This window comes from Rhizobium sp. 862_C5_N1_2 (assembly GCF_051811205.1).
Taxonomy (GTDB): Bacteria; Pseudomonadota; Alphaproteobacteria; order Rhizobiales; family Rhizobiaceae; genus Rhizobium; species Rhizobium leguminosarum.
Genome location: NZ_JBPWPT010000001.1, coordinates 3642672 through 3697837, shown reverse-complemented (window position 1 = coordinate 3697837; position 55166 = coordinate 3642672). Strand labels below are relative to the sequence as shown.

Genomic DNA, 55166 nt, shown 5'->3' with positions numbered 1-55166 from the left:
CCGGCCTTCGCTGTCTCGATCGCGCTCGAACGCAACGGCGAGATCGTTGCCGCCGTCGTCTTCAATCCGGCGACCGACGAGCTCTATACCGCCGAGCGCGGTGGCGGCGCCTTCCTGAACGACCGACGCCTGCGCGTCGCCGCGCGTCGCGCGCTGTCGGATTGCGTCATCGGCTGCGGTGTGCCGGCGCTCGGCAAGCGCAATCACGGCAAGTTCCTGGTCGAACTTCGCCACGTGATGGGCGAAGTGGCGGGCATCCGCCGTCTGGGTTCGCCGACGCTCGATCTTGCCTATGTCGCTGCCGGGCGGTTCGACGGTTTCTGGGAAGCGGAGCTTGCGCCGTGGGACATGGCTGCCGGCATCCTGCTCATCCGCGAAGCCGGCGGTTACGCCACCGACTGGGACGGTGGCGTAACGATGCTGGAGAGCGGCGCGATCGTCGCCGGCAACGAGATCATCCACAAGGCGCTGATCGAAGTCGTCAAGCGGCCGGTTCCGGCCAAGTGACCGAACGAAAATCTGGCTGTTGTAAAGTCACGGTTTTCGCCCCGGCATACTTCAATTCGGCACAATGTTGCTCTAGTCTCCGCCAGCAATGACTCCGGAGGCAGCGACCCTATGGAAAATGTGAATGTGGCGGAGATCGGCTCCACCGAAAAGACGGCTGGCATTTATGCCAACAGGCTTTCGAGTCCCATGCCCTTCCTCTGGACGATGCTGCTTTTCCTCGTCATCGTCGGCTTTATCGCCGCCATCCTCTTCCGGCAGACGCAGACCGCCTTCATGCACAATCCGGGCCTCAACGGCCTGATCGTCGGCGTTCTCGCGGTCGGAATCATCCTTGTTTTCAACCATGTACTGGCGCTTCGCCCTGAGGTGCGCTGGTTTAATTCGTTCCGCGCCGCCGGCAGCGCCGACAAGGTGAACCGCAATCCGCGGCTGCTTGCGCCAATGCGGGCGCTGCTCGGCAGCCGCAAGTCCTCAGTGGCGCTGTCGACGACGGCGCTGCGCTCGATCCTCGATTCGATCGCTACCCGCCTCGACGAATCGCGCGATGTTTCACGCTACCTGATCGGCCTCTTGGTCTTCCTCGGCCTGCTCGGCACCTTCTGGGGCCTCATCGGCACGATCAGTTCGATCAGCATTGTCATTCAGTCCCTCGATGCCGGCTCGAACGGCACCGGAGACGTGCTCTCGGCGCTGAAGGAAGGGCTTTCCACGCCGCTTTCCGGCATGGGCCAGGCCTTCTCCTCCTCGCTGCTCGGCCTTTCCGGTTCGCTCATTCTTGGCTTCCTCGACCTGCAGGCCGGCCGCGCGCAAAACCGCTTCTACATGGAGCTGGAAAACTGGCTTTCCTCGGTCACGGATGTCGGCTCCGATCTTGCCCCGGCTCTCGAGGCCGTATCCGGCGGCTCCTCGGACGACATGCGCGCGCTCTCCGATTATCTGCGCAAGGTCTCCGAAGAGGGCGGCGCCGGCAGCCAGCGCTCCGTCGCCGCCATGGCGAGCCTTGCCGAAGGTATTCAGGGCCTCGTCAAGAACATGCGCAACGAGCAGCAGATGCTGCGCGACTGGATCGAGGCACAGCAGGACGAGGCGAAGGCCATGCGCCGCACGCTCGACCGGCTTGCCGAGCGCATCGGCGTGCAGGAGCGCGCAGGCGAGAGGGGAGAGCGCATGCGCGACCGCGCCAGCCAGACAGAAAAGAGCGAGGGCAAGTAAGCTATGGCTCTTGCCCGCAACCGGCGCCGCGAACGCACGGTGGATTATTGGCCGGGCTTCGTCGATGCGCTGTCGACGCTGCTCATCTCAATCATGTTCCTGCTGACGGTCTTCGTCGTCGGGCAGTTCATCCTCAGCCGCGAGATCACCGGACGCGATGAGGTGCTTAATCGCCTGAACAGCCAGATCAACGAGCTGACGCAGCTTCTCGCGCTCGAAAAGGGTAGCAACCAGGATCTCCAGGATTCTGTCGCCAACCTGCAGGCCTCGCTTGCCAGCGCCGAAGGCGACCGTTCGCGGCTGCAGGCGCTGCTGAATGCCGGCTCGGGCGGTCAGGATGCGGCGCAGAAGCGGATCGGCTCGATGACGCAGGAGCTTGACGAGCAGAAGCAGGTGAGCGAACGGGCGCTCAGCCAGGTCGAACTGCTGAACCAGCAGATATCAGCGCTTCGCAGCCAGATCGCCGCCGTCGAAGCTGCTCTTCAGGCGTCGGAGGAGAAAGACCGGGTCTCGCAGACCAAGATCGCCGACCTCGGCAGCCGCCTCAACGTAGCGCTCGCCGCGCGCGTGCAGGAGCTGAACCGCTACCGTTCCGACTTCTTCGGCCGTCTGCGTGAGATCCTCTCGGACCGAGAGAATATCCGCATCGTCGGCGACCGGTTCGTCTTCCAGTCGGAAGTGCTGTTTCCGTCGGGCGGCGCCGATCTCAACCCGGAGGGGCAGACCGAAATGGCGAAGCTTGCCGCCGCCCTTCTCGATCTCGCCAAGGAAATTCCGCCGGAGATCAATTGGGTGCTGCGCGTCGATGGCCATACCGACAATGTGCCGCTTGCCGGAACGGGCCGCTATCGCGACAATTGGGAGCTCTCCTCGGCGCGCGCGATTTCGGTCGTCAAGTTTCTGATTGCACAGGGCGTGCCGGCCGATCGGCTGGTTGCCGCCGGCTTCGGCGAGTTCCAGCCGATCGCGCCAGGCGATACGCCGGATGCGCACTCTACCAATCGCCGCATCGAGCTGAAGCTGACCGAGAAATGATTACAGCCGCGCGTCTTTTCAGACGCGCAATGGACGCTGTAACACTTTGAATTGCTGCATAATTCCCTAAATCGATTCCGATTTAGGAAATTATGCAGTGGCCCGACATTCCCTGCTGCGCGCCCTTCAGGCGGCCGGCGAGGAAATCGCGCACGGCGGGGCTGTCGCTGAGGCCGATCGCTGTCATATAGGCATCGGCTGCCGCGGTATCATCGCCGGCCTGGGTCAGGAGAAAAGCACGGACAGCCCAGTAGGGCTGGTAGCTTGCGACGTCGCGCGGATCGAGCCGGTCGAGCACTTCCAGCCCGGCAGCGGCGCTCAAGGCCCTGCCGATCACCGCAGCTTGGCTGACGCGTGCACCCAGCGTCGGCTTCATCATCACCAGCGCCGCGTAGAGTGTCGTCAGCGCCTGCCAGTCGGTCGTACCTGACAGCCGGCGCGCCGCATGCACGGACTGGATCGCCGCCTGACACTGGAAGGGGCCGAAACGGTCGAAGCCGCCGGCCTTGCGCAACAGTGCATCCGCCTCGGCAATCATGATCGCGTTCCACGCGGCCATATCCTGCTCGTCCAGCGGCAAATATCGGCCGCTACCGTCGCGCCGGGCGCTGCGGCGAGCTTCGCAATGAAGCATCAAGGAGAGCAGCCCGACCGCTTCCGGTTCGTCCGGCAGCACCGCCAGAAGCGCGCGGCCGAGCCAGATCGCCTCGCCGGCAAGTGAAGGGTGTTCGTCCTCTCCGTCGAGACCGTCCCAGCCGAGACCGTAAGCCGCGTAGATCGCCGAGAGCACCGCCGCAAGCCGCTCCGGCAAGGTGGGGCGAGGCGGGACGGCGAAGGGAATGCCGGCATCGCGGATCTTTACCTTGGCCCGCACCAGCCGCTGGCTCATCGCCTCAGGTGAGACGACGAAGGTCCGCGCGATAGTCTTTGCCTCGATGCCGAGAACGGTCTGCAGCATCAGCGCCGTATGCACGGAGCGGTCGATGGCGGGATGGGTGCAGGCGAAGAGCAGCTTCAGCCGCTCATCGGGAAAGATGGCGTTGCCGGCCTCGTTCATGCGTTCCTCCGCCTCCTCAAAGGCGATCGATATCGTCGTTTGCGCATTGGCCTCGACAGTGCGATGGCGGGCCGCCTGCATGAGATTGCGGCGGGCGGCAACCAGCAGCCAGGCTTCCGGATTGCCGGGAATGCCGCGCTCCGGCCAGACGCGAAGCGCCGAAGCCAGCGCTTCCGACAATGCGTCCTCTGCTGCCGCCACGTCGCGCGAGCGGGCGGTGAGGAAGGCGATCAGCTTGCCGTAGGACTGACGCGCCACCTTTTCGGCAGCGCGTCCGGCATCGGGCGGCATTACCGCCTCACATCTGCAGGCGCGGACGCACTTCGACCGAACCCTTGTCGGAGATCGGGACGCGGGTCGCCCATTCGAGTGCTGTATCGATGTCGGGGACGTCGATCAGATAGAAGCCGCCGAGCTGTTCCTTGCCTTCCGGATAAGGCCCGTCCTGAACATCGTGTTCCTCGCCTTTGCGGCGCACGATCGTGCCGGTTTCCGGGCCTGTCAGCCCGGCGCCGCCGGTCATGATCCCTGCCTGAGCGAGCGCCTTGCTGTAGGCGACCCAGCCGTCGCGATAAGCGGGATCGCCGCGGCGGGCGAAATCCTCGGCGGCCTCGCGAATGATGAGAGCATATTGCATGGAAAACTCCTGATCTCGTTGTTGCGTTGATCCGGGCATGCCGATAGCGGGGATCGAGATCCCGAAAATCGTAAAGCCCGGCGGAGCGGCGCGGCCGTTCCGAAACAATGAGGCGCGACCACCGGTCGTTTCGACATGGCTTTCAAAAAAAATATGCGAAAAAGAAAAAGGGCACCGAAAATCGCAAGCGGGCCGGGCTCAAGGGCGCCGGCGCTGCTCAAGGGTGCGAAAGGGCAGGGCGGCAATCACGCCGCCGCTGCCGGTCTGCTCAGGACTCGGCCTTCGTCTGGTCGACGACCTCGGCGCTTGGCGTGTTCTTCTTGATGGATTCGATGGCACTCATGGCGGACGCCTTCGCCTTGTAACCCTCAGACGAGAACATAGCTTCCCCGTTCGATGCCTTGAAGCGGAAGCGGAACTCGCCGGCCTTATCCTTATAGACTTCGAATTTATACATAGATGTCTCCCGAAATCCCAAAACGCTGAATTGCAACCATCAGCTTAGCGGAGGCTAGATCAAAATGGCGAGCTTTTCCACTGCCTTAATCAGGATTGGGTTGCTTAGCGTCCAATTGTCACCGTTTCCATTGGACGCAAGCGAATGAGGGCGCCAGCGGCTATGCCCCGAGAACAGGATGATTTTAGGCCGGGTCGGCCTAAAATCTGAATCCTGTTCTAAGTTAAATAGTGAGAGCATGATGTCGTCCGAAAACCACTCACACTTTTCGGCATCGTGCTCCGGCATCACTCCATCTGGATGTTGGCGCCCTTGACGACCGGTCCCCATTTGGCGAGTTCGGCCTTCACATGGGTGGCGAGTTCCTCCGGCGTCGAGCCGACGATGGTGGCGCTGAATTCCTTCATGCGTTCAGCGACGGCAGGGTCGGCAAGCGCCTTTTTAGCCGAGGCGTTGAGGCGCATCACCGCTTCGTTCGGCGTCTTGGCAGGGGCGAAAAGCGCGTTCCAGGTATAGGTCTCGTAACCTGGAATGCCTGACTCGGCGATCGTGGGCACATCGGGGAAGGAGGGCGCGCGCTCGGCCGTGGTCACCGCCAGCGCCCGCAGGGTGCCAGCCTTGATGTGGCTCGACGACGAGGGCAGATTGTCGAACATGATTGGCACCTGGTTGCCGATGACGTCGTTCAATGCCGGGCCGGCGCCCTTATAGGGAATGTGCTGCATGCTGACGCCGGCCATGGACTTGAAGAGCTCTCCGGAAAGATGCAGCGGCGTGCCGTTGCCCGATGAGGCGTAGCTGTATTTGTCGGGCTCGGCTTTCAGCAGGGCGATCAGCTCCTGCACGGTCTTCGCCGGCAATTCCGGATTGACGACCAGCACATTCGGCACGACGACGAGCAGCGAGATCGGCGCGAAATCCTTCTCGGGATCGTAGGGGGTCGATTTGAGGATCAGCGGATTGAGGGCGTGGGTCGCCACGGTGCCCATCAGGATGGTGTAACCGTCCGGTTCGGCGCGGGCGACGTTACCGGCGCCGAGATTACCGCCGGCGCCGGCGACGTTCTGGACGATCACCTGCTGGCCGAGATCCTCTGACATCTTCTGCGCGACGATGCGGGCGACGACATCGGTCGAGCCGCCGGCCGCGAAGGGCACGACCATGGTGATCGCGCGATCGGGAAAATCCGCAGCAGTGGCAGACGCACCGACGGCAAGGGCCGCAAGCACACCGAAACCGAGCGCAAGGCCCGTACGTCGCGTCATATCGGAAAGTGCCATTCCTATCTCCTCCCAAGGATTTCAGCAGCCATATCCCCACCCCGGGGAATGAAGAGGTTAGGGCAGAACGCGCGAAAGACAACTGCGGGGAGGCGCAGCGGGTTCAGACTTTAGTCGTTGTTGGTGGGAGAAGTGCGCGCCGGCTATTTCGCCGCAGCGAGCACATCCTCGTTGGCGGCGTCGAATTGCAGTCGCGCCAGCCGGGCATAGATGCCGCCATGGCGGATCAGGCTCTGATGCGTGCCCTCCTCGACGACGCGGCCCTGATCCATGACGAGAATGCGGTCGGCCTTCAGCACGGTTGCCAGGCGATGGGCGATAACGAGCGTCGTGCGGCCGTCCACCAGGCCGTCGAGCGCCTTCTGCACCAGCGTCTCGCTTTCGGCGTCAAGCGCTGAGGTCGCCTCGTCGAGCAGCAGCACGGAGGCGTTCTTCAGGATGGCGCGGGCAATGGCGATGCGCTGGCGCTGGCCGCCAGAGAGCATGATGCCGCGTTCGCCGACCTCGGTCTCGTAACCCTGGTCCAGCCGGGCGATGAATTCGTCGGCCTGCGCGGCAAGGGCTGCGGCGCGGACCTCGTCACGCGAGGCGCCGGGGCGGCCGAAGGCGATGTTGTCATGGATCGAGGCGGCAAAGATGGTGACATCCTGCGGCACGATGGCGATGCGCTGGCGCAGCTCGTCGGGCGTCGTCAGCTGCGCGTCGACGCCATCGATCGTCACGCTGCCCTGCTGCGGATCGTAGAAGCGCAGCAATAGCGAAAAGACGGTGCTCTTGCCGGCACCGGACGGGCCCACGATGGCGACCGTCTCGCCTGGCGTGATGGCGAAGCTTAAGCCATGCAGTGCCGATTTTCCGGGGCGCGAGGGATAGGCGAAATGCACACCGGAAAATTCGACGCGACCACGGCTAGGCGAAGGAAGAGCCTGCGGGCTGGCGGGGGCTGTGATCGGCGAGACTTCGTCGAGAAGTTCGGTCAGCCGGTCGGCAGCACCGGCTGCCTGCGAAAGTTCGCCCCAGACCTCCGACAGCGCGCCTAGCGACCCGGCGGAGATGACGGCATAGAGCAGGAACTGGCCGAGCGTGCCGGCCGAGAGCGTGCCAGCAAGCACGCTATGGGCGCCGACCCAGAGCACGGCGACGACGCTGCCGAAAATCAGCGTGATGGCGATCCCCGTCAGCAGCGCGCGCGAGCGGATCGCGGCGCGGGCAGCCTCGTAGGCGGATTCGACGGCAGTGCCGTAACGCGTCGCTGCGGCATCCTCGCCGTTGAAGGCCTGAACGGTGCGGGTCGCGGCGATCGTCTCGTTGGCGAAGGCGGAGGCATCGGCGAGCGTATCCTGGGCGGCGCGCGAACGTTTGCGCACCGAGCGGCCGAAGGCGACGAGCGGGAAGACAATCAGCGGGATCGCTCCGATGACGAGGCTCGAAAGCTTCGGCGAGGTGACGATCATCATGCCCATGGCGCCAATACAGAGAATGAGGTTCCTGAGCGCCACCGAGGCGGTGGCGCCGACGGCCGACTTGATCTGTGTCGTATCGGCGGTCAGGCGCGAGACGATCTCGCCGGACTGGTTGACGTCGAAGAAGGAGGGCGACAGCCTCGTCACATGGGAAAAGACATCGCGGCGAAGATCGGCGACGATGCGCTCGCCGATGGTGATGACGAAATAATAACGCAGCGCGCTTGCGACCGCGAGCACGACGGCCATGACCATCAGCATGGCGAAGTAGCTGTTGATGAAGCGGCCGTCCGACTGGGTGAAGCCGTGATCGATCATGCGACGCACGGCGAGCGGCAGCGCCAGCGAAGTGATGGCGGCAAGCGCCAGCGACATCAGCGCACCGGCCACCATGCCGCGATAACGCATGACGTAGGGCGTCAGCCTGCCGAGCGGCTGTAGCGACCGCCTTTTGTTTTCCTCAGCCCGTGCCTGCTCTGCCAAATCGTCTCCGATCGCCCGCAGGACCCGCGCAATGCGGCCTGTAGGCTCTTGTTATCTAGGCGTCCTTCATGTATAGGCACCGCATCCTAATGGGAAGCCGTAGCCATCACGACTGCGGCTTCATTTATTCAATCGGTTCGTTGGCCGCAACTGCATGCGGCAAATTGAACTCCGGTATCGCAGGAAGATTGTTATGAAGGCAGGCATCCATCCCGAATATCACATGATCAAGGTAGTCATGACCGATGGCACCGAATACGAAACCCGCTCGACCTGGGGTTCGGAGGGCGCTGTCATGAACCTCGAGATCGATTCCAAGTCGCATCCGGCCTGGACCGGCGGCAACCAGCAGCTCATGGACCGCGGTGGCCGCGTCTCCAAGTTCAACAAGCGTTTCGGCGGCCTCGGCCTCTAATCGCTTTTGCTCGATGGAATTCGAAGAGAGCCCGGTTTCGCCGGGCTTTTTTGCGTTTGCAATGGCTTACAGCGTGTCGCGTCTTTTCAGACGTGCCAAGGACGCTGTCGGAATGGTGGTGTTCAGCGGCAAACAAAAAACCGGCCACGTAAGACGCAGCCGGTTTGTATCGAATTCTTGCGGATCGGTCAGTTGTTGCCGAAGGCGGTCTGCAGCAGGGAAAGCTGGGCCTGGACGCTGTTCTGATTATCATGAATGATCACCGCTTCGGACGGGCGGTAGATCTCGCGGTCGAGCAGGGCGATACGGTTCTGCAGACGCAGCGAGCGTTCGACGAGGTCGCGGAAGGATTCCGGCAGGTCACCCCAGCCGGGTGCGGCGCGGTCGACGTTGAAGCCGTCGAGGCGAACCTTGTTCTTCTCAGCGAGCACCTGGTCACGGGACATTTCGCCATTGTTGACGGCGCGCTGCAACAGCAGCCAGGAGGCCATCTGCATAAGGCGGGTGGTCAGGCGCATCGATTCCGCGGCGTAGAGAACCGAGGCCATCCGCGGCAGAACCTTGGAGGCGGCGCGGCCCTGGCCGTCGAGGTAGGCGGCAGTCTCTTCGACCAGCGACATGCCTTCCGCGTAAAGTGCCTTGAACTGCGAGGATGCAGCGGCGCGGCCTGCAAAACTGATCGTGTTCAACCCAACTTCCGACATCGCAATAGTCCCTGTTTGCACGCAGCTACATATATTCAGGTAACGCCGGCACCGACGGAAAAGTTTCCAGGCCGGGTCTTTATGACTTTAAGATGGTATCATTAGCCCAAATGCGCAAGCCGTTTCTTAAGAAAGGGTTAATCTCCACAGTTTCGTGGAAGTGCGCCGGCCATAGGAAAAAGAAGAGCCGCAAACGCGGCTCTCAAGGTAAAACAGGGAGAAAAATCAGACCAATTCACCGCTTGGAAAACTGTCTGAGATCCAGAGAAAATCCGGATGAATATAGTAATATCTTATAAAGCTTAATATTTTATTAACATTGTGCCGAATTAAGACTTGAGGCGGGTAATTTTATCCGCCTATAGCCTTGTTTTTTGGGGTTTTTAGCGGATTACGAGCGGAAGAAGCTTTCCGCCGCCTGCCGCCCGGAGGCCTTGCGACCGGCCTCGGCCTCGAGACGGGCGATCTCCGTCTTCAGCAATTCCACCCGCGCCTTCAACTCGTCGACCGAAAGCATGGAGAGATCGGCGCCGATCTCGTGGGCGACTTTCTTCTGCGGCCGGTCATCATCGATGAAGCTCATGGTTCGTCCTCCGTTTGCCAATGCTCTATAGTTTTTCCACGCAATTCCGGACGCAAAACCGCCGCGCACTTTTTGCTGGAATGGCTCTAGCCGAACTTTACCGCAGGATCGCCGCTTTCGGGAGACTTTCCGGTTTCAGGAGATTTGCCGGTGCCGCGATCGGCAAGCGACATGCTTTGCGGTGTCAGCATCGGCGAGGTGCCGGTCGGGATCGTCGTGTAGGCGTCGCGGTCGCTGGCCGGGACGGCGGCGCGGATCCGGCTTCTGATGATGGCGTAGACGGTGATCAGCACATGGGCGATGGCGGTGACGAGGAAAAGCGCATGTGGGGTGATCGCCGACATGACCGGGCCGCCGATCGTCGGGCCGATCACCGTGCCGATGCCGTAGAGCAGTAGCAGGCCACCGGAGACCTTGACGAAATCCTCCGACGCCGCGAAGTCGTTGGCGTGGGCAACGGCGATCGGATAGAGCGTATTTGCCACCGCGCCGTAAAGGACAACGAGCCCGATCAGCAAGCCGGCGGACGTCGGGTGGAGCAGAAAGATCAGCAGGCCCGCAACGGCGGCGATGCCGGACATGGCGGCGAGCACATAGCGCCGGTCAATGCGATCGGAAAGCCGGCCGGCCGGCAGTTGCATCACGGCGCCGGCGAAGATGGTGGCGCTCATCATGATGGCGATGCTGGTGTCGGAGAGGCCGGCGCCGGCGCCGAAGACGGCGCCGAGCGTGCCGTAGGCACCATTGGCGATGCCGACGAGCAGGATGCCGAGGCAGGAGACCGGCGAGTTGCGATAGAGCGCAGGCAGGTCGAGGCGCACCGCCTTCAGCGGCTGCGGCGAAGCGGCGGTCGAAAGCGTCGTCGGCAGCATGGCGATGCAATAGAAGATGCCGCAGATCATGAACAGCACCGGCGTGCGCACATCCTCGAGCGGGATCATCATCTGGCCGCCGACAACGCCGAGCAGTGTGATGCCGATATAGAGGGAGAAGATCGCGCCGCGGCTCTCGTTGCTGGCGCGCTCGTTCAGCCAGCTTTCGATGATCATCGACGTGCCGGCGGTGGAGAAGCCTGTGACGGCCCGCAGAACCACCCACCAGACCGGATGGATGATGATGCCGCTGACCAGCGCGATGATGGCGATGATCGAGATGAAGCCGGAGAAGGCGCGCACATGGCCGACACGGCGCACCAATTTCGGTGCCACCAGGCAGCCGATGACAAAGCCTCCAGCCCATGACGTGCCGAGCAGGCCGAGCGTCGTCGTGGCGTAGCCTTCGAGATTGCCGCGCACAGGAAGCAGGATGCCCTGCAGGCCATTGCCCATGAAAAGGAAGAGCGTACCAAAGAGCAGCGCGGCGACGGACAGCAGATTTCTCTTCATTTCCCCAGACTCGGTCTTAGCGATTTGCAATGGACATAAGGCAGGACCTGCGTCAGCCCAGCCTCAAGATGATTGATTGTGCCCCGGAATGTCTTTACGGCGTGTCGAGATCCTCTTGTTCGCGCGGAAAAATGTCCGTCCTGTGACATTCCGAAAAACGGAAAAAATAAAGCATGACAAAGCTGATAGCCTTGCTGCTCATCCTTGCCATGGCGATACAGCTGATCAAGCCGCTCGGGCTTCCCGGCCTCCGACGGCGGATGGATTTCTGGAAGATCGCGCTGATCGCTTTCGGCGTCTGGGCAGTGGCTCTGCTTTCACGCGACTTCATGATGTAGCCCCTGGATTACGCATAACCGGGGGCGACGACCCCACCGGGATCGTCAGTCCTGCAAGCTTATTTCTCCGCACATGACGGAAACGCAGCCTCCGGAGATGACGACATCGCTGACGATGCCGCCGGACTTCGCGACATCAAGGGTGATGACGCTGCGGCGGCCCATTTCGACGCCCTGTTCAATGGTGATGCGGGCGTTCATATCGGCCTCCGGCGCAAGTGAGACGAGATAGGCGCCAAGCGCCGCAGACGCGCTGCCCGTTGCCGGATCTTCGGGCACGTTATCGAGCGGCGCGAACATGCGGGCGCGGATATTCCATGGATTTTCGGCTGTCCTCACATAGAGGAAGAGCGAGAAGTCGTGGCCGCTCGTCGCCTGGCGGCCGGCAGCTGCCTGAAACCCGGCAAGGTTCGGGCGGGCGGCGGCCAGCGCTTCGAGCCCGTTCAGCTCTGCAATGGCGAAGTTCAGGCCGACCGAGGCGAAGACCGGGGCATGGGTGGTGCTGACGATGACGCCAGGGTCGAGCGAGACGCAGCCGGCGACGGTTTCCTCGGCAATGATATCGCCGATCGCCAGCGGCTGCGGTGCGCGGATGGCGGCAGCAGCAACCTTTCCGCCGCTGCGTTTCAGGCTGACTTCGACGACGCCAGCCTTTTCCTCGAAGCGCAGCGTATCGCCGACCGGCTTGCCGAAGATCTCCGCCTGCTGGCCGAGCACATAGGCGGTGCCGACGTTCGGGTGGCCGGCGAAGGGTATTTCCATCGTCGGCGTGAAGATGCGCACGCGGGCGGAATTTTGAGCGTCTTCCGGCGGCAGGACGAATGTGACTTCGGAATAGTTGAACTCGGTGGCGATCTTTTGCATCGCCGCATCGCTCAGACCGCGCGCATCGGAAATGACGGCAAGCGGATTGCCCTCGAAGCGAGTGGAGGTGAAAACATCGACGGTGACGTAGGAGAGGGTGTTCATGGCGGCTCCTGTTGTGACAGGCCGCTATGAGTAATCACGGTTTTCGAGGGAACGAAGCGGTTTCTTGTCGCCGTGACAATGGGAGGAAGGGGAGAGGGACGGGGCAGGGGCGGCTACACTGCTTTTGCCGCCCCTGCCCAGTCCTAAGCGTTAATAATCACGCGGCCTTTTCCAGGTCCTTCTTCCAGTTACCCTTGGCGGCGAGGCTGTTCATCTCGGCGCGGTGGGTGAATTCGCGCTGGCCGGCGGCGACGTTTTCCTGCTTGCCGCTCCAGGCCTTGAGCGCGCTGTCCTGCAGGGCGCGGCCGTAGGAGAAGGTGACGAACCAGGGCAGGCCGCCGGTGGCATTGATCGCCGAAAGGTGGGCTGTTGCTTCTTCGGTCGTCTGGCCACCGGAGAGGAAGGCGATGCCGGGAACGGCTGATGGAACGGTCGCCTTCAACACCTTGACAGTGCGTTCGGCAACTTCCGCGACCGAGGCCTTGCGGGCGTTCTTGCCGTCGATCACCATGTTCGGCTTCAGGATCATGCCTTCGAGGTTGACGCGGGCATCGGCGAGTTCCTCGAAGACGATGCGCAGCGTGAACTCGGTTACTTCGGCGCAGCGGTCGATATTGTGGTCGCCCGGTTTGCCGTCCATCAGGCATTCCGGCTCGACGATCGGAACGATCCCGGCCTCCTGGCAAAGTGCGGCATAACGAGCAAGCGCCTGAGCGTTGGCGCGGACGGAACCGCGGGTCGGCAAGGTCGACGAGATGGCGATGACGCCGCGCCACTTGGCGAAGCGGGCGCCGGCTTCATAATATCTGGCAAGTCGCTCGCCGAGGCCATCAAGGCCTTCGGTGATGGTTTCAGCGGGATATTTGGCCATCGGCTTGGCGCCGGTATCGACCTTGATGCCTGGAATGGCGCCGGCAGCGCGGATGATATCGACGAAAGGCGTGCCGTCCGCGGCCTTCTGGAACAGGGTCTCTTCGAAGAGGATGACGCCGGAGATATATTTCTTCATCGCTTCGTCGGAGCGGAAGAGCATTTCGCGATAGTCGCGCCGGCTGGTTTCGGTCGATTCGAGATTGATCGCGTCGAAACGCTTCTTGATGGTGGAGGTCGATTCATCGGCGGCGAGCAGTCCCCGGCCGCCCGTAACCATCTGCACTGCAATGTCTTCCACTCGTTCGCTCATTTCGTTCTCTCCACAACAATAAACATCGGCACTTCAGGAATATAGAACGCGGATAACAGAAGTTTATAGGGAGGAAAATGGAAGGCTAAGTCATTGAAACGATTGAATTCAATTCAATCGTTTGAAAGTTGGGATTTTTTTCGTCCTCTGAGCAAAAGACCGCGGAAGCTTCTTTTCTTCCGCGGTCTATCCACATGTAAAATCTGCGAAATCAGTCTTGCGGATTATTTGCAGCGTTGAGGACCGCGACGCCGGGAAGCTCTTTGCCTTCCATCCATTCGAGGAAGGCGCCGCCGGCGGTCGAAACATAGGTGAAATCGTCGGCAACGCCGGCATGGTTGAGCGCCGAGACCGTATCGCCGCCGCCGGCAACGGAGGTGAGCTTGCCGGCTACCGTGCGCCCAGCAGCGTATTTCGCGGCAGCGACGGTTGCGGCATCGAAGGGTTCGATCTCGAAGGCGCCGAGCGGGCCGTTCCAGACCAGGGTTGCGGCGCGCTCGATCCAGGCGTTAATGGCCTCGACGGATTTCGGGCCGACATCGAGCACCATGGCGTCGGCGGGAATGGCGTTAATATCGACCGTCTCGTTGGCGGCGCCTGCCTTGAACTCGCGGGCGATCACGCCATCCTCCGGCAGGATGATGGCGCAGCCGGCGGTGGCGGCCTCGATCATGATCTGCTTGGCGGTTTCGGCGAGATCATGTTCGCAGAGCGACTTGCCGACATTGGTGCCGCGAGCGGCGATGAAGGTATTGGCCATGCCGCCGCCGATGACGAGCGCATCGACCTTCTTCACGAGGTTCATCAAGAGGTCGATCTTGGTGGAGACCTTGGCGCCGCCGACGATCGCGACGACAGGGCGAGCCGGATCGCCGAGACCCTTTTCCAGCGCCTCCAGCTCTGCCTGCATGGTGCGGCCGGCATAGGCCGGCAGGTGGTGGGCAAGACCCTCGGTCGAGGCATGGGCGCGGTGGGCGGCCGAGAAGGCGTCGTTGACATAAATATCGCCGTTGGCGGCAAGCGCCTTGGTGAGGTCGGGGTCGTTCTTTTCTTCGCCCTTGTGGAAGCGGGTGTTTTCCAGAAGCAGGATATCGCCGTCATTCATCGCAGCAACGGCGGAGGCGGCGGCCTCGCCAATGCAATCGGAGGCCGTCAGCACGGCATGATCAAGCACTTCCTCGACGGAAGGGGCGATCAGCGACAGCGACAGCTCCGGCGAAGGGCCATCCTTCGGCCGGCCAAAATGAGCCAGCAGGATCACCTTGGCACCCTTTTCGGACAATTCCAGGATCGTTGGCGCCACACGCTCGATGCGCGTCGTATCGGTGACCTTGCCGTCTTTCACCGGGACGTTGAGGTCGACGCGGACGAGAACGCGCTTGCCGCGGATGTCGGAAAGATCGTCGAGGGTCTTGAAAGAAGGCATGGGGAGGATCCTGTCGTGGTTGGCGAAAGTTGCGCCGAACATAGCAAGGATCATTCGAGACGCAAGGCGTTCAACGGCCGTTTTCGCGTGTGCCTTCGTCGCGTCCGGCCGGCGCTTTCGGCGTGCTTTCGGAGGCCTTGGTTTCCCGGTTCCGGCGTCCGTTCAGTCGGTCGCGGATGCGCTGGGTGATGTCCTTGAGATTGATGAAGATCGGCAGCGTAATTGCCGGTTCGACTGCTTCGAGCGACATGCCGACGGAGGTGATGTGGTCGTGCTCGTCGAGATCGCGGACGATGAGGATGATCGAGCCGAGGCGGACGCGGTCGGCATAATCGGCCTTGCCGCCGAGGCGCTGCCGCATCAATTCGGCGATCGTCAGGCCCTTTTCGGATTCGTTGAGCAGGCCGGGGCCATAGGCGGCGTCGAGATCGGCGGCGGGGCGGGCGGGGGAGAGCGCGAAGGCTCCGAAGAATTCGGCATCGTCGTCATCCACCGGCGCCCGGCTGGCGAAGAGACGGTCGAGCAGCCGGGAATAGCTCGGCACGATGAAGAGGTAGACAAGATCGTGCTCGCGCAGCCGCCCGGCATATTGGTAGCGCATCGACTTGCCGTCGCGGATGACCAGCGAGGGTGTCGCCCAGCGCGGAATACGCTCGCCGCGCAGCACCGGGCTATCCTTGATGACGCGGTAGGAGAGCAACTCGTGGTTGGCCGCCCCAGGCAGATCGACCTCGACCTTATCGACGGCGCCGATGCGCGGCGGAATGATCAGCCCGAGCTTCTTGGCGACGGGCTTGATCGTCCAGCCCTGGAGAAGCAGCGAGACCAGCACGATGATGAATGCGGTGTTGAAATAGATCTGGCCGTTCTCAAGCCCGCCGAGGATCGGCATGATGGCAAGCAGGATGGAGACGGCGCCGCGCAGGCCGACCCAAGCGACGAAGCCGATTTCCTGCTGGGTATAATCGAAGGGAAGCAGTGACAGCCAGACTGCCAACGGTCGGGCGACGAAGATCAGGAAGAGAGCGAGCAGGATGGCGGGCACGATGATGACAGGAAATTGCGACGGCGTGGCGAGCAGGCCGAGCACCAGGAACATGATGATCTGCGCCAGCCAGGTCATGCCGTCCTGGAAGCGTTTGATAGTTCCGATCGCCTGCATCTTGCGGTTCCCGGCGTAGATGCCGGCGACATAGACGGCGAGGAAGCCGCTGCCGCCGACCGCGCCGGTGAAGGAGAAGACGAGAAGAGCGAGCGCCAGCACGAAGATCGGCGTCAGGCCGCGATCGGTATCGAGCTTGCTGACGATCAGCACGATCATCATGCCGCCGAGCAGGCCGAGAATGACGCCGAGGCCCATCTGCTGCACGAACATGGCGAGCATGCCGATATTGATGCCGGCGTAACGCTCGCCGCTCGCCAGCACCTCGACAAGGGCGATGGTGAGGAAGATCGCCATCGGATCATTGGTGCCGGATTCCACTTCCAGCGTCGAGCGCACCTTGTCGCGGATGTTGATGCCGCCGATGCGCAACAGGAAGAAAACGGCGGCGGCATCCGTCGATGCGACGATCGAGCCGAGCAGCAGACCTTCCAGCCAGGTGAAATTCAACAGCCACATGGCGGCCAAGGCAAAGAGCGAGGCAGTGATCAGCACACCGACGGAGGCGAGCGCCAGAGAGGGCACGGCCGCCAGCCGAAAGGCCTGCATCGGCGTGCCGAAGCCGGAATCGAAGAGGATCACGGCCAGCGCAATGGAACCGAGAATATAGGCAAGGTAATTGTTGCTGAACTCGATGCCGAGGCCATCGACGCCGGCCGCAAGGCCGATCATCAGGAAGAGCAGCAGCAGGGGGGCGCCGAAACGGAAGGCGAGCAGGCTCGAAAAAGCGGCAAGAAGCACGAGCGCCGTCGAGACCAGCACCACGATATAGAACGCTTCCATGCCCACCCCTTTCCATCGACTGCTTCGCGAACACAGCCGCCCCGGCCGATCCGCCCTATTTCAAACCCTCCCTCACGCGCGATCCATCAGTAAACGGCAAAACGTCAGAGAAGGGTAGGCCTTGCGGCTTAACCTCGTCGCGATGCTGCTTCATGCTGCTGAACGGCTGCCGGACGGCCAACCGACACGGAATGCTACGGGAGAAACTCTCTATAAAGAATGTATAGGAAAATCAGGCGAGAGCAGGGCAAAAGAGACAGGCACGGATTTTTCCTGCCGGTATCTGCGAATGGCAACAGGATAAGACACGCTCCTCCTTTCACGCGGCCCGTTTGCCTTGTCCAATGACGGGACGAATGGATTGCAGGCGCGGATGCGGAGAGTTGGGAAAATGAACGCGGAGATTTTTCGATATCGGGTAGGACATACCGGCGGCCCAGCGAGAGCAGCCGGCTGTCGTTTTGTGCCGGAAGCGACCGGCACTTGCTCTGCTATCCCAACACTGCCTGAAGCATGACGATGGCAAGAAACGAGAGGCCAATGAACGCGGCAACCCAGATGACCAGACGATTAGCCTTTGCCAGCACGGCGGGTCTGACGTCCCGCTTGGGGTGAAATCGCTGCCGCCGTTTGAGGGTGGTGTGGGACAAGCGTTTTTGTGCCTCTACCATTTATCACCTCCACTTGGCTCATTTTAGCCATTGTGCAGCGCTGTGCATTTCCTCAATCTAGCACGCTTGGCCAGCGGATTGCCAACCCGTGATCCATCCTTGCGGCCAGGGAATTCGTCGACGATGGTTTCGCGCAGGGACGCCTATCGAATTCGAACCCGAGGCCGCCTCAACTGCGCCGCCATCCTGTCCTGCGAACGGCGGCGCCATATCGAACCCGTCGCTTCGATATGACGTCGAAACCGGAAAAAGATGCGGATCGGCGGTCAGTCTTCTGTGTCCTCGCCCTCGTCGGTCAGATCCGCGACCGGGACCAGGAACACGACGAACTCGTCCTCGATGGTCCGTTCGGGATCGTCGTCGAATTCATAGGCGTGCTCGACTTCGCTTGCTTCCTCGGTGGTCGCCTTGCGCAAGCTCAGGGCCGCTTTGCGGTCCCACAGGGGCTTGCCTTCGGATTCCAGGATGGTCAGATCGTCGCGAAAGTCTTCCGCCTCGAAGAAATGCGTCGCTTCCTCGTGATTTTCCGAGCGAAAACTGGCAACGGCGCGGCCGGCGATTTCAACGGTAAAGTAATCCATCCAACTCTCATTTTCATGCGGACGACAGTGCTGCCGCACGGTATTGGCGTGGCCGCGCCTGGCCGGTGGCCAATGCGCGAGGAAACTGGGCATTTCGAATGTCCAGGGTGATGTATTCTAGCAGATCTCATCCGGGCGATGGACGAAAAGATGCCGGAGCGGTTCAGCTTCTCATCGAAGCGCAGAACCGCTCCAACTTTTTGTTTTTACGCAACTCCGGACGGAAAACCGCTTCGCACTTTTCCTGGAGTTGCTCTGGTGCGGGGAAGGCCGGTTTTGTTCGGAAGGCATGGCAACAAAAAGCGGCCCGGTTTCCCGGGCCGCTTGCATGTCGATGCCTGAAGAGCGCTCAGATGAGCTTGGCGAAAGCGACTGCCGTGTCGGACATGCGGCTGGAGAAGCCCCACTCGTTGTCGTACCAGGACAGGACGCGCACGAAGCTGCCTTCCATGACCTTGGTCTGATCGGTTGCGAAGATCGAGGAGTGGCTGTCGTGGTTGAAGTCACGGGAGACGAGCGGCTCGTCGGTGTAGCCGAGGATGCCCTTCAGCTTGCCGTTTGCAGCAGCCTGGATGGCTTCGTTGATTTCGCCAACGCTGGTCGCCTTCTTGGCGACGAACTTGAAGTCGACGACGGAAACGTTCGGGGTCGGAACGCGGATCGAGGTGCCGTCGAGCTTGCCCTTCAGATGCGGCAGAACGAGGCCGACTGCCTTGGCAGCACCCGTCGAGGTCGGGATCATGGAAAGGGCGGCCGCGCGGGCGCGATACAGGTCCTTGTGCATCGTGTCGAGCGTCGGCTGGTCACCGGTGTAGGAGTGGATGGTCGTCATGAAGCCGTGGTCGATGCCGACGGCGTCGTCGAGAACCTTCACGACCGGCACCAGGCAGTTGGTGGTGCAGGACGCGTTGGAGATGACCAAGTGCTCCTTGGTGAGCTGGTCATGGTTGACGCCGAAGACAACCGTCAGGTCAGCGCCATCGGCGGGCGCCGAGACGATGACGCGCTTGGCACCAGCCGTCAGGTGGGCGGCAGCCTTGTCGCGGGCGGTGAAGATGCCGGTGCATTCCATCGCGATGTCGACCCCGAGTTCGCGGTGCGGAAGCGTTGCCGGATCCTTGATCGCCGTGACCTTGATCGGCTTGCCGTTGCCGACGATGATCGAGTCGCCCTCGACCTTCACCGTTGCCGGGAAGCGGCCGTGGATCGAGTCGTAGCGCAGCAGGTGGGCGTTGGTTTCAACCGGGCCGAGATCGTTGATGGCGACGACTTCGATGTCGGTGCGGCCGGATTCGACGATGGCGCGAAGGACGTTGCGGCCGATGCGGCCGAAACCGTTGATGGCAACCTTGACTGTCATGTTCATTCACTCCCGATAGAGTAGGGCCCGATAGGTGAGGGCCTGGAATTGAGGAGATGGAGAGCGCCTCAAGGCGCCCTCATTAAAGCTTTGCTTCCGCGGCCGCAACGACGGCGTCGGCGGTGATGCCGAAATGCTTGTAGACTTCCTTGACCGGGCCGGAAGCGCCGAAGCTCTTCATGCCGATGAAAGTGCCTTCCGGTCCGATGAACGCATCCCAGCCTTCGCGAACGGCGGCTTCGACGGCAATCTTGACCGGCGAGTTGCCGAGGATTTGCTTGCGATAGGCTTCCGGCTGCTCGAAGAACAGTTCCGTGCAGGGAACCGATACGACGCGGACGGTGACGCCCTTGGCTTCGAGTGCCGTACGAGCCGCAACGGCGATTTCGACTTCGGAGCCGGAGGCGAAGATCGTCACCTTGGCGTCGGCATTGCCGGCGAGCACATAGGCGCCCTGTTCGCAAAGGTTCTTCTCGCTGTATTCGGTGCGAGCCGCCGTCAGGTTCTGACGCGTCAGAGCAAGGCCTGAAGGACGGTTGTGCGTCTTGATGGCGATCTGCCAGCATTCCGCCGTTTCCGTGGCGTCGGCCGGACGGAAGACCATCAGATTCGGGATGGCGCGCAGACCGGCGAGCTGTTCGACGGGCTGGTGCGTCGGGCCGTCTTCGCCGACGCCGATCGAGTCATGCGTCAGGACGTGAATGACGCGGATGCCCATCAGCGACGCAAGGCGGATCGGCGGGCGGCAATAATCCGAGAAGATCAGGAAGCCGCCGCTGTAGGGGATGAGGCCGCCATGCAGCGCAATGCCGTTCATGGCAGACGCCATGCCATGCTCGCGGATGCCCCAATGCATGTAACGACCGGCGAAATCAGTCGGGGTGATCGAATGCATCTGGCTGGTCTTGGTGTTGTTCGACGGAGTCAGGTCGGCGGAGCCGCCGAGCGTTTCCGGCAGGAAGCCGTTGATGACCTCGAGCGCGTCTTCCGAAGCCTTGCGGGTCGCAACCGTCGGCTTGGTCTCGGCGAGCTTCTTCTTGTATGCGCTGATCGCGGCGTCGAAGCCTTCCGGCAGCTCGCCTGCCATGCGGCGGGTGAACTCGGCCCTGGCCGGAGCTTTGGCGAGGCCGTCTTCCCAGGACTTGACGAGCTTGACGGAGCGGGCGCCGGCTGCACGCCAGCTGTCAAGGACATCAGACGGGATGACGAAGGCTTCGGCTTCCCAGTTCAGCGCCTTGCGGGTGGCAGCGATTTCCTCGGCGCCGAGCGGGTTGCCGTGGACCTTGTGGGTGCCCTGCTTGTTCGGGGCGCCAAAGCCGATGATCGTCTTGCAGGCGATGAAGGTCGGGCGGTCGGACTTGTGGGCAGCTTCGATCGCGTCGGCGATGGCGGCCTGATCGTGACCGTCGATCTCGATCGTGTTCCAGTGAACGGCCTTGAAGCGGGCGATCTGATCGGTGGAATCCGACAGCGACACGGCGCCGTCGATGGTGATCGAGTTGTTGTCCCAGAACAGAACGAGCTTGTTGAGCTTCAGGTGGCCGGCGAGCGCGATGGCTTCATGGCTGATGCCCTCCATCAGGCAGCCGTCGCCGCAGATCGCATAGGTATAGTGATCCTGGAGATCGGAGCCGAATTCCTCGCGCAGCTTGCGTTCGGCAATCGCCATGCCGACGGAATTGGCAATACCCTGGCCGAGCGGACCGGTGGTCGTTTCGATGCCGGTCGCGTGACCATATTCCGGATGGCCGGCGGTCTTCGAGCCGAGCTGACGGAACTGCTTCAGATCTTCGATCGTCATGTCAGGATAGCCGGTCAGATACAGCACCGAGTAGAGCAGCATCGAGCCATGGCCGGCCGACAGCACGAAGCGATCGCGGTTCGGCCAGTGCGGCTTCTTCGGATCGAACTTCAGATATTTGGTGAACAGGACCGTTGCCACGTCAGCCATGCCCATCGGCATGCCCGGGTGGCCGGAGTTCGCCTTTTCAACGGCGTCCATGGCGAGAAAACGGATCGCATTCGCCATCCGGTCGTGTTGTTCGGGAGAGGTCATGGCTTTTCCGCAAGTTCCGGGTGTCGGGGGATGGCCTCGAGCCTCCAAGACCATCGAGTGAAAGCGGCAGAGACATAGCAGTTGGGACGGGCAAGTCAATAAATGGCGGGCCAAATCCGGGCGGGCAGCGGCGATTTTTGACATTTGATCGCGCGATTGTACAAATGACGAATTTGATGCGACGAGCATGTGGAAAACGCTCATCCACAGGATAGGCTGGCGGACAAGTGACAGGATTTATTGACGGGCCGTCGGCGAGCTGCATATCCTTTTGAAATCACAGGATCGGCGCGGCGTGCCGATTCGCGGATCCTGCGCGGGAATCGGAAAGACATGATGCCCACAGGCAAAACCATGGAAGCAGCGCTCAACGAATTGAGACAGGCGATTTCGAGCCTCGAAAACGCCGTCGACATGCGCGTCGAGCGGCAGCGCGAGCAGGGCGAGATCGAGGGCGAGGTGCGGCGCGTGCACGCCGACCGCTCCCGGCTGGCGCAGGAGCTCGATCAGGCCGAATTCCGCGCCAACCGGCTGGAAGAGGTCAATCGCGAAGTATCGCGGCGGCTGGTGACGGCGATGGAAACGATCCGCGCAGTTCTGGATCGCTGATAGAAAGAGTTTGGCATGGCGCAGGTGACGGTAACGATCGACGGCAAGGCCTATCGCATGGCCTGCGAGGAAGGGCAGGAGGATCACCTGACCGATCTCGCCACCCGTTTCGACCGCTATGTCGGCCATCTCAAGGACCAGTTCGGGGAAATCGGTGATCTCAGGATCACCGTCATGGCCGGCATCATGATCGTGGACGAGATTGCCGAGCTGACGCGCCGCGTGGCCGGATTGGAATCCGAGCTCGAGTCGCTACGCGGCAATCGCGATACGGTGCTTGCTGCGACCGCCCGGACCGAAGAAAATCTTGCGGCAGCGCTGAGCGAGGTCTCGAGCCGCATCCGCGGCATCACCGACAAGCTGAATGGCCGGTCCGCCCCGGAACTCAATTGATCTCAATTAAATAGGGGCGGCCTTCCGTCGCCACTGGCGCGTCAGCGCAAACAACCTTATATATCGCCATGCGGTCTGCGCCTCTCGACAGGAACCACAATCCCTGGGGCCATACTCGATCCAAAGGGAGCTGTCCCTGGCCAGGCCCGTGGGCCTGGACACACGGCGCCCACCTACGTTTGTAGGCACCCAGGATCGTAAACATCCATCGGTGGTCGTGGATCGCACCCTTCCCTTTTATCGTCGGCAGGGATTCCGGATATGGCGGGCGAACGCGCGGCTTCCGCGTCCGCCCTTGTCAGTGCGCGACTACTTCTTCAGACCTGGAAGGGTGACCTGAAAGACCTGGAACATGGTGTCGACGTCGGCACCGCCGTCCGCCTTGTAGGCTGCACCCACCTGGAAACCATCCTGCGTCAAGAAGTCGTTGTCATTGGCGACGAACAGGAAGTAGTCGTCCGGCAGGTTCGGGTCGAGAACGCTCGCAAGCCCCATGGCTTCCCATTTTTCCGACAGATTGTTCTTGTCGTTCGGCGTGCCGTTGTGCAGGCCGAAGCGGGCAAGCTCGGCCTTGTCGTTGAGATCGATGAAGGGTGTCAGCGTCGCCGGCGTCAGCGAGGGATCGACGACGCCCTTCGGCGCGATCGGCTTGCCGGCGTCGAAATCGCTGCCGGCGATGTCGGTCGCAGCGGAAACGTCGACAATACCGACCTTGCGGTAGAGCGAGGTGTCACCCTTCAGGCCCTGGCCGTTGCCGCTGTCGCGGGCGAGCATCAGAAAGGTCTTGTCGGAAAGAGCGACGATTTCGCTCTCCGCGGCGATCGTCGTCTTGTCCTTGGCGTCCTTGAAGACCGGCAGCGGTACGACAGATTCGTGCACCAGTTTCAGATGATCGGGATCGGCGGCGTCATAGATCATGGCGCGGGTATTTTGGCGGGTCGAGCCGGAATCGCCGCCGTCCTGGCGGGCAGCCGACTGCAGCACTGATATGATGAACTTACCGTCCGGCGTCATCGCCATGCCTTCGAGACCCTGGTTGTTCTGGCGGCCGGTCTCTGGATCCTTCGGGTCCGGCGCGGATGCGCCGGGGCCGGGATTGTTGGAGGCGAAGCTCAGCGCGCCCTTGCGCATCGGCAAAAGAGCTTTCGGCGGCTGGGTGGCAGACAGCAGGTGGCCGTCGGCCGAGAAGTGATAGATATAAGGGCCATATTCATCGCTGACGAACATGGTACCGTCGGCCATGCGGATGATGGCTTCATTGTCGAGCGCGATCTTGCCGTTCGTCGCCTGCGGCAGCGGCGGAAAATCGCCGGCAGCGGGGCGGACGGCGGATTCCGGGTCGAGACCCGTCATGTCGCCACCCTTGTCGTCGATGAAGAGCGTGGAATCGACGAGCTTTGCGTCGACGCCAGACTGTTCCTTGCCGGCCTCGGGTGCCGCACCCGGAGCGGTCGGTGTCAGGCCGATCGAGATGGTGTTCAGGCGGGGCCGATAGTCGACGGTGCCAACGGCGTTGTAACCGCGGTCGGGCAGCAGGTAGAGCGTGCCCTTATAGCTGGCGCCGTCGCGGCTCCAGGCGGCCTGATCGACCGCCATGCCCGAGCCGGAACCGAAGGTCTCGCCGAATTTGTCGCGCTCGTTGGCCGGGATACGCCCGATGCCGACCAGGCCCTTGTTGACGAAGGTGAGGCCACCGACGGTGGCGGAATTCTCGGCACTTGCGACGGCCGGAATGGCGGCGGATGCGGCGAGAACCGCGGCGAACAGCCGCGATGCGTACGGTCTTATACTCTTCATGGAAATACCCTCTCGGTCAAAAGCGCTCTCGAAACGGTTTCCGCCTGCAGGCTGGACACCGCTTCAAATGACACCCCGGCCTGGATTCGATTTCCCGATGGCACAACAGGCCCTGGATTTCGTCGCCCCATATCCCCGGCAGACGGTCTATGACGGGATCATGATATCTGGATGACACTTACTTCTCAGTGAAAGCGTCGTGCTGAAGACGATCTCAGCTTTCGGCTATCCGCATTCCAGCTCGCTGCTCTATCCGACCGGATAAGGCCCTTCGGCAAAGATTTCGTCGTGGTAGCCTTTGGAGCCGATATCCAGTGCCAAGGGGCTTCGCCATTCCCTGTCGTCGCGCAGGCAATCGAGAACGAAACGGAAATCATATCGCGGCTGCCAGCCGAGGTCCCGTCTTGCGCGTTCGTTGACATAGACACGGTCGAGCGCCGGAAACATCTTCCAGCCGCGTGACGCGTAGAGGGCGCCTGCACCCGGGAATAGCCGTTCGACGACATGAGGCGCGTTATGCCTGATCGCGGCAAGATCGCTCGCCGAAAACGGCGTCGTGGCGGAGACGATGTAGCGGCCAAAGCCGATTGCCGGCGCCTTTTCCTGCGCCAGCAGATGGGCGCCGACCACATCGCTGATGTCGACGCGGCGGTGAAGAAGCTCGTTGGCCTGGGCATTCTCCGCCGAATATCTGTTGCGAATGGCGGGGTCGTCGTCGTTTTCGGGAAAGAAGCGCGACGTCCTGAGAATGACCACCGGCAGGCCGGATTTGCGGGCAAAGAGTTCGCACAGGCCTTCGGCGGCGAGTTTCGTTACGCCGTAGATGTTTTTTGCGACGGAAAGCACGTCCTCGGTCACCCATGCCGCCGGTTCTCCGGCAACCGGCGTCAATGCCGCGCCGAAGGTGCTGGTGGTGCTGGTGAAGACGAAGCTTGCGACGCCTGCGGCGGTCGCCTCTTCGAGCAGGTGCAGAGTGCCGGCGATATTGGTGTCGAGGAAATCGTAATTGCCGTGGGTCGCTACATGCGGCTTGTGCAGCGTCGCGGCATGGATGACGTGGCTGATGCCTGACATCGCCTGCCGGACGAAGGCGCGATCACTGATCGAGCCGACCATGTCGGTGAAAGCCGAGGGCATGATATCGATGCCGCGCACCCAGCGGCTTTCCGCCCTCAGCGTTCGCATCAGCGCCTCGCCGAGATGGCCGGCACTTCCGGTCACCAGTATCGTCATCACATCGTCTCCTAACCGTTCGGCGGCGGACGCTATAAAGACTAAGGTTTCCAGACAACGCATAAATTATGCATGGGAATGCAGGAAAGCTGCAGCCTCAGCCGATGGTCGTGACGAGACGGCCGGCGCTGCCATCGGAAAGCATGATCCTTTCCCAGGTCACGCGGCCGGCGGCGATCGGCAGCAGAGCATTGCCGTTGGCGCCGGTTTCGAGGGTCAGCGACGAGAGCTTACCCGTGTGCCAGCCGCGCTCCTCCAGCGACTGCTCTGCGGCGGCGATCTCGGCGGAGGCGTAGGAGAACAGAGAACGGCCGAGAAAGGCGCCGAGCGGCGCCCGCCACTCCGCCTGCCGCGGGCGGGAGGCGGAGAGCAGCCGGTGGGTGCGGTCGCAGATCAGATGCACCGGCCGGACGGAATCCTCGACCAGCCGCTTCAGCGCCGCATCGACTGCTGCATGTCGCGGCGAGGCGAAAATCCGTTCCAGCTTGCCGGCCGTTTCGGGTGATAGGGCGAGCTGATCGCGCTCCCAGCGTGAGATCGTCGCCTGGTTGACGCCGAGGAGCTCGGCGAGATGTCCTTGCTTCATGCTGCGCAGCAGCCGCATGCGGCGTATGCCGGCTCCCGATATCGTCATCCGTCTGATCCCGTGCCGTTTTTGCCAGCATAAGGCTTCGGCGGACCGGGCGGCAAGGCGGTTTGACGCCGGGTCATTATTCAGGCTGACCTTCCAGGTCGCCTTTCAGCCGGTCGAGGATAGAGAGCGCATGGCCGGCATAGGCGCTGATCCAGCGGTCATAGATATGCTTGATCGGCAGGCTGTTCAGGTGGTTCCAGCGCTCGCGGCCCTCCTTCCTGGCGATGACCAGGTCGGCCTCCTCCAGCACCTTCAGATGCTGCATCACCGTGCAGCGGTCCATCTGCGGAAACATCTCGCAGAGGGTCCCTGTGGTTCGGGGGGCATCCTTGAGCAGATCGAGGATTTCGCGGCGGCGATGATGCGCCAGCGCCTTGAAGATAGGATCGTCGGTTGATTCACTTGACATGTTATGTTTTTATAACATAATGAAGCCAAGTACAACGGAAACAGCCACAATGGAGAAGAGGAGAAGTGTCATGTCTCCCGGAATCCGCGTTTCCGGCCGCATCGGCCGCCCCGTCGCCGAGGTGTTCGATGCCGTCGTCAATCCGAAGAAGCTCAGCAGCTATTTCACCACGATTGGCGGGGCGAGCGCGCCGCTCGTGAAGGGCACGACGGTGACCTGGTGGAAGGATGCGCCGGTCGAGGTGGTCGAACTGGTGCCGGAAAGTCGCATCGTGCTGCGCTGGGATGGCGGCACCGGCGAGGACGAAGCAAGGTACAAGACGCTGGTCGAGATGAACTTCAAGCCGTTGGAAGACGGCGGCACCTTGGTGACCATTGCCGAGACCGGCTGGCGCGAAGACAATGCAGGCCGGCGCGGCACCTATCTCAATTGCGAAGGCTGGACGCAGATGCTTTGCTGCATGAAGGCTTTTGTCGAATATGGCATCAATCTGCGCGAGGGCATGTTCCTCAGCGAAATGAAGGGTGAGCCGGCCAGCGCGCCGGACATTTGACAGGACGTCGGTCTCAAGGAGGTCAGTGGCGCAATCGTCGCATTCGCCAATATCACCGAGACTTCGCTTGCCTGTCACACTGCGGGTGCTAATTTCCGGATTCGATACTTCATTTCGGTTTCCAGGAGATTCATTATGCAGCTTGGCATGGTTGGTTTGGGCCGCATGGGCAATTATATGGTCCAGCGCTTGATGCGAGGCGGTCACGAATGCGTCGTCTACGACGCCAGGCCGGAAAGCGTTGCCGAGCTCGCAGGCCTCGGTGCGATCGGCAGTGCTTCGCTCCAGGAATTCGTCTCGAAGCTCACCCATCCACGCGCCATCTGGCTGATGCTGCCGGCGGCGATCGTCGACAAGGTGCTGGCGAGCCTGGTGCCGCTGCTTGAGAATGGCGATATCGTCATTGACGGCGGAAACTCTTATTACCATGACGACATCCGCCGCGGCGCCGACCTCATCACCAAGGGCATCCACTATGTCGATGTCGGCACAAGCGGCGGCGTCTTCGGCCTCGAGCGCGGTTATTGCCTGATGATCGGCGGCGAGAAGGGTATCGTCGAACACCTTTCCCCGATCTTCGCGACGCTGGCACCCGGCGTCGGCAAGACGGAAGCCTCGCCGAACCGGAGCGTTGAAGCGGCTGCGGCCAGCACCGCGGAGCAGGGCTACCTGCATTGCGGTCCGCATGGCGCCGGTCATTTCGTCAAGATGGTGCATAACGGCATCGAATATGGCCTGATGGCCGCCTATGCCGAAGGCATCAACATCCTGAAACACGCCAATATCGGCGCAGCCTCGCATGAGACCGATGCGGAAACCGCGCCGCTCGCCCATCCGGAACATTTCCAATACGACTTCAACCTTCAGGATGTCGCCGAAGTCTGGCGCCGCGGCAGCGTCATCACCTCCTGGCTGCTCGATCTCACGGCCGATGCGCTGCATGCTGACCCCGCACTATCGAAATATGCCGGCCGCGTTTCGGACAGCGGCGAAGGCCGCTGGACGATCATGGCGGCAATCGACGAAAGCGTGCCGACGCCGGTGCTGAGCGCTGCGCTCTACGGTCGCTTCTCCTCGCGCGACAATGACGAATTCGCCAACAAGGTGCTGTCGGCGATGCGTGCGGGCTTCGGCGGCCACGTGGAAAAACCGGCCGCGAAATCCTGAAGGCAAGCGACTTCACTCACCGTTCCGACAAAGCCGTCATCCTGACGTAGCGAGCGCAGTGCTTCGTTTCGAGGAGGCGGCGACGTTTGCCTTTACTAGCCATCGGTATGGTTTCCCTACTGCTTGCTGGCGGCAACGGTCGCGAGTATCCATTGCAAAGTGTCGGCGCTGCTTTGCACAAGCGACCGACATTTCATTGGAGGCGGTCATGGAGCGTGGCATGGCATGGGGCTTGAAGGCCGTCATATCAGGCATACTGGCATTGCTTGCGCTTTTTTCGGCGGTTTCGCCTGTCTTTTCACAGACGCCGCCGGCGCAAGTGCCGGCCGCGGCCGCCCCGCCGGCCGAAGTGCGTGAGATGATGGAGCTCATGCAGACTCCTCAGGTCAAACAATGGATGTCGACGCAAATGGCGACGGCGCCCGCGAGCGATTCGGCGGCCAGCGACCAGATGTCGGTGCTGTCAGGTCTGCTCCAGCACGCTCGCCGGCACGTCTCGATGGTCTCCGATGCGGCAATGACGCTGCCCTCGCAGGTCGGCCATGCTTCCTCGCTGTTCTTCGGTGAAATCGCCGCCACCGGATGGTCGCGCATGGTGGCGCAGTTTCTGGCGATTTTCCTGCTCGGCACCATCGTCGAGCGCATTGCCCGCTATGCCTTCCGCCGCCGCCGCCAGGCGGCGCAGATGGCGGGCATGCATCTCGCCCCGCGCGTCATACCGGCGCTGATCTTCGCAGTGGCGACGGCGCTTGCTCTTCTCAGCGTCAGCTGGCCGCCGGTCAGCCAGAGCATCGCGATCGTTTGCGTTGTCGCGCTTGTGGTCCAGCGCTTCACGATTTGTCTCGGCGGCGTACTGGTCGATCTCATCGGGCTTGCGCGGGTGGAGGAAGAACGACAGGGTATCACTGATCCGATCATGCCGGCGCGCGCGGTTGCATTCTTCTGGTATCGGCGCTGTGCGACTTTCGTCATCTATTTCATTTTCGGCTGGGCGGTGATCCAGTCGATGGAGCCGCTCGGTTATTCCCCGAGTGTGCGGCTCCTCGTCGGCTACATCCTGGGCATCGGCCTGCTGCTGATCGCCATCGAGGCGGTCTGGTCGCGGCCGCACAAGGACGAGAAGCGTGGTCACGGGACCTCCTGGGCGCTCACCGTCTATTTCCTGTTGCTCTGGAGCCTCTGGGTCGCAGGCTTCAACTGGCTGCTCTGGCTCGGCATTTACGTGCTGCTGCTGCCGCGCGTGCTTGCCGTCTCGACGATTGCGGTAAAATCGCTGCAGCAGACCGAAGCGAGCTTCCTTGCCACGCGCCGCATTGCAGCCGTGCTGCTCGACCGCGGCGTGCGGGCGCTGATCATTGCCGTTGCCGCCATCTGGCTTGGGCATATGCTTGGCGTCGGCGCCGATACGATGGCCGCGGGCGAAACGATGATCGACAAGATCGCGCGCGGCGTGATCGGCGGCATCGTCATCCTGCTTGCCGCCGATCTGCTCTGGCATGTCATCAAGGCCTATATCGACGGCAAGCTGCTCGATTCATCCGTGGATGGCGGAGCAACGGATGAGGAGAAGGCCAAGCGCGCGCGGATACAGACGCTGCTGCCGATCTTCCGCAATATTCTCGCCGTCGTGATCGCCGTCATTGCCGTTCTGATGGTGCTCTCCGGCCTCGGTATCGAGATCGGGCCGCTGATCGCCGGCGCCGGTGTCGTCGGCGTCGCAGTCGGTTTTGGCGCGCAGACGATCGTCAAAGACGTCATCAGCGGCATGTTCTATCTCTGGGACGATGCCTTCCGCATCGGCGAATATATCGAAAGCGGCAGCCACAAGGGCGTGGTCGAGGCCTTCAGCCTACGCTCGGTGAAGCTCAGGCATCATCGCGGGCCCCTGACGACTGTACCCTTCGGTGAACTCGGCGCAGTGAAGAACCTCAATCGCGACTGGACGATCGACAAGATCAGCCTCAACGTCAAATACGACACCGATCTCGTCAAGGCGAAGAAGGTGATCAAGCAGATCGGCCAGACGCTGCTCGAAAATCCGGAATTCGGTCCTCATATCATCGAGACGCTGAAGATGAAGGGTGTCGAGCAGTTCGGCGAATTCGCGATCGAAATCCGGCTGTCGATGATGACGAAGCCTGGCGAGCAATTCGTCATCCGCCGCAATGCGCTGGCGATGATCCGCAATGCCTTCCAGGAAAACGGTATCGAATTCGCCGTGCCGACGGTGCAGGTGGCAGGCGATCGCGACGCGGAGGTGGATGCTGCCGTCGCGCGCTACGCCGCCCATGCGCGGGCGGGCGGCGAGCCGGCGGCGTGAACCGCCTCACATCGCGCCGGCGGCTGCGATCAGCAGGCCGCCGATGATCGCCATGTTGGTTTTCCAGGTATTGATCGCGCTGTCGCGTGCCGTTCCCTGCATGTCCCAGAAATTCAGCAGCATGACCGTGGCGGCCAGCGTGAAGATGATGAGACCGAATGCCGCTGCCGCGACAAAAAGGCCGAGCATCAGCAGGATGCCGGCGACGATCTGGAACATGCTGCCCAAGACCAGCACCCATTTTGCAAAAGGGACGCCGCGGGTTTCGATCGCCTCGGTCAGCGGCACGATAACGAAAAAATGATGAATGCCGCCAGCGACATAGAGGCCGCCCAGCAGCAGACGTCCGAGGGCAAGCATCACGAAGGCCGGACCATCCTGCATATCGAACCATTCTCCCGTGTCTCAATTCTCCGTCGAGCGCAAGGCTCTGCCGAAGCTTACTAAAATGCAATGCGCCGCGACGCCTGCCAGCGCAAATTCGCCCCAATTGAGGATGATGGAGGCGCAGGCGGCGGGGCTGGGGTTGCGGCGGCATGGCTTCATAGAGCTTATATGCCGCTCATGTTACGTCTTTCGAAATGATTCCCGCCAAGCTGGAAGTTGCAGCAGGGTACGAGATGTCGGGGCACGGCAAATTGGAAGAGATGGAAGAAACGGACGGGTTTTCTTTTCGCGGGCTTTTCAGGCGTTACAGAACGCCGTTGATGGCAGCCGCGTCACTGGTGGTCTTCTGCCTCGTCGGTTACGCGATTATGCAGCTTACCAACGAGGTGCGTTATGACGACGTCGTCGGTGCGCTGGCGGCGACCAGGCCGAGCGCGATCCTGCTTGCGCTGTTCTTCACGGCGCTCAGTTTCCTCTCGCTGATCTTCTACGATCTCAACGCCATCGAGTACATCGGCAAGAAGCTGCCCTTTCCGCATGTGGCGCTGACGGCGTTCAGCGCCTATGCCGTCGGCAATACTGCCGGTTTCGGCGCGCTTTCGGGCGGCGCGATCCGCTACCGCGCCTATACGCGCCTCGGGCTCTCGCCGGAGGATATCGGCCGAATCATCGCCTTCGTCACGCTGTCCTTCGGACTGGGTCTTGCGGGCGTCGCGGCGATCGCCCTCATCGTCATCGCCGACGAAATCGGCCCGCTCGTCGGCGTGAGCCCCTTCCTTCTGCGGCTGATCGCCGGTTCGATCGTCGCCATTCTGGGCGCGGTGATGATTATCGGCCGTGACGGGCGTGTGCTCGATCTTGGCCCCGTCGCAATCCGCCTGCCGGATTCGCGTACCTGGTCGCGCCAGTTCCTCGTGACCGCCTTCGATATCGCCGCCTCGGCGTCGGTGCTCTACGTGCTGCTGCCGCAGACGGCAATCGGCTGGCCGGTCTTCCTCGCCGTCTATGCGATCGCCGTCGGTCTCGGCGTGCTCAGCCATGTTCCGGCCGGGCTCGGCGTGTTCGAGACCGTGATCATCGCCTCGCTCGGCAGCGCGGTGAACATCGATGCCGTGCTCGGATCGCTGGTGCTCTACAGGCTGGTCTACCATGTGCTGCCGCTGTTGATCGCCGTGCTCGCGGTCTCGGCGGCGGAGCTGCGTCGTTTCGTCGACCATCCGGCCGCCTCCAGTATGCGACGTATCGGCGGGCGACTGATGCCGCAGCTGCTGTCGGCTCTCGCGCTGCTGCTCGGCGTCATGCTGGTGTTTTCGAGCGTCACGCCGACGCCGGACCAGAACCTCGAATTCCTCTCCAACTATCTGCCGCTGCCGATGGTCGAAGGGGCACATTTCCTCTCCAGCCTGCTGGGGCTGGCGCTCGTCGTCGCCGCGCGCGGCCTCGGCCAGCGGCTCGACGGCGCCTGGTGGGTGGCCGTGTTCTCGGCGCTTGCTGCGTTGACTTTGTCGCTGCTGAAGGCGATCGCGCTCGTCGAAGCCGCTTTTCTCGCCTTCCTCATCTTCGGGCTCTTCGTCAGCCGCCGGCTCTTTACCCGCCAGGCCTCGCTGCTCAACCAGGCGCTGACTGCGTCCTGGTTGATGGCGATCGCCGTGATCGTCGTCGGCGCCGTCGTCATCCTGCTCTTCGTCTATCGCGACGTCGAATACAGCAACCAGCTCTGGTGGCAGTTCGAATTTACGGCCGAAGCGCCGCGCGGGCTGCGCGCCGTACTCGGCATCACCATCATCTCGTCGGCGATCGCCGTCTTCAGCCTGCTCCGGCCGGCGAGCTTCCGGCCGGAGCAGGCGACGGACGAGGCGCTGGTGCGTGCCGTCGAGATCGTCATGAAGCAGGGCAACGCCGATGCCAATCTGGTGCGCATGGGCGACAAGAGCATCATGTTTTCGGAAAACGGCGACGCCTTCATCATGTATGGCCGGCAGGGCCGCTCCTGGATCGCGCTGTTCGATCCGGTCGGCGACCATCGCGCCGTGCAGGAACTCGTCTGGCGTTTCGTCGAAGCGGCGCGTGCCGCTGGCTGCCGGGCCGTGTTCTACCAGATATCGCCCGCGTTGCTGTCCCATTGCGCCGATGCCGGCCTTCGCGCCTTCAAGCTCGGGGAACTGGCGGTGGCCGATCTGAGGACCTTCGAGATGAAGGGCGGCAAATGGGCGAACCTTCGCCAGACGGCAAGCCGCGCCCAGCGCGACGGGCTGGAATTCGCCGTCGTCGAACCGCAGGACGTGTCTTCCGTCATCGATGAACTAGCCGCCGTTTCGACGGCCTGGCTCGAGCTTCACAATGCCAAGGAAAAGGGCTTCTCGCTCGGCGCCTTCGATTCCGATTATGTCTCCTCGCAGCCGGTCGGCATCCTGAAAAAGGACGGCAGGATCGTCGCCTTCGCCAATATCCTCATGACCGAATCCAGACAGGAGGGCACGATCGATCTCATGCGCTTCTCGCCGGACGCGCCGAAAGGCTCGATGGATTTTCTCTTCGTGCAGATCATGGAATATCTGCGAGGGCAGGGTTTTACCCACTTCAATCTCGGCATGGCGCCGCTCTCCGGCATGTCGAAACGCGAGGCGGCGCCCGTCTGGGACCGCATCGGCAGCACCGTCTTCGAACACGGCGAGCGCTTCTATAACTTCAAAGGCCTTCGGGCATTCAAATCCAAGTTTCATCCGCACTGGCAACCGCGCTATCTTGCGGTCTCCGGAGGGGGCAATCCGATGATCGCGTTGATGGACGCGACATTTCTGATTGGGGGCGGATTGAAAGGGGTAGTGAGAAAATGATCAGGACAATCCTTCTTGCCACGGCATGCGCCTGCATGCTCGCGGCCGCACCGGCTGATGCCGCCGAGGAAACCACGCAAAGCTTCGAAACCGGGCTCATCCCGTCGCCGCACATCTTCCTGCCGGAAGGGGAGGTGAAGGGCACGGTGATGCTGATCTCGGATGCCGCCGGCTGGGGCGACTATGAGAAGGCCGAAGCCGACAGGTTGGTCGCCGAAGGCGCCGTCGTCATCGGCGTCGACTTTCCATCCTATATCCAGGCGCTCAGCCGGTACGACGTCAGCCTCAACGACGGCTGTGTCTACATGGTGTCGGACATCGAATCGCTCAGCCAGCAGGTGCAGCGCGCGACCGGCAACAACGCCTATCACCTGCCAATCGTCGCCGGCATCGGCGAGGGCGGGGCCTTGGCGCTGGCGATCGCCGCGCAAACGCCGGATGCGACGATCGGCCAGACACTTGCCGTTAATCCGGTCGCCGGCATTCCGCTTGCCCAGGCGCTTTGCACGCCGGCGTCCAAGCAAGTGGTCGGCGAACGCACCGTATATGGCCTCAGCGACGGCGTCCTGCCGGACCCGATCATTACCGTCTTCACGCCTGATGCCAACAAGGATGGCCGGGCGCATGCCGAGGCGCTGAAGAAGGTCCATGACGCGATCGAGATCCGCGACTCCACCGACGATGCGCAGACGGCGTTTGCCGATACGCTCGACGATCTCGTCACTGCCTCCGGCGCCTTCGGCAACCCGCTTGGCCTGCCGCTGGCTGTGCTCGAGGCGACCCCCGCCTTCGATACGATGGCGGTGATCTATTCTGGCGACGGCGGCTGGCGCGACATCGACAAGGAGGTCGGCGGCACGCTGCAGAAGGAAGGTATTCCGGTCGTTGGCGTCGATTCGCTCCACTATTTCTGGTCGGAGCGCAAGCCGGAGGAGACCGCCGCCGATCTTTCGAAGATCATCGATTTCTACCGCAAGCAGTGGAAGGTGAAGCATGTGCTGCTCGTCGGTTATTCCTTCGGTGCCGATGTCGTGCCCGCCACCTACCAGCTCCTCAAGCCAGCCGAAAAGTCGGCGGTGGCGCAATTGTCGCTGCTGTCGCTTTCGCACGAAGTCGACTACGTCATCTCCGTTCTCGGCTGGCTCGGCCAGAAGACGGAAGGCGCGGGAGGCGATCCCGTCGGCGATCTGAAGAACATCGATCCGAAGCTCGTGCAATGCATCTACGGCAAGGACGACGATGATGATGTCGCCTGTCCGGCGCTGAAAGATAGCGGCGCCGAGGTCATCGAACTGCCCGGCGATCATCACTTCGACGAGAATTACGACCTTCTCACGAAGACGATCATCGACGGCCTGAAGAGACGACTGCAGGACTAAAGCGCAGCGCGTCCGATAGGACGCGCTAAGGACGCTTTAACACTTTGAAATCAGCGCATCAGCGTTTCTTCGTTCCAGCCGAGCGCGGTGAGTTCCGTGCCACGAAACCGCGCATCGTCGGCAACGATGAATTCGTCGAGTTGCGGCGGAGCGACGCTGGTGCCGGAGAGCATCGCATGCACCTGGCCGCGATGATGGGTCTGATGCTGGAAGAGGTGGCCGATCACGTCTTCCATCCGCTCTTCTTGGATGCGGGCGCCGCGATGGAGGCTGATGGTCGAGGTGAGCCTCTGCGGCGTCAGGGCCTCGCAAAGTGCCACCAGGCGCTGATCGACCTTCGCCTGTGCTTCTGCCAGCGAGGAAACGTCATCGAATGGTTCGTCGGCCTCGAAGGCCTTGAGCCCGAGCGTTCCGCCTTCCAGGCCGTCGACATAGAACCAATCGACCGTGATGATGTGGTTCAAGGTTTCCTTGATCGAGGGGAAGAAGCTGGTGCGCGGCGCTTCGAATTCGCCGGGCTTCAATGTCGCGCAGGCCTGAAGCAGCCGGCGGTTGGCAAGGGCGTTGTTGTAGGCAAGTTTTCGGAATGGCCTGACAGGATCGAAGGTCGGCATCGGCGCATCTCCTCTTTAAGCGCTTTTGGCTACAGCGCCGCGCGCCTTTTGAGGCGCGCAAAAGACGCTGTAACACCTTGAATTGCTTGCATCAGTTCTTGTCATCGAGATCGCCGTCCCGCCAGACGAGATGACGTGGCGCAACGGGCAGGCTCTCGATTTCATCGGCGATGAAATAGGGCGGGATGTCGAGTGTCGTCAGGGCACTACGCGTTGCCGGCACCCATTTGAATTCGAGATAGTTGTCGCCGTCCTCGATCCGATGGATGATTTCGCCCGGTCGGAAGGGGAATTCCGCCGGGATCTCCATCAGATAATAGAGGCCGAGTTCATGCCAGTCGCGCTGTTCGTAGTGGAAAAAATTCTCGACGATCCACAGCAGGCGGAAGACAGTGACTTCGACGCCCAGTTCCTCCACCATCTCCCGTTTGAGCGTTTCCTCCGACGTCTCGCCGATTTCCGCCCTGCCGCCTGGAAAGGTCCAGAAGGGCTCATGCACGGCGCGATGGACGAGTACGTGGCCATCGCGAAAGCCGAGGCCGGCGATGCGATAGTTGAAACGCTCAGCGCCCGCATTCAGGCGGATGAGAGTGCGCTTGGTCATGCCATTCTATCCAAGATCGATCACGACAATTTCCGGCGGCACGCCGAAGCGGACCGGTGCAATCGAGCAGCCGAGGCCACCGGAAACGATGATATTACGCCCCTCCTCGATCATATGGCCATAGGCGTAGCGATTGCCGTATCGCGAGGGCACGATCGGCGAACGGCCGAGGAGACGGATCTGTCCGCCATGGGTGTGGCCCGATAGCGTCAGCGAGACCCGCTCGGGCACGCGCGGAAAGATATCGGGTTCATGGGCAAGCAGGATGACGGGCGCATCGTCCGTCACCTGAGCCATCGTTCCATCGAGATCGTCGAGGCCGAGCATCTGCGTGCGGCCCCACTTCCGGCCCGGCAGCAGCGCCAGCTGATCTTCGACGCCTGCGAGCCAAAAGCCGCGGCCGTCCTTTTCGAGCCGAACGGCGCGGTTGCCATAGACCGGAATGCCGACGTCGGCGAGGGCTCGGTGTCCGAATGTTTCCATCCCGCCGTTCTTCTGGGCGGTCCTGTCCTCCCACCAATCGTGGTTGCCCATGATCGCATGGACGCCGAGAGGGGCCCGCAAGGTGGCGAGCGCCTTCGACCATTGGCTCGAATGCACGTACTGCGTCACCATGTTCATGCCGGCGGCGTAATCGCCGAGCAGGACGGTGACGTCGCCTTCGAGTTCATTCGCCCTGTGGCAGATCGCGGCAATGCGGCTTGCCGACATCCAGGGTTCACAGGCATGGAGATCGGCGAGCGCGACGACGCGCAGCTTGAGCCCTGGCGTCCAGCCCGGCGGCGTCAGCTGGTAGTGGGTGATGGCGAGACGCGCGAGCGGTTCATAAGCGAAGGCGTAACCACCGAGCGACATGACGCCTGCGACACTGCCGCCGAGAACCTTGAAAAATCCGCGGCGGGTGATCACTCAATTGTCCTCCTGGAACAGCCGGAACTGCGCAGCCTCCATATCCTTAGGTGGTTGCATTCCCAGATGTTTCCACGCGATTGCGGTCAGAACACGGCCGCGTGGCGTGCGCTGAATGAAACCCTGCTGGATCATGTAGGGCTCGATAATGTCCTCGATCGCGTCGCGCGGTTCGGAAAGGCCAGCGGCAATGGTTTCGATGCCGACCGGGCCGCCGCCGAAATTGACGGCGATCATGTTGAGGTAACGTTTGTCGAGCTGGTCGAAGCCGACATTGTCGACCAGCAGGCGGGTCAGCGCCTCGTCGGCGATCTCGCGGGTGACGGCCTCTGCCCTTGCCACCTCGGCAAAGTCGCGCACACGCCGCAACAGCCGGCCGGCGATGCGCGGGGTGCCACGGGCGCGTCTTGCGATCTCGCGGGCGCCCTCCTCGGTGATCGGCAGGTTCATCAGCCGCGCGCCACGGCGCACGATCAGTTCCAGCTCCTCGACGGTGTAGAAGCTCAGGCGCACCGGAATGCCAAAGCGGTCGCGCAGCGGCGTCGTCAACAGGCCAAGGCGGGTGGTGGCCGCCACCAGCGTGAATTTCGACAGGTCGATCTTCACCGAGCGAGCCGCAGGGCCTTCCCCGATGATGAGGTCGAGCTGGAAATCCTCCATGGCCGGATAGAGGATTTCCTCGACGGCGGGGTTGAGGCGATGGATCTCGTCGATGAAGAGCACGTCGCGCTCCTCGAGATTGGTGAGCAGGGCAGCGAGATCGCCGGCCTTGGCGATCACCGGGCCCGACGTCGAGCGGAAGTTGACGCCGAGCTCTTTGGCCATGATCTGCGCCAGCGTCGTCTTGCCGAGGCCTGGCGGACCGACGAAGAGTACATGGTCCAGCGCTTCGCCGCGGTTTTTCGCCGCCTCGATGAAGACCTTGAGATTGGCGCGCGCTTCCGCCTGGCCGGTGAACTCGTCCAGCGATTGCGGGCGCAACGTGATATCAAGGTCTTCGCCCCGCTTTTCCGGCGATATCAGGCGGGCGGAGTCGCTCATGTCAAAAGTTCCATTCCAGGTATGGTTTTTGCGGCTTGGGCATCGAATGTCCTGGTTGTCACGCAGCCCGCATCACGATTACGAAGGGCGATGAAGACATCTGCAAATTCTGCATTCGTCCGCACCATGATTGCGAGCGTCTCCTCGACTACTCTTTCATCTTCAAGGATCAGGTCGGCCGAGTCCAACAAGTCCGAAATCGCCTCCATGATCTGTTCTCTCTTCAGCTTGATCCGTTGTCTCAAGAACCAGGCGCATTCCATCAGCGTGATGCAACTGATATAGCCGGGTGCCGTATCGGACAGGCTCGCGAAGAGCGTTGTGACCTTCTCCGTCTGGACGACATCGTCCTTCAAGAGGAAGCGCAGCATAATATTGGTGTCGAGGCCAATCATCTTGCACTAGTCGCGTGATCGGCGATGGCTTCCCCAATCGCCTCGTCCATTTCTGTCAAAGTGATCGTCGGTCGGTTCGGATCGTGAAACTTGCCTGCAAGGTCGATGGCGCGTTTGTTCTTGGCTTTCATGATGATTTCGCCATCGCGATTGATGTAGCGGATCCTGTCGCCGGACTTCAGATTCAGCAATTCACGAACTTCAGCCGGAATTGTTGTCTGGCCCTTCGATGTCATCGTACCGTAGTAGATATTCATGCGGATCTCCTTACCATTCAAGTTTAGTAAGGAATTGCGATATATTCAAGGAGATCACCGCGCCAGCTCTTTCAATCCCAGCCTGATCAGCTTGGCGCTGTCGGCGCCATCGCCCGCCGCCTTCATTGCCGCGGCAACCGCATTCGCGGCCTGGTCGCGGGAATAGCCGAGGTTGGTCAGTGCGGACACCGCATCGGCGACGGGTGCTGCCGCGACGCCTTCACCGAGTTCCTGCTTGAGAGCGATATTGATCGCTTCGCCGGCAAAGGCCGGCGCCCGGTTCTTGAGCTCGGTGACAAGACGCATCGCCACTTTCGGACCGACGCCCGGCGCACGCGAGACGGCGGCGCGGTCCTGCAGGGCGATCGCATTGGCGAGTTCGCCTGGCGTCAACGTCGAGAGCACGGCGAGCGCCACCTTGGCGCCGACGCCCTGGACGCTCTGGAGCAGGTTGAACCATTCCCGCTCCAGCGCGGTCATGAAGCCGAAGAGCCTCAGCTGGTCCTCACGCACATATGTTTCGATAAACAGCACGCAGGCCTCGCCGGCCGAGCCGAGCTTGGACAGGGTGCGGGCCGAGCAATGGGCGACGTAGCAGACGCCGTGCACATCGACGAGCACATAGTCTTCGCCGATCTCGTCTATGGTGCCTTTCAGCTTGCCGATCATGGGTCGGGTCTCTCAGCAGATGGGAACAAGTCAAGTATAGATTAACCGGCCAGTGCCTGGCGCATCCGGTTGCTGCCGCGATTGTGCGCATGGCAGATGGCGATCGCCAAGGCGTCGGCGGCGTCGTCGCCCTTGAATTCGACTTTCGGCATCAGGATCTTCAACATCATATGGATCTGGTGCTTTTCGCCATGGCCGACACCGATGACGGCCTTCTTGACGGCGTTCGGGGCATATTCGGAGACCGGCAGCCCGGCACGTGCCGGCACCAGCATGGCGATGCCACGGGCCTGGCCAAGCTTCAGGGTTGCCACCGCATCCTTGTTGACGAAGGTCTGTTCGACGGCGGCTTCATCCGGCTTATAGCTGTGGACCATCTCCGCCAGGCCGTCGTGCAGCTGGCAGAGACGGGAGGCAAGGTCCATGTCTCCATCAGAGGTCACGGTTCCAGATGCCACAAACCGCAGGGAATTGCCTGATGTGTCGATCACTCCCCAGCCGGTGCGGCGAAGCCCGGGATCGATGCCGACGATGCGAATCGTATTTTGCATGGTTCAACCTATAGCGATTGCGAAATAAGTGCCATCGATATGTGAACAAAACAAAAACGTTCCTGAATTTCGGCCCTGCCATTTACCGCGAATTAAAACAGATGCCTGAATTCTAGTCATCGAATACGAGAGGGGCTTCTTTTGGCAAAGAGTTAAGCCTCCGATGTTCTGTTTACAGGTCAGTAGATCAGGCATGCGCTGCGTGCCCGCGCTGGCAGGCGCGTTCAGAAGGGGTTCGTTGTACATGGCTCAGAGATTTCAGTCCCTGTCCTTCAAGGTCATCGTCACGTTCATTCTGATGACCGTGCTGTCCATCGCGGTCATCGATGTGCTTGCCTATTTCGCCAGCAGCCGCATTTCCGACGAGCAGGCGCTGAAGGCCAAGGAAAGTGTGCTGATTTTTCGCGGCGACATGCTGCAGGACCAGCTGACGCAGCTTGAAAACCAAGCAAATTCCATCGCGCGCATCGAGGCGCTGCAGATGTCGATCACCAATCTGAAGAGCGGCTGGAAGACCATCGAGAAGACCGCGGGCGATGCCCGCGCCGAACTGAAGAAGGTTTTCATAGCCGGCAACCCCAACCCCGCCGACCAGCGCGAGAAGCTCATCAAGCCGGAAGGGCCGAGCGGCTTTTATTATTCGAGCCACGAGAAGACGCAGGGCGAAGTCGCCCGCGACCTCGAGGATACCGCCTTCAGCGATCTGCTGATTGTCGATCTCGAGGGCACCGTTCTCTATTCCTATAAGAAGGAAGACGACTTCGCCGAGAACCTGAAGTCGGATGCCTGGAAGGCGACCGGCGCCGGCATCGCATTCGCCAAGGCGATCGAGAATACCGCCAAGGCGACCGATGATGCAGCGCCGACAGGCTTTTCCGGCCTTCGTGTCGATGCCGGCAGCGGCAAGTCGGCGATCTTTTATGCCGTGCCGATCGTCAAGCTTGGAGCGGCCAAGGGCGTCATTCTCTTCAAGGTGCGCGACGAGATCGTCACCGGCATCCTCGCCAAGGGCATCGTCCAGGGCAGCACGGCGCGGGCGGCGATCGTCTCCGGCGATGGCTCCGCCGTCGGCCTCGACGCGAGCGGCAAGCTTGCGACGCTCGATACGACGCCCTTCACCTTCATCAAGAGCGCGCTTGCCAGTTCGGCGATGACGGTTGCCGATTTCAGCCGGGCGGACGGCGCGGCCCGCGCCTATGTTCGCGGTATCGACTATCGCGGCGACCGTTTCCTCGTGGCCGAGAGCGTGCTTCTGAGCGAGCTCAATGCCGGCTCGATCGAGATCGCCACCCTGCTGACGATGATTGGCGTCGGCGTGCTCGTCGTCATGGCGATCGCGACCGGGCTCGTCACCAATTTCCTGTTTTCGCCGCTTGCGCGGCTTGCCGGCGTCACCCGCGATGTCGCCGACGGCAAGCTCGACAGCGAGATCGGCAGCCTGAACCGCAAGGACGAGATCGGCACGATGGCCAACGCGCTCGACCGCTTCCGCCACTCGCTGATCGAAAGCCGCGAGCTCGAAGCTGCCAGCGAAGAGACCCGCCTGCAGGCCGAGCACGACCGCCAGCAGAATCTGGCCGAGCGTGAGGCCGAGGCCAAGACGCTGCAGCAGGTGGTCGAGGCGATTGACGAGGGCCTGCATCATCTGGCGAACGGCGATCTCGCCTACCAGATCGATACGCGCTTCCCGAACGAGCTCGAAAGGCTGCGGGTCAATTTCAACGAGGCGCTGGCGACGCTCAGCGAAACCATGACGGCAATCGGCAGCAACTCGATGGCGGTGCGCGCCGGCTCCGAGGAGATGCGCACCGGCGCCGACGAGCTTGCCGGGCGCACCGAGCGCCAGGCCGGCTCGATCACCGAGACGGCAAATGCGATCAGCGCCATCACCCAGTCGGTCCGCCGGCAGATCGAGCGAGCCGAACAGGCCGAACGCATCGCCCGCGATGCCAAGAAGGAGACGACGGGTTCCGGCCAGATCATGCGCGAGACGATCGCGGCGATGGAGGCAATCCAGGCCTCCTCGCGCCAGATCAACACGATCATCTCGGTCATTGACGACATCGCCTTCCAGACCAACCTCCTGGCCCTCAATGCCGGTGTCGAGGCAGCGCGCGCCGGTGAATCCGGCAAGGGCTTCGCCGTCGTCGCCATGGAAGTACGCGAGCTGGCCCAGCGCTCATCGAGTGCGGCCAAGGAGATCTCCAGCCTGCTGCAGAAATCGACGCATGAGGTCGAAAGTGGCGTTACGCTTGTGGAAAAAGCGGGCGTTGCGCTGACGGGCATCGGCGCCCATGTCGAGGCGATCAACGGGCAGATCAACGAGATCATGGGTGCGACCCGCGAGGAGGCCAATACGCTGCGTGAGATCAATAGTGCCGTCGCAGAACTCGACACGATGACGCAGCAGAACGCCTCGATGGTCGAGGAGACGACGGCGGCGATCCACCGGCTGGCGACTGAAGCCCTGGAAATGGACCGCCAGCTCGGCAATTTCACGCTACCGCATAGCCATCACACGCAGAGCGCCGAGGTGCATGTGCTGCGCCGTCAGCGGTAAGCCACACCTTTCCACATTGCATAAGGGTCGCGCTCGCGCGGCCTTTTTTGTTTGCGTCCATGGTTTGGAATGGCGCGGGTGCGAACCTACATAGACGGCATCGTCCAACTGCCCGGCAGGTTTCCCATGGTTCCCTTCTCCATACTCGACCTTTCCCCCGTTGCCGAAGGCAGCACCGTGCACCAGTCCCTCAACGCCTCGGCGCGAATGGCTGTGAAGGCTGAGGAGTTCGGTTACAAGCGCTTCTGGCTTGCTGAACATCACCGCATGCCGGGGATCGCCAGCGCTGCCACATCAGTCGTCATCGGCCATGTCGGGGCTGCGACAAAGCGCATCCGCATCGGCTCCGGCGGCATCATGCTGCCCAATCACTCGCCGCTCGTCATCGCCGAGCAGTTCGGTACGCTGGAGGCACTCTTCCCCGGCCGCATCGATCTCGGCCTCGGGCGCGCGCCGGGAACCGACATGCGCACGGCACAGGCGCTGCGGCGCAACCTCGAGGCCGGTGCAAACAGCTTCCCGAACGACGTGGTGGAGCTGCAGCAACTCCTCGATACGCCGGTCGAGAATCAGGCGATCCTCGCAGTTCCCGGCAATGGTTCACATATCCCGATCTGGCTGCTCGGCTCCAGTCTCTACAGCGCCCAGCTCGCCGCCATGCTGGGGCTTCCCTATGCCTTTGCCTCGCATTTCGCCCCCGACATGCTGCTCGATGCGATCGCGATCTACCGTGACCGCTTCCAGCCCTCGGCGACGCTCGACAAGCCGCATGTGATGGTCGGCGTCATGGGCGCGGTGGCAGCGACTGACGAGGAGGCGCGCTACCATTTCACCTCCGCCCAGCAGCAGTTCGTCAATCTGCGCCGCAATGTCCGCGGCCCATTCCCACGTCCGGTGACCGATATGGGGGATTTCTGGTCGCCGATGGAGAAGATGAATGTCGAACACACGTTGCGTTATGCCGTGGTAGGTTCGCCGAAGACGGCGGAGGCGAAACTGACTGAGTTTCTGCGGGAAACGCAGGCCGACGAGGTGATCATCTCGATGCCGATCCACGACATTGAGGCGCGGCTGACATCGGTGGAACTATTCGCAGGGCTGGGGAGCTTTATGCGAGCCGCCGCTTAGAACAGGATGATTTTAGGCTGGGTCGGCCTGTCCGAAAACCGCCCACACTTTTCGGCATCATGCTCTAGGATCTACGCAAGGCGCACTCTGACGGCGCCACCTTTCCGGTAAGAAAAAACCCGGCGTTGCAGCCGGGTTTTTATATTTGACATCTGCCTGAGGAGATCAGGCCGAGAGCTTCGCCAGCACTTCTTCCGAGACTTCGAAGTTGGAATAGACGTTCTGCACGTCGTCATCGTCTTCCAGGCTGTCGATGAGCTTCATCAGTGACTGGGCTTTTTCCTCGTCCACCGGCACGTTGTTCTGGGCGCGCCAGACGGCCTTGACGGTTTCGGCTTCGCCGAGGCTCGATTCCAGCGCTTTCGCCACTTCGCCGAGGGCTTCGAAGCCGCAGGTAATGTAGTGGCCGTCTTCGTCGGTCTCGACGTCGTCGGCGCCAGCTTCGATTGCGGCTTCCATCACCTTGTCGGCATCGCCGACGGAAAGCTTGTAGGTGATTTCGCCGACATGGTCGAAGGAGAAGGAAACGGAACCGGTTTCGCCGAGAGCGCCGCCGGCCTTGGTGAAGCTCGAGCGGACGTTGGAGGCGGTGCGGTTGCGGTTGTCGGTCAGAGCCTCGACGATGATCGCCGTGCCACCGGGGCCGTAGCCCTCATAGCGGACTTCGTCATAATTTTCGCCGTCGGCGCCGGCTGCCTTCTTGATGGCGCGGTCGATATTGTCCTTCGGCATGGACTGGGCCTTGGCGTTCTGGATCGCCAGGCGAAGGCGGGCGTTCATCGTCGGGTCGGGCAGGCCGGCCTTGGCGGCAACGGTGATTTCGCGCGCAAGCTTGGAGAACATTTTCGACCGCACGGCATCCTGACGGCCTTTGCGGTGCATGATGTTTTTAAACTGTGAATGGCCAGCCATGGCACCCCTGTCCACGTCTCATTGTTCGGAATGGGCCGCCTTATAAGAGCGAAACGGCACCCGTTCAAGGAAAAAGCAGTTCGGAACAAAGGCGAGGGGATGGCGTTTCAATCGAACTCCATCCAACGGAAAGGAACGGTCATGGCAAGTCTCAGCGAGGCGCAGGAACATCCAGCACGTCAGCTCTGGGATCAGGTCAACGATGTCCATGCCGGCATGCTCGGAATTTCCGGACTGGATATGCACATGCAGCCGATGGCGCCGCATGCCGATCCCACCACCAACACCATCTGGTTCTACACCAAGACCGATGCCGACATCGTGCGCGCCATCAAGCCCGGCAGCCGCGCGCATTTCTGTGTCGTCGGTAAGGATCACGACTATCACGCCTGCCTCGCCGGTGTGATTGAGGTGCATCCTGACCCTTCCAAGATCGAGGAATATTGGAGCTCGATCGTCGCAGCCTGGTATGACGGCGGCAAGAAGGACCCCAAGCTCACCATGCTGTCCCTCCATGTCGACGATGCGGAGATCTGGGTTTCCACAGGCAACAAGCTGAAATTCGGCTGGGAGATCGCCAAGGCCAATCTCGACGATGACAAGATGCCGGATGTCGGAATCAAGCGTCACCTGCAGTTCGCTTGACGCGCAGTGCCACTGCATAATTCCTTAATTCGGAATCGATTTAAGGATAAAATTATGCAGCAATTCAAAGTGCTACAGCGTCCTTTGCGCGTCTGAAAAGACGCGCGGCGCTGTAGAAGGAAAACCGCCGGGCCTTTTACTGCACGCCCTTCAGCACATAGATCAGCGGCTTTTTCGGCAGAGTGCGCATGGAGACGGTGATACTGGCATCGGGCGCATTGCCGACGTCGAAATCCTTGCCGAACATCGAGACGAAGGCTTCGACTGGCGGGCCGCGTCGGTGCATCGGCAGGATCAACGACGAGCGTAGCCGCTTGATGACGCGGCTCATGCTGTCGGCGCCCATCGTCAGGCCACCGTCGACGGGGACCATGACGACGTCGAGGCGGCCGATCTCGGTATAATGGGCATCTGTCAGCTCGTAGTGCAGGTGGCCGAGATGGCCGATGCACAGGCCGGCGATCTCGAAGATAAATATGGAGTTGCCGTTCTCATGCGCGCCGCCGAGGCCGTAGCTGAAGCGGATATCCGTCGTAACGTTGCGGATATAGGCATCGCCGACGACGAGATTGATGTTGGCCTTTTCGCCCGGAATGTCGCTCCACCCATGCAGCACGTGCTTGATGCCGGGATCGGGGGTCAGGGTATAGTGGGTCGTGTGCGCTTTGTTCATGGTCACGACATCGGGCATCGTCGCCGGTCTGTACCAGCCATTATAGTCTGTCGCGATGACGATGCCGCCCGGGGTCTCGATCTCGAAGGTGGAATGGCCGAGGAAGGTCAGTTTGACGTCCTCGCCCTCGGAGACGGCAGGCATCAGCGGCAGGGCGCCGGAGAAACTTGCGAAGGTCACCTTGGGGATGGTTTGCGCGATCGCCTGGCACTGGCTGACCGGTGGCCGCTGCTCTTGTGCCCCGGCAAGATTGGGCGCGGCGAAGGCCGCAAGGCATGCGATAGCGAGGATAAGATACCGCGGCTTCATGCCACCCCTCCGGCGCTCTATCACCTTCAACCGGCGCATAACCCGGAAAATCGATACCGATTTTGGGGTTATACCCGAGTGGCGGGGAGGATGCGGCATGAGGCCGCAGGGGTCCAGACGGCGGGTCCTCACAATTGCGTGTTGGACGGCCGCCTGTCGCCTGTTACCGCCAGAACTCCGGCACCGTTTCGGCCAGCCGCGGTCCGAGCCGGAGCGGCGCGATCTTTTCTGCAAGTCCTGTCGTATCCGAGATCTCCACGCCGACGCCGCAGATCGTCGCCGGTCCGTTCGCGGCTTCCATGCGGCCCTTCGGCATCTTGGAGATGAAGCGGTTGAGCGGCTCCTCCTTGTCCATGCCGAGAGAGGAGTCGTAGTCGCCGCACATGCCGGCATCCGACATATAGGCGGTGCCGCCGTTCAGGATCTGTGCGTCGGCCGTCGGTACATGCGTGTGGGTGCCGACGACGAAGCTAGCGCGGCCGTCGACGAAATGGCCGAAACACTGCTTCTCGCTGGTCGCCTCGGCATGGAAATCGAAGATGATCGCATCGGCCTGCTCCTTCAGCGGGCAGGCGTCGAGGATGACCTCCGCCGATTTGAAGGGGTCGTCGAGTTCGGGATGCATGAAGACCCGGCCCATGACGTTGGCGACGAGCACGCGCGCGCCGTTTCTGGCATAGAAAAGGCCGGAGCCACGGCCGGGCGTGCCTTGGGGATAGTTGGCGGGACGCAGGAACTGATCGTGCCGGCCGGCAAAAGCGACGGCTTCCTTCTGGTCCCAGACGTGGTTGCCTGTCGTCACCACATCGGCGCCGGCATTGATCGTTTCCAGAAAGATGTCCTCTGTGATGCCGAAGCCGCCGGCGGCATTCTCGCCGTTGACGATGACGAAATCGAGCCTGAGGTCGGAAACCAGGCCGGGAAGACGGTCCCAGACCGCCGTGCGTCCCGTCTTGCCGACCATGTCACCCAGAAAAAGAAGCCGCATTCCCTATCCAATCCAAGAGGCAAAAAAGCGAAGGCCGCTTTCTGTCAGGATGGCATCCAGGCTTATGTCGTGCGGCTCAGCGGGCACATGTGCCACTTCCTGGCAGTCGAATGCAATGCCGATCAGCTTCGGATGCAGGCCTTTTTGCCTCAGCCGGCTGATGGCGCGGTCGTAGTGGCCGGCGCCGTAGCCGATGCGGTGGCCGCTGATATCGAAGGCCGAAAGCGGCACCAGCATAATCTCGGGATCAAGAATGGCGGCATCTGCGCCGGGGCCGACCGTGCCGAAACCGGTGTCGACGAGGGGCGCACCTTCCGCCAGCTCGCGAAAGACGATGGTCTGCCGGTCAAGGATCGCCGGCACGCAGAGCCGCGCACCGCGCACGGCAAAGCGCGCCATCAGCGGCCGGAGATCGGCTTCCGAACGGATCGGTAGGAAGCCGGAGACGATCGTACCCAGCGCAAAACCGACGGCCTCGCCGGCATGTTCGGCCATTGCGAGGCTTTTGGAGGCGCGTTTCTCGGCGGGGATGGCGTCGCGTGCGGACAGCCGTTCGTTGCGCAGCTGCGCTTTCAATTCTTTCGCGGTCATTCGATCTGCCGGTTCTGAGAGATTTACCCGAGCATAGACGGCTGGATGTCCGATGCAAATGCCGGATGCGACGGTATCACGCGCGTTTCACGCCTCGTCCGACGGCGGCTGCGGATCGTCAGACGACGATGCTTGTCGGTATTGTCGTGGCGCCGATGGAGAAGCCTGCCATATCAGGAACGGCATTCGCTCCGGCCTGCAGGTCTTGCTGCCGCAACTCGCGCATCGCCTTTTCGAGCACTTGCTTGAGTTCGCGCACCACCGCCTTGAACTCTTCCATCGTTTCGCGATCATCGGCCGAAATGCCCGAAAATTTCGGGGCATCCTCAGCGACGCTCGCATAGGCGTTGCGGGCGTTGGTGGCGGCGTCCGGTTCCTGCGAGCTGGTCTCGCCGGCCGCAGTTTCTCCAGCGGTATCCGTCAGCGCAGCATCGGCCCCGCTGGTTGCGACGGCCGCAGCACCCGTGGCTGCATCCATCGAAACCGCTGTTGCCGGGCTGCCGGTCGCGACAGCCGATGCGAATTCGGAGGCGGCGGTGCCGACCTTGCGCGCCAGTTCGGCGGCCAACCAGGCGACTACCTCAGGAGCCATGTTGGAGCTGCGCAGCATCTCCAACTGCTGCTTTGCCTCTTCGAGCTTGCGTTGCGCCTTCGCCTTGGCCTCGTCTCCCGAGTTCGCCAAGGTCTGGCGCATCTGCTGCAGCGCCTGGGTGGCGCGCTGCAGCTTCAGCCTCGATCGGTCTCGCTTCCGGCGGCTGAAATGGCTGCCGTCGAAGACGTGCCGCGCAAGATGATGGAGGCAGACGTGGTCGCGACCTGCATGGACAATCCCCCGATTTTTAATTCGGGCCCCCGATTGCAATTCCGGGCATTCTGCAACGTCAGACTTGCGTGGACCTGTGTCTTGCGGATTTCGGCAGCGCAGCGGCCAACTGCTGCATCGTCTCCTCGAATAGAGGCGCTCCGCCCGGTGCCCAGCCGAGCGTGCGGATTTTCGCAGTGCTCATGGGATTGAGCGCAGCGTCATCGGCAGGGGCCGGCAGCGCGTGCCGACAGCCCGTCTCGCGGCGGATGGGCGAAAGGATATCGCGCGTGTCGACTGACATGTCTGAGACGTTGAAGACCTCGCCGGAGATGCGGGTGCTTTCCGTCTCCAGCATCAGCCTTACCGCCCGACCGAGGTCGCGGCCGTGAACTTCCGTTCCCCGACGGGCAACAACCGGCCGGCCGGCGAGGTAATCGGCGATGAGGCCGTCCCATTTGTTCGGTGAGAGATCGCCATAGACGCCGGTTGCCCTTAAGCTTACGCCGGCAAAACCCGGCGTGGAGAGGTGGTCAAGCGCGCGTTCGGCATCGAGCTTGACCTGGCCGTAAAGTGTTTCTGGCTTGGCCAGCATCGTCTCCGTCAGTTCGGTTCCCTCGGGATGTTCGCCATAGGCGGCGCGGCTGGACAGGAAGACGCAGCGGCGCGTGCCGGCGCGTTTGGCGGCTTCGAAAAGCCGGACGGTGCCATCGAGGTTCAACCTGTGGAAGGTCTTCGGATCGTCACCCTCGCCGCCACGATATTTGCCCGGAACATGGCTGAAGGCGGCGTGGACGAAGAAGTAAGCGTCGTCGAAGACGTCGATCTGATCCTTGTCGGGATCGAGCGAAAGCGCCGCGAACTCGACCGGGCGAGAGAAGAGGCGAGGCAGCGGCGCGCGGCGCCCGCCGACGATCACCTGATATCCGGCGGCCAGCAGTTCCTCGACGACATACCGGCCGACGAGACCCGTTCCACCCGATACCAGTACCTTCATGCTGCCCCTTCCGGATTGTCCAGCGCCGAGATCTCAGGCACATCGCCGCCATCGTGGAAACGGTGCCACAGATCGATCAAAGGTTGTAGTCGCGCTGCCTTGGGATGATCCTTTTCCCACGGTTTTTCATACTGGTAGTGCAGGATCGAAATGCTCTTCCAGTCCCAAAGCTCCGGCATGGTGAACCATACATATTGCAGCATGTTGAAATAAACCGGCAGGCCGTGCCAATCCGGGAAGAACGTCTCGAGAAAGGTCTGATCGGTGCGCCGCCAGAAGGCGTCCCGCCTGTCGAGCTTTTCGAGGATGTGCCGGAATGTGTCATGCGAGGGCGTCGCGACCAAGACACCGGAATTCATGCGGCGGAAGTCGGCGAGGCTTTCGTAGACATTGGGGGCGGCTGACAATTCCGGATAGAGGAAGAGCCTGTCGACGTTCTTCAACACGAGGGCGTCGGCGTCGATGAAGACGCAGCGCTGGTATTCGACGAGTTGCCAGAGCCTGAGCTTGCAGAAATTGTCGAGCGGCGAATGGAAATCCGGTTTGCGACCCTTGGTGAAAGGAGCTGTCGAATGGAGCTGGCCACGCGCATGGCGTTCGTTGAAGGCGGCAGACAGCGGCAGGTGCTCGACCGCGATCAGCCGGCAGTCGAGTGCTTTCAGGGGCAAAAGGGCGGCCGCATCGACGCCGCTGGTGTGGAGAACGACGATGTCAGCCCCGGTGCCGGTTCGGCGCAAGGAGCGGGCAAGCGCGGTTGCGCCCATGGCGTAGTCGGCATTGGTGACGAGTGTGACATAAGCGAAACGGGCGGGGATGCCGCTGGCGCTCGTCATATTGCGGCGCTCACGAGACGGATTTCAGCCGCTTGCCTTCCGGATCGTGATTGATCGTCGCGGCGATGTCCTTGGTCCAGGCGGAGACGGCCGGAACGCGGGCGCGGTCGACGCGATAGGCGAATTTCTTGGCGACGTCGACGATTTCGCCGAGCAGGCCCGCTTCCAGCGTGATCGGGTCGAGGCCGAGATCGCGGAATTTTTCGTTCCGGACGATCAGCTCGTTTTCTGCGGCTTCCTTGCGCGGGTTGGGCAGCCAGGCAATGTTGGCGCCGCTCATCCTGGCGATCATCTCGGCGAGGTCGCGCACCCGGTGGGTTTCCGTCATCTGGTTGAAGATCTCGACGCGGGCGCCGCGAGCCGGCGGATTTTTCAGCGCCAGTTCGATGCAGCGCACCGAATCCTGGATATGGATGAAGGCACGGGTCTGGCCGCCGGTGCCGTGCACCGTCAGCGGATAGCCGATCGCCGCCTGGATGAGGAAGCGGTTCAGCACCGTGCCGTAATCGCCGTCGTAGTCGAAACGGTTGATCAGCTGCGCATGGCGGCGCGTCTGCTCGGTATGCGTGCCCCAGACGATGCCCTGGTGCAGATCGGTGACCCTCAGGCCGTCATTCTTCGCATAGAACTGGAAGAGAAGCTGATCCAGGCACTTGGTCATGTGATAGATCGAGCCGGGATTGGAGGGATAGAGGATCTCCTGGTTGACCGTCTCCCCGCCTGCGGTTTCGATGCCGACCGGCAGGTAACCTTCGGGAATCGCCGCGCCGACCGTCGAATAGCCGTAGACGCCCATGGTGCCGAGATGGATGAGATGGGCATCGAGATTGAGTTCCGTCAGCGCGTTCAGCAGGTTGTGCGTGGCGCTGACATTGTTGTTGACGGTGTAGTTCTTGTGGCGGTCGCTCTTCATCGAATAGGGCGCGGCCCGCTGTTCGGCGAAATGGATGACGGCATCCGGGCGGTGTTCGGAAAGCCAGTTTTTCAGGAGTTCGTAATCCTTGGCGAGATCGATCAGATTGAAGTGGATGCGGCGTCCGGTTTCGGCATGCCAGATGCGGGTGCGCTCCTGGATCGAATCCATCGGGGTCAGCGACTGAACGCCAAGTTCCGTGTCGATCCAGCGGCGGGAGAGATTGTCGAGGATATGGATGTCGTGACCGGCATCGGAGAGATGCAGCGAGGTTGGCCAACCGATGAACCCGTCTCCGCCCATAACCGCAATCTTCATCACATCGTCTCCTGATTGGTCGCTCATTATCGGGAATAGTTAGGAATTGTGACAATCATTCAATGCTTGCCTGTCGGGAAGCGTTGCGCCAAACAGGGCACCTCAGTTTGGAGAAAATTATGACGGAACGCCCTTTTTCCATTTCGGGAGAGCTGACGGAGGCCGGACACCGCCTCGTTCAGCGGGTCTATTATGAAGATACGGACTTTTCCGGCCTGGTCTATCACGCCCGCTACCTGCATTTCCTGGAGCGCGGCCGTACCGATTATCTGCGCTGCCTCGGCGTCGAGCAGCGCGAACTCGTCAGCGCCGATGAGGAGGGCCTCGTTTTCGTTGTCCACCGCATGGAGATCGACTTCAAGAGCCCGGCGCGCATGGACGATGTGCTGACGATCCTGACACACACGGAGAAAGCCGGCGGCGCCAAGATGGTGCTCAATCAGCAGATCCGCTCGGGCGAGACGCTGCTGATCGCCGCCAAGGTGATCATCGCCGTCATCAACGCCCGGGGGCGGCCAAGGCGGTTGCCGGAAACACTGGCAGCGAAATTCCTGGAAGGCAGCATGCCGCTATAGGCCGAATTGCCGAAAAATCGGACCTTGTCAAAACTTGAACTTTATGTGAAGGAATTCCCGCGCCGCAGGATGAGCGCTCTTTCGGCAGCCGGACCTTGCTCCGGTCAAGTAATCCATGGAACGAAATCTTCCAAATACAGGCTTACTGTCACAGTCCGGCACTAACGATCTATTAACCATAATGGTGTCTTACTGGGAAAGTCGGAGTTTGTGCGGTGCACGCCTTCCTTTGACCAAATTTGACGGCAAGAAGGCGGAAGATGAGCTTGGAAGTTTGACCAGGGCTTTGGGCGGCGGCCGCCGGACACTTCTTGCGAGATCAGTTTGTGCCGCCCGGTCCAGCACCGGGCGTTTGGATTCGGGGATTTTGGATCAATGGAACAAGTAGGATTGGCAGCAGCAACGACGGACGTCAGCCTCTGGTCGCTTTTCATGCAGGCCGGCATCGTCGTCAAGCTCGTCATGCTCGGGCTTATCGCGGCCTCGGTGTGGACATGGGCTATCGTCATCGACAAATACCTGGCTTATGGCCGCGCACGGCGCCAGTTCGACAAGTTCGAGCAGGTGTTCTGGTCGGGCCAGTCGCTGGAAGAACTCTACCGCTCGCTGTCGGAACGCAACAATACCGGGCTGGCAGCGATCTTCGTGGCTGCCATGCGCGAGTGGAAGAAATCCTTCGAACGCGGCGCCCGCTCGCCGATCGGCCTGCAGATGCGTATCGACCGCGCGATGGACGTGACGCTCGCCCGTGAGACCGAATTTCTCGGCGCTCGCCTCGGATCGCTCGCGACCATCGGCTCGGCCGGTCCATTCATCGGTCTGTTTGGCACGGTCGTCGGCATCATGACCTCGTTCCAGGCGATCGCCGGTTCGAAGTCGACCAACCTTGCGGTCGTCGCGCCCGGTATCGCCGAAGCGCTGCTTGCCACTGCGATCGGCCTCGTCGCCGCTATCCCGGCAGTTATCGCCTACAACAAGTTCTCTGCCGATGCCGGCAAGCTCTCGGGCCGAATGGAAGGTTTCGCGGATGAATTCTCCGCCATACTTTCGCGCCAGATCGACGAGAAACTGCAGCCGCGCGCTGCCGCTCAATAACCAACGGAGTATTCTCACATGGGTATGGCTGTTGGAGGCAATGGCGGAGGCGGCGGACGCCGCCGTCGCGGCGGTCGGAACAGGGCCGTGATTTCCGAAATCAACGTGACGCCGCTCGTCGACGTCATGCTGGTGCTTTTGATCATCTTCATGGTCGCGGCACCGATGATGACCGTCGGCGTGCCGATCGACCTGCCGGAAACGCAGGCCAAGGCGCTGAATTCCGAGACGCAGCCGATCACCATCTCCGTCAAGAACGACGGCGAGGTGTTCCTGCAGGAAACACCGATCCCGGCGGCGGAGATCGCCGCCAAGCTCGAGGCGATCGCCACCACCGGTTATAACGAACGTATCTTCGTGCGCGGCGACGCAACAGCGCCCTACGGCGTCATCGCCGACGTCATGGCCCGTATTCAGGGTGCAGGCTTCAAGAATATCGGCCTGGTGACGCAGCAGAAGAAGGACCAATAGCGCGCAAAATGAAGGCCAGTGTCATCACATCTGCTGTTTTGCACGGCCTGGTGCTCACCTGGGCGATGGTGTCGCTTGGCGCTCCGGAATCCTTCAAGGTAGAGGATTTCGAGGCGATGCCGGTCGATCTCGTGCCGGTGGAGTCCATTACCCAGATGCAGCAAGGCGACAAGAAGGCTCCGAAGAAGGAGACTTCCGCGCCCGTGCCGACGACACGGCCGCCGATTGCACAGCCGGCCGAGAATGCCGGCGACAACAATGTCGACCTGAAGACGCCGCCGGTCCCGAACGCCAAGCCCAGCAATACTGAAGCGGCTGCCGCCAATTCGAGCGACAAGCCGATGCCGAAGATCGATCCTAAGCCGAATGACGTCAAGGAGATCGTCAAGGAGGAAACGGAAGTCGAGCAGCCGAAGGAGGTTGCTTCAATTCCGCCGCCGAAGCCTGTCGAAGTGACGCCGCCGAAGCCCGAGGAAAAACCGCCGGAAGAACAGGCCAAGCCGGAGGAGCCGCCGAAGCCCGATGCCGAGGCGCTGCCGGACAATGTACCGACGCCTGTCGCCAAGCCGCAGGTGAAGCCGCCGGAACCACAGAAGCCCGCCGAGAAGCCGCCGGAAAAGACTGCGGATCAGCCGAAGGCTGCCGAAAAGCCGACCGAAAAGAAGAAGGCTGATCAGAAGCAGGAGACGGCGAAATCGGCTTCGGCGATGAAGAGCGATTTCAATGCCGATGAGGTTGCGGCGTTGCTGAACAAGACCGATCCTTCAGCAGGCGGTGCCAAGCGCTCGACGCAGGAGGCATCGCTCGGTGCGAAGAAGAGCAATGGCGGCTCCAAGCTTTCGATGAGC

At 61.8% G+C, this 55166-nt stretch carries 55 protein-coding genes, 1 other RNA gene and 1 pseudogene (2 of these 57 cut by a window edge); 20 read left to right on the top strand and 37 right to left on the bottom strand.

What is annotated here, in order from left to right; translation table 11 throughout:
- From ACD590_RS18455 to ACD590_RS18445, 3 genes are all read left to right on the top strand, one after another.
- Window positions 1-507: the 3' portion of an inositol monophosphatase family protein gene (locus tag ACD590_RS18455; RefSeq protein WP_439003142.1), read on the top strand. It extends 294 nt beyond the left edge of the window; 507 of the gene's 801 nt are visible here — the last part of the coding sequence; its start codon lies off the left edge, out of view; the stop codon is at window positions 505-507.
- A 111-nt stretch (window positions 508-618) separates the two neighbouring features.
- Window positions 619-1722: a MotA/TolQ/ExbB proton channel family protein gene (locus ACD590_RS18450; RefSeq protein ID WP_130653020.1), complete on the top strand. Its 1104-nt coding sequence runs from the start codon at window positions 619-621 to the stop codon at window positions 1720-1722.
- A 3-nt stretch (window positions 1723-1725) separates the two neighbouring features.
- Window positions 1726-2757, top strand: a complete 1032-nt coding sequence (locus ACD590_RS18445) for a peptidoglycan -binding protein (RefSeq protein ID WP_018445945.1) — start codon at window positions 1726-1728, stop codon at window positions 2755-2757.
- Window positions 2758-2839: 82 nt separating this feature from the next.
- Here the strand turns inward: ACD590_RS18445 and ACD590_RS18440 are convergent, their stop codons facing one another.
- The 5 genes from ACD590_RS18440 to ACD590_RS18420 form a co-directional block, all read right to left on the bottom strand.
- On the bottom strand, window positions 2840-4105 hold the full coding sequence (locus ACD590_RS18440; protein ID WP_222284760.1) for an RNA polymerase sigma factor: 1266 nt from the start codon (window positions 4103-4105) through the stop codon (window positions 2840-2842).
- Window positions 4106-4112: 7 nt separating this feature from the next.
- Window positions 4113-4451: a YciI family protein gene (locus tag ACD590_RS18435; RefSeq protein ID WP_026188521.1), complete on the bottom strand. Its 339-nt coding sequence runs from the start codon at window positions 4449-4451 to the stop codon at window positions 4113-4115.
- Between the two features lie 268 nt (window positions 4452-4719).
- Entirely contained in the window at window positions 4720-4908 is a 189-nt protein-coding gene (locus ACD590_RS18430; protein ID WP_017968150.1) for a YegP family protein, read from the bottom strand.
- A gap of 287 nt (window positions 4909-5195) precedes the next feature.
- Entirely contained in the window at window positions 5196-6188 is a 993-nt protein-coding gene (locus tag ACD590_RS18425; RefSeq protein WP_018243480.1) for a Bug family tripartite tricarboxylate transporter substrate binding protein, read from the bottom strand.
- A gap of 143 nt (window positions 6189-6331) precedes the next feature.
- Window positions 6332-8134, bottom strand: a complete 1803-nt coding sequence (locus ACD590_RS18420; protein WP_018243479.1) for an ABC transporter transmembrane domain-containing protein — start codon at window positions 8132-8134, stop codon at window positions 6332-6334.
- Window positions 8135-8327: 193 nt separating this feature from the next.
- On the opposite strand from ACD590_RS18420, the gene rpmE reads away from it, so the two are divergent.
- Complete coding sequence (rpmE, locus tag ACD590_RS18415) at window positions 8328-8549, top strand: 50S ribosomal protein L31 (RefSeq protein WP_003542805.1); 222 nt, start codon at window positions 8328-8330, stop codon at window positions 8547-8549.
- A gap of 188 nt (window positions 8550-8737) precedes the next feature.
- Here the strand turns inward: rpmE and rcdA are convergent, their stop codons facing one another.
- The 3 genes from rcdA to ACD590_RS18400 form a co-directional block, all read right to left on the bottom strand.
- Entirely contained in the window at window positions 8738-9253 is a 516-nt protein-coding gene (rcdA, locus tag ACD590_RS18410) for a protease adaptor protein RcdA (RefSeq protein ID WP_018243478.1), read from the bottom strand.
- A gap of 391 nt (window positions 9254-9644) precedes the next feature.
- Window positions 9645-9836: a DUF1192 domain-containing protein gene (locus ACD590_RS18405; protein WP_018243477.1), complete on the bottom strand. Its 192-nt coding sequence runs from the start codon at window positions 9834-9836 to the stop codon at window positions 9645-9647.
- Between the two features lie 86 nt (window positions 9837-9922).
- Window positions 9923-11221, bottom strand: coding sequence for an MFS transporter (locus ACD590_RS18400; protein ID WP_018445941.1), 1299 nt, complete (start codon window positions 11219-11221; stop codon window positions 9923-9925).
- A gap of 173 nt (window positions 11222-11394) precedes the next feature.
- Between ACD590_RS18400 and ACD590_RS18395 the strand changes: the two genes are divergently transcribed.
- Entirely contained in the window at window positions 11395-11559 is a 165-nt protein-coding gene (locus tag ACD590_RS18395; RefSeq protein WP_018243475.1) for a hypothetical protein, read from the top strand.
- A gap of 45 nt (window positions 11560-11604) precedes the next feature.
- On the opposite strand, the gene ACD590_RS18390 is transcribed toward ACD590_RS18395, so the two are convergent.
- The 8 genes from ACD590_RS18390 to tkt form a co-directional block, all read right to left on the bottom strand.
- Window positions 11605-12528 carry a PhzF family phenazine biosynthesis protein gene (locus ACD590_RS18390; protein WP_018445940.1) on the bottom strand — a complete coding sequence of 308 codons (924 nt, stop codon included), beginning with the start codon at window positions 12526-12528 and terminating at the stop codon, window positions 11605-11607.
- Between the two features lie 157 nt (window positions 12529-12685).
- Complete coding sequence (locus ACD590_RS18385) at window positions 12686-13711, bottom strand: class I fructose-bisphosphate aldolase (RefSeq protein WP_018243473.1); 1026 nt, start codon at window positions 13709-13711, stop codon at window positions 12686-12688.
- 211 nt (window positions 13712-13922) lie between these two features.
- A complete protein-coding gene (locus ACD590_RS18380; protein ID WP_439003141.1) occupies window positions 13923-15137 on the bottom strand; it encodes a phosphoglycerate kinase in 1215 nt (404 codons plus the stop codon).
- 70 nt (window positions 15138-15207) lie between these two features.
- Window positions 15208-17082: a potassium/proton antiporter gene (locus ACD590_RS18375; RefSeq protein ID WP_026188519.1), complete on the bottom strand. Its 1875-nt coding sequence runs from the start codon at window positions 17080-17082 to the stop codon at window positions 15208-15210.
- Window positions 17083-17573: 491 nt separating this feature from the next.
- Window positions 17574-17753, bottom strand: coding sequence for a hypothetical protein (locus tag ACD590_RS18370; protein ID WP_018445937.1), 180 nt, complete (start codon window positions 17751-17753; stop codon window positions 17574-17576).
- A 266-nt stretch (window positions 17754-18019) separates the two neighbouring features.
- Window positions 18020-18334: a hypothetical protein gene (locus ACD590_RS18365; RefSeq protein WP_018243469.1), complete on the bottom strand. Its 315-nt coding sequence runs from the start codon at window positions 18332-18334 to the stop codon at window positions 18020-18022.
- Between the two features lie 349 nt (window positions 18335-18683).
- On the bottom strand, window positions 18684-19694 hold the full coding sequence (gap, locus tag ACD590_RS18360) for a type I glyceraldehyde-3-phosphate dehydrogenase (RefSeq protein WP_026188518.1): 1011 nt from the start codon (window positions 19692-19694) through the stop codon (window positions 18684-18686).
- An 82-nt stretch (window positions 19695-19776) separates the two neighbouring features.
- Window positions 19777-21750 carry a transketolase gene (gene tkt / locus ACD590_RS18355; RefSeq protein WP_113543669.1) on the bottom strand — a complete coding sequence of 658 codons (1974 nt, stop codon included), beginning with the start codon at window positions 21748-21750 and terminating at the stop codon, window positions 19777-19779.
- Window positions 21751-22083: 333 nt separating this feature from the next.
- Between tkt and ACD590_RS18350 the strand changes: the two genes are divergently transcribed.
- From ACD590_RS18350 to ssrS, 3 genes are all read left to right on the top strand, one after another.
- Window positions 22084-22359 (top strand): DUF4164 domain-containing protein, encoded by a 276-nt coding sequence (locus tag ACD590_RS18350; RefSeq protein WP_012758879.1) that lies wholly within the window; start codon window positions 22084-22086, stop codon window positions 22357-22359.
- A 15-nt stretch (window positions 22360-22374) separates the two neighbouring features.
- The gene (locus ACD590_RS18345) at window positions 22375-22752 is read left to right on the top strand and encodes a cell division protein ZapA (RefSeq protein ID WP_018243466.1); all 378 of its coding nucleotides are present in this window, start codon (window positions 22375-22377) and stop codon (window positions 22750-22752) included.
- 69 nt (window positions 22753-22821) lie between these two features.
- A non-coding RNA gene (gene ssrS / locus ACD590_RS18340) (6S RNA) lies at window positions 22822-22980 on the top strand.
- 81 nt (window positions 22981-23061) lie between these two features.
- Here the strand turns inward: ssrS and ACD590_RS18335 are convergent.
- The 4 genes from ACD590_RS18335 to ACD590_RS18320 form a co-directional block, all read right to left on the bottom strand.
- Window positions 23062-24549 (bottom strand): esterase-like activity of phytase family protein, encoded by a 1488-nt coding sequence (locus ACD590_RS18335; RefSeq protein ID WP_439003140.1) that lies wholly within the window; start codon window positions 24547-24549, stop codon window positions 23062-23064.
- A gap of 249 nt (window positions 24550-24798) precedes the next feature.
- Window positions 24799-25782 carry an NAD-dependent epimerase/dehydratase family protein gene (locus ACD590_RS18330; RefSeq protein WP_439003139.1) on the bottom strand — a complete coding sequence of 328 codons (984 nt, stop codon included), beginning with the start codon at window positions 25780-25782 and terminating at the stop codon, window positions 24799-24801.
- Window positions 25783-25879: 97 nt separating this feature from the next.
- Window positions 25880-26416, bottom strand: coding sequence for a helix-turn-helix transcriptional regulator (locus ACD590_RS18325; protein WP_439003138.1), 537 nt, complete (start codon window positions 26414-26416; stop codon window positions 25880-25882).
- Between the two features lie 76 nt (window positions 26417-26492).
- The gene (locus tag ACD590_RS18320) at window positions 26493-26825 is read right to left on the bottom strand and encodes an ArsR/SmtB family transcription factor (protein ID WP_439003137.1); all 333 of its coding nucleotides are present in this window, start codon (window positions 26823-26825) and stop codon (window positions 26493-26495) included.
- Window positions 26826-26895: 70 nt separating this feature from the next.
- On the opposite strand from ACD590_RS18320, the gene ACD590_RS18315 reads away from it, so the two are divergent.
- From ACD590_RS18315 to ACD590_RS18305, 3 genes are all read left to right on the top strand, one after another.
- Window positions 26896-27378, top strand: a complete 483-nt coding sequence (locus ACD590_RS18315) for an SRPBCC domain-containing protein (protein WP_439003136.1) — start codon at window positions 26896-26898, stop codon at window positions 27376-27378.
- Between the two features lie 135 nt (window positions 27379-27513).
- Entirely contained in the window at window positions 27514-28545 is a 1032-nt protein-coding gene (gene gnd, locus ACD590_RS18310) for a phosphogluconate dehydrogenase (NAD(+)-dependent, decarboxylating) (protein WP_130683851.1), read from the top strand.
- 208 nt (window positions 28546-28753) lie between these two features.
- The gene (locus ACD590_RS18305) at window positions 28754-30865 is read left to right on the top strand and encodes a mechanosensitive ion channel family protein (RefSeq protein ID WP_439020940.1); all 2112 of its coding nucleotides are present in this window, start codon (window positions 28754-28756) and stop codon (window positions 30863-30865) included.
- A gap of 6 nt (window positions 30866-30871) precedes the next feature.
- Here the strand turns inward: ACD590_RS18305 and ACD590_RS18300 are convergent, their stop codons facing one another.
- Window positions 30872-31249, bottom strand: coding sequence for a DoxX family protein (locus ACD590_RS18300; protein WP_065278036.1), 378 nt, complete (start codon window positions 31247-31249; stop codon window positions 30872-30874).
- 236 nt (window positions 31250-31485) lie between these two features.
- Between ACD590_RS18300 and mprF the strand changes: the two genes are divergently transcribed.
- Window positions 31486-34089: a bifunctional lysylphosphatidylglycerol flippase/synthetase MprF gene (gene mprF, locus ACD590_RS18295; protein ID WP_439003134.1), complete on the top strand. Its 2604-nt coding sequence runs from the start codon at window positions 31486-31488 to the stop codon at window positions 34087-34089.
- Complete coding sequence (locus tag ACD590_RS18290) at window positions 34086-35468, top strand: virulence factor family protein (RefSeq protein ID WP_018445927.1); 1383 nt, start codon at window positions 34086-34088, stop codon at window positions 35466-35468. The genes mprF and ACD590_RS18290 overlap by 4 nt, the downstream gene beginning before the upstream one ends.
- Window positions 35469-35518: 50 nt before the next feature.
- Here the strand turns inward: ACD590_RS18290 and ACD590_RS18285 are convergent, their stop codons facing one another.
- The 8 genes from ACD590_RS18285 to ruvC all read right to left on the bottom strand — a co-directional run bounded on the left by ACD590_RS18285 (window position 35519) and on the right by ruvC (window position 40508).
- Window positions 35519-36082 carry a DinB family protein gene (locus ACD590_RS18285; protein ID WP_018445926.1) on the bottom strand — a complete coding sequence of 188 codons (564 nt, stop codon included), beginning with the start codon at window positions 36080-36082 and terminating at the stop codon, window positions 35519-35521.
- Window positions 36083-36173: 91 nt separating this feature from the next.
- Window positions 36174-36686: an NUDIX hydrolase gene (locus ACD590_RS18280; protein WP_065278033.1), complete on the bottom strand. Its 513-nt coding sequence runs from the start codon at window positions 36684-36686 to the stop codon at window positions 36174-36176.
- A 6-nt stretch (window positions 36687-36692) separates the two neighbouring features.
- Window positions 36693-37595 (bottom strand): metallophosphoesterase, encoded by a 903-nt coding sequence (locus tag ACD590_RS18275; protein ID WP_065278032.1) that lies wholly within the window; start codon window positions 37593-37595, stop codon window positions 36693-36695.
- Window positions 37596-38636, bottom strand: coding sequence for a Holliday junction branch migration DNA helicase RuvB (gene ruvB, locus ACD590_RS18270; protein WP_028733494.1), 1041 nt, complete (start codon window positions 38634-38636; stop codon window positions 37596-37598).
- Entirely contained in the window at window positions 38633-39031 is a 399-nt protein-coding gene (locus ACD590_RS18265; RefSeq protein ID WP_017968120.1) for a PIN domain-containing protein, read from the bottom strand. The genes ruvB and ACD590_RS18265 overlap by 4 nt, the downstream gene beginning before the upstream one ends.
- Complete coding sequence (locus ACD590_RS18260) at window positions 39028-39288, bottom strand: AbrB/MazE/SpoVT family DNA-binding domain-containing protein (protein ID WP_018445922.1); 261 nt, start codon at window positions 39286-39288, stop codon at window positions 39028-39030. The genes ACD590_RS18265 and ACD590_RS18260 overlap by 4 nt, the downstream gene beginning before the upstream one ends.
- Before the next feature lie 54 nt (window positions 39289-39342).
- Window positions 39343-39957 (bottom strand): Holliday junction branch migration protein RuvA, encoded by a 615-nt coding sequence (gene ruvA / locus ACD590_RS18255; protein WP_018243450.1) that lies wholly within the window; start codon window positions 39955-39957, stop codon window positions 39343-39345.
- A gap of 41 nt (window positions 39958-39998) precedes the next feature.
- On the bottom strand, window positions 39999-40508 hold the full coding sequence (ruvC, locus tag ACD590_RS18250) for a crossover junction endodeoxyribonuclease RuvC (protein ID WP_018243449.1): 510 nt from the start codon (window positions 40506-40508) through the stop codon (window positions 39999-40001).
- A 244-nt stretch (window positions 40509-40752) separates the two neighbouring features.
- Between ruvC and ACD590_RS18245 the strand changes: the two genes are divergently transcribed.
- On the top strand, window positions 40753-43068 hold the full coding sequence (locus ACD590_RS18245; protein WP_439003133.1) for a methyl-accepting chemotaxis protein: 2316 nt from the start codon (window positions 40753-40755) through the stop codon (window positions 43066-43068).
- Between the two features lie 126 nt (window positions 43069-43194).
- Window positions 43195-44196 (top strand): LLM class flavin-dependent oxidoreductase, encoded by a 1002-nt coding sequence (locus tag ACD590_RS18240; protein WP_439020959.1) that lies wholly within the window; start codon window positions 43195-43197, stop codon window positions 44194-44196.
- Between the two features lie 165 nt (window positions 44197-44361).
- On the opposite strand, the gene ACD590_RS18235 is transcribed toward ACD590_RS18240, so the two are convergent.
- The gene (locus ACD590_RS18235) at window positions 44362-45108 is read right to left on the bottom strand and encodes a YebC/PmpR family DNA-binding transcriptional regulator (protein WP_018243446.1); all 747 of its coding nucleotides are present in this window, start codon (window positions 45106-45108) and stop codon (window positions 44362-44364) included.
- A gap of 141 nt (window positions 45109-45249) precedes the next feature.
- On the opposite strand from ACD590_RS18235, the gene ACD590_RS18230 reads away from it, so the two are divergent.
- Entirely contained in the window at window positions 45250-45753 is a 504-nt protein-coding gene (locus ACD590_RS18230) for a pyridoxamine 5'-phosphate oxidase family protein (protein WP_018445919.1), read from the top strand.
- A 136-nt stretch (window positions 45754-45889) separates the two neighbouring features.
- On the opposite strand, the gene ACD590_RS18225 is transcribed toward ACD590_RS18230, so the two are convergent.
- The 7 genes and pseudogenes from ACD590_RS18225 to ACD590_RS18195 all read right to left on the bottom strand — a co-directional run bounded on the left by ACD590_RS18225 (window position 45890) and on the right by ACD590_RS18195 (window position 52177).
- Window positions 45890-46735 carry an MBL fold metallo-hydrolase gene (locus tag ACD590_RS18225; protein ID WP_018243444.1) on the bottom strand — a complete coding sequence of 282 codons (846 nt, stop codon included), beginning with the start codon at window positions 46733-46735 and terminating at the stop codon, window positions 45890-45892.
- Window positions 46736-46898: 163 nt separating this feature from the next.
- Window positions 46899-47723: a TIGR00282 family metallophosphoesterase gene (locus ACD590_RS18220; protein WP_182565076.1), complete on the bottom strand. Its 825-nt coding sequence runs from the start codon at window positions 47721-47723 to the stop codon at window positions 46899-46901.
- A gap of 3 nt (window positions 47724-47726) precedes the next feature.
- On the bottom strand, window positions 47727-48314 hold the full coding sequence (locus ACD590_RS18215) for a 5-formyltetrahydrofolate cyclo-ligase (protein ID WP_018243443.1): 588 nt from the start codon (window positions 48312-48314) through the stop codon (window positions 47727-47729).
- 118 nt (window positions 48315-48432) lie between these two features.
- Window positions 48433-49136 (bottom strand): annotated as a pseudogene (locus tag ACD590_RS18210) (hypothetical protein).
- 59 nt (window positions 49137-49195) lie between these two features.
- Window positions 49196-50113, bottom strand: coding sequence for an NAD-dependent epimerase/dehydratase family protein (locus ACD590_RS18205; RefSeq protein ID WP_439003132.1), 918 nt, complete (start codon window positions 50111-50113; stop codon window positions 49196-49198).
- The gene (locus ACD590_RS18200; protein WP_439003131.1) at window positions 50110-50946 is read right to left on the bottom strand and encodes a glycosyltransferase; all 837 of its coding nucleotides are present in this window, start codon (window positions 50944-50946) and stop codon (window positions 50110-50112) included. The genes ACD590_RS18205 and ACD590_RS18200 overlap by 4 nt, the downstream gene beginning before the upstream one ends.
- 10 nt (window positions 50947-50956) lie before the next feature.
- Complete coding sequence (locus tag ACD590_RS18195; RefSeq protein ID WP_028733486.1) at window positions 50957-52177, bottom strand: NAD-dependent epimerase/dehydratase family protein; 1221 nt, start codon at window positions 52175-52177, stop codon at window positions 50957-50959.
- Between the two features lie 119 nt (window positions 52178-52296).
- Between ACD590_RS18195 and ybgC the strand changes: the two genes are divergently transcribed.
- From ybgC to ACD590_RS18175, 4 genes are all read left to right on the top strand, one after another.
- Window positions 52297-52752 carry a tol-pal system-associated acyl-CoA thioesterase gene (ybgC, locus tag ACD590_RS18190; protein WP_018243438.1) on the top strand — a complete coding sequence of 152 codons (456 nt, stop codon included), beginning with the start codon at window positions 52297-52299 and terminating at the stop codon, window positions 52750-52752.
- Window positions 52753-53127: 375 nt separating this feature from the next.
- A complete protein-coding gene (gene tolQ, locus ACD590_RS18185; RefSeq protein WP_003542733.1) occupies window positions 53128-53847 on the top strand; it encodes a protein TolQ in 720 nt (239 codons plus the stop codon).
- An 18-nt stretch (window positions 53848-53865) separates the two neighbouring features.
- Window positions 53866-54318 (top strand): protein TolR, encoded by a 453-nt coding sequence (tolR, locus tag ACD590_RS18180; protein WP_017968102.1) that lies wholly within the window; start codon window positions 53866-53868, stop codon window positions 54316-54318.
- An 8-nt stretch (window positions 54319-54326) separates the two neighbouring features.
- Window positions 54327-55166 carry the 5' portion of a hypothetical protein gene (locus tag ACD590_RS18175; RefSeq protein ID WP_247265022.1) on the top strand. It continues 297 nt past the right edge of the window, so only the first 840 of its 1137 coding nucleotides appear in the window; its start codon is at window positions 54327-54329; the stop codon falls past the right edge of the window.

Excerpts from the sequence above, each read along its gene's own strand:
- ACD590_RS18450 (WP_130653020.1), top strand. The coding sequence starts at position 619 with ATGGAAAATGTGAATGTGGCGGAGATCGGCTCCACCGAAAAGACGGCT.
- ACD590_RS18445 (WP_018445945.1), top strand. The coding sequence starts at position 1,726 with ATGGCTCTTGCCCGCAACCGGCGCCGCGAACGCACGGTGGATTATTGG.
- ACD590_RS18440 (WP_222284760.1), bottom strand. The coding sequence starts at position 4,105 with ATGCCGCCCGATGCCGGACGCGCTGCCGAAAAGGTGGCGCGTCAGTCC.
- ACD590_RS18435 (WP_026188521.1), bottom strand. The coding sequence starts at position 4,451 with ATGCAATATGCTCTCATCATTCGCGAGGCCGCCGAGGATTTCGCCCGC.
- ACD590_RS18430 (WP_017968150.1), bottom strand. The coding sequence starts at position 4,908 with ATGTATAAATTCGAAGTCTATAAGGATAAGGCCGGCGAGTTCCGCTTC.
- ACD590_RS18425 (WP_018243480.1), bottom strand. The coding sequence starts at position 6,188 with ATGGCACTTTCCGATATGACGCGACGTACGGGCCTTGCGCTCGGTTTC.
- rpmE (WP_003542805.1), top strand. The coding sequence starts at position 8,328 with ATGAAGGCAGGCATCCATCCCGAATATCACATGATCAAGGTAGTCATG.
- rcdA (WP_018243478.1), bottom strand. The coding sequence starts at position 9,253 with ATGTCGGAAGTTGGGTTGAACACGATCAGTTTTGCAGGCCGCGCCGCT.
- ACD590_RS18405 (WP_018243477.1), bottom strand. The coding sequence starts at position 9,836 with ATGAGCTTCATCGATGATGACCGGCCGCAGAAGAAAGTCGCCCACGAG.
- ACD590_RS18400 (WP_018445941.1), bottom strand. The coding sequence starts at position 11,221 with ATGAAGAGAAATCTGCTGTCCGTCGCCGCGCTGCTCTTTGGTACGCTC.
- ACD590_RS18395 (WP_018243475.1), top strand. The coding sequence starts at position 11,395 with ATGACAAAGCTGATAGCCTTGCTGCTCATCCTTGCCATGGCGATACAG.
- ACD590_RS18390 (WP_018445940.1), bottom strand. The coding sequence starts at position 12,528 with ATGAACACCCTCTCCTACGTCACCGTCGATGTTTTCACCTCCACTCGC.
- ACD590_RS18385 (WP_018243473.1), bottom strand. The coding sequence starts at position 13,711 with ATGAGCGAACGAGTGGAAGACATTGCAGTGCAGATGGTTACGGGCGGC.
- ACD590_RS18380 (WP_439003141.1), bottom strand. The coding sequence starts at position 15,137 with ATGCCTTCTTTCAAGACCCTCGACGATCTTTCCGACATCCGCGGCAAG.
- ACD590_RS18375 (WP_026188519.1), bottom strand. The coding sequence starts at position 17,082 with ATGGAAGCGTTCTATATCGTGGTGCTGGTCTCGACGGCGCTCGTGCTT.
- ACD590_RS18370 (WP_018445937.1), bottom strand. The coding sequence starts at position 17,753 with ATGGTAGAGGCACAAAAACGCTTGTCCCACACCACCCTCAAACGGCGG.
- ACD590_RS18365 (WP_018243469.1), bottom strand. The coding sequence starts at position 18,334 with ATGGATTACTTTACCGTTGAAATCGCCGGCCGCGCCGTTGCCAGTTTT.
- gap (WP_026188518.1), bottom strand. The coding sequence starts at position 19,694 with ATGACAGTCAAGGTTGCCATCAACGGTTTCGGCCGCATCGGCCGCAAC.
- tkt (WP_113543669.1), bottom strand. The coding sequence starts at position 21,750 with ATGACCTCTCCCGAACAACACGACCGGATGGCGAATGCGATCCGTTTT.
- ACD590_RS18350 (WP_012758879.1), top strand. The coding sequence starts at position 22,084 with ATGATGCCCACAGGCAAAACCATGGAAGCAGCGCTCAACGAATTGAGA.
- ACD590_RS18345 (WP_018243466.1), top strand. The coding sequence starts at position 22,375 with ATGGCGCAGGTGACGGTAACGATCGACGGCAAGGCCTATCGCATGGCC.
- ACD590_RS18335 (WP_439003140.1), bottom strand. The coding sequence starts at position 24,549 with ATGAAGAGTATAAGACCGTACGCATCGCGGCTGTTCGCCGCGGTTCTC.
- ACD590_RS18330 (WP_439003139.1), bottom strand. The coding sequence starts at position 25,782 with ATGACGATACTGGTGACCGGAAGTGCCGGCCATCTCGGCGAGGCGCTG.
- ACD590_RS18325 (WP_439003138.1), bottom strand. The coding sequence starts at position 26,416 with ATGACGATATCGGGAGCCGGCATACGCCGCATGCGGCTGCTGCGCAGC.
- ACD590_RS18320 (WP_439003137.1), bottom strand. The coding sequence starts at position 26,825 with ATGTCAAGTGAATCAACCGACGATCCTATCTTCAAGGCGCTGGCGCAT.
- ACD590_RS18315 (WP_439003136.1), top strand. The coding sequence starts at position 26,896 with ATGTCTCCCGGAATCCGCGTTTCCGGCCGCATCGGCCGCCCCGTCGCC.
- gnd (WP_130683851.1), top strand. The coding sequence starts at position 27,514 with ATGCAGCTTGGCATGGTTGGTTTGGGCCGCATGGGCAATTATATGGTC.
- ACD590_RS18305 (WP_439020940.1), top strand. The coding sequence starts at position 28,754 with ATGGAGCGTGGCATGGCATGGGGCTTGAAGGCCGTCATATCAGGCATA.
- ACD590_RS18300 (WP_065278036.1), bottom strand. The coding sequence starts at position 31,249 with ATGCAGGATGGTCCGGCCTTCGTGATGCTTGCCCTCGGACGTCTGCTG.
- mprF (WP_439003134.1), top strand. The coding sequence starts at position 31,486 with ATGTCGGGGCACGGCAAATTGGAAGAGATGGAAGAAACGGACGGGTTT.
- ACD590_RS18290 (WP_018445927.1), top strand. The coding sequence starts at position 34,086 with ATGATCAGGACAATCCTTCTTGCCACGGCATGCGCCTGCATGCTCGCG.
- ACD590_RS18285 (WP_018445926.1), bottom strand. The coding sequence starts at position 36,082 with ATGCCGACCTTCGATCCTGTCAGGCCATTCCGAAAACTTGCCTACAAC.
- ACD590_RS18280 (WP_065278033.1), bottom strand. The coding sequence starts at position 36,686 with ATGACCAAGCGCACTCTCATCCGCCTGAATGCGGGCGCTGAGCGTTTC.
- ruvB (WP_028733494.1), bottom strand. The coding sequence starts at position 38,636 with ATGAGCGACTCCGCCCGCCTGATATCGCCGGAAAAGCGGGGCGAAGAC.
- ACD590_RS18265 (WP_017968120.1), bottom strand. The coding sequence starts at position 39,031 with ATGATTGGCCTCGACACCAATATTATGCTGCGCTTCCTCTTGAAGGAC.
- ACD590_RS18260 (WP_018445922.1), bottom strand. The coding sequence starts at position 39,288 with ATGAATATCTACTACGGTACGATGACATCGAAGGGCCAGACAACAATT.
- ruvA (WP_018243450.1), bottom strand. The coding sequence starts at position 39,957 with ATGATCGGCAAGCTGAAAGGCACCATAGACGAGATCGGCGAAGACTAT.
- ruvC (WP_018243449.1), bottom strand. The coding sequence starts at position 40,508 with ATGCAAAATACGATTCGCATCGTCGGCATCGATCCCGGGCTTCGCCGC.
- ACD590_RS18245 (WP_439003133.1), top strand. The coding sequence starts at position 40,753 with ATGGCTCAGAGATTTCAGTCCCTGTCCTTCAAGGTCATCGTCACGTTC.
- ACD590_RS18240 (WP_439020959.1), top strand. The coding sequence starts at position 43,195 with ATGGTTCCCTTCTCCATACTCGACCTTTCCCCCGTTGCCGAAGGCAGC.
- ACD590_RS18235 (WP_018243446.1), bottom strand. The coding sequence starts at position 45,108 with ATGGCTGGCCATTCACAGTTTAAAAACATCATGCACCGCAAAGGCCGT.
- ACD590_RS18230 (WP_018445919.1), top strand. The coding sequence starts at position 45,250 with ATGGCAAGTCTCAGCGAGGCGCAGGAACATCCAGCACGTCAGCTCTGG.
- ACD590_RS18225 (WP_018243444.1), bottom strand. The coding sequence starts at position 46,735 with ATGAAGCCGCGGTATCTTATCCTCGCTATCGCATGCCTTGCGGCCTTC.
- ACD590_RS18220 (WP_182565076.1), bottom strand. The coding sequence starts at position 47,723 with ATGCGGCTTCTTTTTCTGGGTGACATGGTCGGCAAGACGGGACGCACG.
- ACD590_RS18215 (WP_018243443.1), bottom strand. The coding sequence starts at position 48,314 with ATGACCGCGAAAGAATTGAAAGCGCAGCTGCGCAACGAACGGCTGTCC.
- ACD590_RS18205 (WP_439003132.1), bottom strand. The coding sequence starts at position 50,113 with ATGAAGGTACTGGTATCGGGTGGAACGGGTCTCGTCGGCCGGTATGTC.
- ACD590_RS18200 (WP_439003131.1), bottom strand. The coding sequence starts at position 50,946 with ATGACGAGCGCCAGCGGCATCCCCGCCCGTTTCGCTTATGTCACACTC.
- ACD590_RS18195 (WP_028733486.1), bottom strand. The coding sequence starts at position 52,177 with ATGAAGATTGCGGTTATGGGCGGAGACGGGTTCATCGGTTGGCCAACC.
- ybgC (WP_018243438.1), top strand. The coding sequence starts at position 52,297 with ATGACGGAACGCCCTTTTTCCATTTCGGGAGAGCTGACGGAGGCCGGA.
- tolQ (WP_003542733.1), top strand. The coding sequence starts at position 53,128 with ATGGAACAAGTAGGATTGGCAGCAGCAACGACGGACGTCAGCCTCTGG.
- tolR (WP_017968102.1), top strand. The coding sequence starts at position 53,866 with ATGGGTATGGCTGTTGGAGGCAATGGCGGAGGCGGCGGACGCCGCCGT.